General features: G+C 62.6%; 57 protein-coding genes and 1 tRNA gene (1 of these 58 only partly in view). 31 read left to right on the top strand and 27 right to left on the bottom strand.

Annotated features, from left to right (window positions below):
• Positions 1-11, top strand: the 3' portion of a protein-coding gene (locus tag FJ930_RS10595) for a 2Fe-2S iron-sulfur cluster-binding protein (RefSeq protein WP_010909663.1). It extends 310 nt beyond the left edge of the window; 11 of the gene's 321 nt are visible here — the last part of the coding sequence; its start codon lies off the left edge, out of view; its stop codon occupies positions 9-11.
• Between the two features lie 81 nt (positions 12-92).
• Positions 93-1,124, top strand: coding sequence for an NAD(P)/FAD-dependent oxidoreductase (locus FJ930_RS10590; RefSeq protein WP_141837404.1), 1,032 nt, complete (start codon positions 93-95; stop codon positions 1,122-1,124).
• Between the two features lie 88 nt (positions 1,125-1,212).
• On the opposite strand, the gene FJ930_RS10585 is transcribed toward FJ930_RS10590, so the two are convergent.
• Entirely contained in the window at positions 1,213-2,694 is a 1,482-nt protein-coding gene (locus tag FJ930_RS10585) for an MDR family MFS transporter (protein WP_141837402.1), read from the bottom strand.
• Between the two features lie 222 nt (positions 2,695-2,916).
• Complete coding sequence (locus tag FJ930_RS10580) at positions 2,917-3,540, bottom strand: DUF922 domain-containing protein (RefSeq protein WP_181763340.1); 624 nt, start codon at positions 3,538-3,540, stop codon at positions 2,917-2,919.
• Between the two features lie 99 nt (positions 3,541-3,639).
• On the opposite strand from FJ930_RS10580, the gene folP reads away from it, so the two are divergent.
• From folP to folK, 3 genes are all read left to right on the top strand, one after another.
• Positions 3,640-4,500 carry a dihydropteroate synthase gene (gene folP / locus FJ930_RS10575; RefSeq protein ID WP_141837398.1) on the top strand — a complete coding sequence of 287 codons (861 nt, stop codon included), beginning with the start codon at positions 3,640-3,642 and terminating at the stop codon, positions 4,498-4,500.
• 97 nt (positions 4,501-4,597) lie between these two features.
• Positions 4,598-4,957: a dihydroneopterin aldolase gene (folB, locus tag FJ930_RS10570; protein ID WP_140612433.1), complete on the top strand. Its 360-nt coding sequence runs from the start codon at positions 4,598-4,600 to the stop codon at positions 4,955-4,957.
• Positions 4,941-5,453, top strand: coding sequence for a 2-amino-4-hydroxy-6-hydroxymethyldihydropteridine diphosphokinase (gene folK / locus FJ930_RS10565; RefSeq protein ID WP_140739878.1), 513 nt, complete (start codon positions 4,941-4,943; stop codon positions 5,451-5,453). Before folB ends, folK begins: the two co-directional genes overlap by 17 nt.
• A gap of 7 nt (positions 5,454-5,460) precedes the next feature.
• Here the strand turns inward: folK and FJ930_RS10560 are convergent, their stop codons facing one another.
• Positions 5,461-6,006 (bottom strand): DUF924 family protein, encoded by a 546-nt coding sequence (locus FJ930_RS10560; protein ID WP_141837396.1) that lies wholly within the window; start codon positions 6,004-6,006, stop codon positions 5,461-5,463.
• A 14-nt stretch (positions 6,007-6,020) separates the two neighbouring features.
• A complete protein-coding gene (locus tag FJ930_RS10555) occupies positions 6,021-7,856 on the bottom strand; it encodes a monovalent cation:proton antiporter-2 (CPA2) family protein (RefSeq protein WP_141837395.1) in 1,836 nt (611 codons plus the stop codon).
• Positions 7,857-8,158: 302 nt separating this feature from the next.
• Between FJ930_RS10555 and FJ930_RS30385 the strand changes: the two genes are divergently transcribed.
• Positions 8,159-8,305, top strand: coding sequence for a hypothetical protein (locus FJ930_RS30385; RefSeq protein ID WP_246676866.1), 147 nt, complete (start codon positions 8,159-8,161; stop codon positions 8,303-8,305).
• Between the two features lie 169 nt (positions 8,306-8,474).
• Here FJ930_RS30385 and FJ930_RS10545 read toward each other — a convergent pair whose 3' ends face one another.
• The 4 genes from FJ930_RS10545 to FJ930_RS10530 all read right to left on the bottom strand — a co-directional run bounded on the left by FJ930_RS10545 (position 8,475) and on the right by FJ930_RS10530 (position 12,298).
• The gene (locus FJ930_RS10545; protein ID WP_141837393.1) at positions 8,475-9,026 is read right to left on the bottom strand and encodes a hypothetical protein; all 552 of its coding nucleotides are present in this window, start codon (positions 9,024-9,026) and stop codon (positions 8,475-8,477) included.
• A 122-nt stretch (positions 9,027-9,148) separates the two neighbouring features.
• Entirely contained in the window at positions 9,149-10,243 is a 1,095-nt protein-coding gene (locus tag FJ930_RS10540; RefSeq protein ID WP_141837391.1) for a YcjF family protein, read from the bottom strand.
• Positions 10,240-11,718 (bottom strand): YcjX family protein, encoded by a 1,479-nt coding sequence (locus FJ930_RS10535; protein ID WP_141837389.1) that lies wholly within the window; start codon positions 11,716-11,718, stop codon positions 10,240-10,242. The genes FJ930_RS10540 and FJ930_RS10535 overlap by 4 nt, the downstream gene beginning before the upstream one ends.
• A 76-nt stretch (positions 11,719-11,794) precedes the next feature.
• Positions 11,795-12,298: a histidine phosphatase family protein gene (locus tag FJ930_RS10530; RefSeq protein WP_141837387.1), complete on the bottom strand. Its 504-nt coding sequence runs from the start codon at positions 12,296-12,298 to the stop codon at positions 11,795-11,797.
• Between the two features lie 250 nt (positions 12,299-12,548).
• Here FJ930_RS10530 and dksA point away from each other — a divergent pair, with 250 nt between their 5' ends.
• Positions 12,549-12,965, top strand: coding sequence for an RNA polymerase-binding protein DksA (gene dksA / locus FJ930_RS10525; protein WP_006202025.1), 417 nt, complete (start codon positions 12,549-12,551; stop codon positions 12,963-12,965).
• 158 nt (positions 12,966-13,123) lie between these two features.
• Here dksA and FJ930_RS10520 read toward each other — a convergent pair whose 3' ends face one another.
• A complete protein-coding gene (locus tag FJ930_RS10520; RefSeq protein WP_141837385.1) occupies positions 13,124-13,879 on the bottom strand; it encodes a flagellar biosynthetic protein FliO in 756 nt (251 codons plus the stop codon).
• A gap of 225 nt (positions 13,880-14,104) precedes the next feature.
• On the opposite strand from FJ930_RS10520, the gene FJ930_RS10515 reads away from it, so the two are divergent.
• Positions 14,105-16,681 carry a PAS domain-containing sensor histidine kinase gene (locus tag FJ930_RS10515; protein ID WP_140739856.1) on the top strand — a complete coding sequence of 859 codons (2,577 nt, stop codon included), beginning with the start codon at positions 14,105-14,107 and terminating at the stop codon, positions 16,679-16,681.
• 85 nt (positions 16,682-16,766) lie between these two features.
• The gene (locus FJ930_RS10510) at positions 16,767-17,480 is read left to right on the top strand and encodes a DeoD-type purine-nucleoside phosphorylase (protein ID WP_141837674.1); all 714 of its coding nucleotides are present in this window, start codon (positions 16,767-16,769) and stop codon (positions 17,478-17,480) included.
• A gap of 48 nt (positions 17,481-17,528) precedes the next feature.
• On the opposite strand, the gene FJ930_RS10505 is transcribed toward FJ930_RS10510, so the two are convergent.
• Both FJ930_RS10505 and FJ930_RS10500 read right to left on the bottom strand, forming a co-directional pair.
• The gene (locus FJ930_RS10505) at positions 17,529-19,442 is read right to left on the bottom strand and encodes a PhoX family phosphatase (RefSeq protein WP_141837383.1); all 1,914 of its coding nucleotides are present in this window, start codon (positions 19,440-19,442) and stop codon (positions 17,529-17,531) included.
• A gap of 118 nt (positions 19,443-19,560) precedes the next feature.
• Entirely contained in the window at positions 19,561-19,968 is a 408-nt protein-coding gene (locus FJ930_RS10500; protein ID WP_141837672.1) for a hypothetical protein, read from the bottom strand.
• 732 nt (positions 19,969-20,700) lie between these two features.
• Here FJ930_RS10500 and FJ930_RS10490 point away from each other — a divergent pair.
• Entirely contained in the window at positions 20,701-20,877 is a 177-nt protein-coding gene (locus FJ930_RS10490; protein WP_140739848.1) for a hypothetical protein, read from the top strand.
• Positions 20,878-20,928: 51 nt separating this feature from the next.
• On the opposite strand, the gene FJ930_RS10485 is transcribed toward FJ930_RS10490, so the two are convergent.
• The 9 genes from FJ930_RS10485 to FJ930_RS10445 all read right to left on the bottom strand — a co-directional run bounded on the left by FJ930_RS10485 (position 20,929) and on the right by FJ930_RS10445 (position 29,446).
• The gene (locus FJ930_RS10485; RefSeq protein ID WP_141837381.1) at positions 20,929-22,077 is read right to left on the bottom strand and encodes a GGDEF domain-containing protein; all 1,149 of its coding nucleotides are present in this window, start codon (positions 22,075-22,077) and stop codon (positions 20,929-20,931) included.
• Positions 22,078-22,258: 181 nt separating this feature from the next.
• On the bottom strand, positions 22,259-23,065 hold the full coding sequence (locus FJ930_RS10480) for a DUF72 domain-containing protein (protein ID WP_141837379.1): 807 nt from the start codon (positions 23,063-23,065) through the stop codon (positions 22,259-22,261).
• A gap of 43 nt (positions 23,066-23,108) precedes the next feature.
• Positions 23,109-23,579 carry a GNAT family N-acetyltransferase gene (locus tag FJ930_RS10475; RefSeq protein WP_141837377.1) on the bottom strand — a complete coding sequence of 157 codons (471 nt, stop codon included), beginning with the start codon at positions 23,577-23,579 and terminating at the stop codon, positions 23,109-23,111.
• Positions 23,576-23,989, bottom strand: coding sequence for a DUF302 domain-containing protein (locus FJ930_RS10470; RefSeq protein WP_141837375.1), 414 nt, complete (start codon positions 23,987-23,989; stop codon positions 23,576-23,578). Before FJ930_RS10470 ends, FJ930_RS10475 begins: the two co-directional genes overlap by 4 nt.
• A complete protein-coding gene (uvrA, locus tag FJ930_RS10465) occupies positions 23,986-26,907 on the bottom strand; it encodes an excinuclease ABC subunit UvrA (protein ID WP_141837373.1) in 2,922 nt (973 codons plus the stop codon). Before uvrA ends, FJ930_RS10470 begins: the two co-directional genes overlap by 4 nt.
• A 707-nt stretch (positions 26,908-27,614) precedes the next feature.
• On the bottom strand, positions 27,615-27,914 hold the full coding sequence (locus FJ930_RS10460; RefSeq protein WP_141837372.1) for a hypothetical protein: 300 nt from the start codon (positions 27,912-27,914) through the stop codon (positions 27,615-27,617).
• Between the two features lie 80 nt (positions 27,915-27,994).
• Positions 27,995-28,600 (bottom strand): ATP-dependent Clp protease proteolytic subunit, encoded by a 606-nt coding sequence (locus FJ930_RS10455; protein WP_141837370.1) that lies wholly within the window; start codon positions 28,598-28,600, stop codon positions 27,995-27,997.
• 22 nt (positions 28,601-28,622) lie between these two features.
• On the bottom strand, positions 28,623-29,099 hold the full coding sequence (locus FJ930_RS10450; RefSeq protein WP_141837368.1) for an SRPBCC domain-containing protein: 477 nt from the start codon (positions 29,097-29,099) through the stop codon (positions 28,623-28,625).
• Positions 29,100-29,131: 32 nt separating this feature from the next.
• The gene (locus FJ930_RS10445) at positions 29,132-29,446 is read right to left on the bottom strand and encodes a metalloregulator ArsR/SmtB family transcription factor (RefSeq protein WP_141837366.1); all 315 of its coding nucleotides are present in this window, start codon (positions 29,444-29,446) and stop codon (positions 29,132-29,134) included.
• Positions 29,447-29,673: 227 nt separating this feature from the next.
• Between FJ930_RS10445 and FJ930_RS10440 the strand changes: the two genes are divergently transcribed.
• Both FJ930_RS10440 and FJ930_RS10435 read left to right on the top strand, forming a co-directional pair.
• Positions 29,674-30,189: a single-stranded DNA-binding protein gene (locus tag FJ930_RS10440; RefSeq protein WP_140739822.1), complete on the top strand. Its 516-nt coding sequence runs from the start codon at positions 29,674-29,676 to the stop codon at positions 30,187-30,189.
• 128 nt (positions 30,190-30,317) lie between these two features.
• On the top strand, positions 30,318-30,743 hold the full coding sequence (locus FJ930_RS10435; protein WP_141837364.1) for an OsmC family protein: 426 nt from the start codon (positions 30,318-30,320) through the stop codon (positions 30,741-30,743).
• 26 nt (positions 30,744-30,769) lie between these two features.
• On the opposite strand, the gene FJ930_RS10430 is transcribed toward FJ930_RS10435, so the two are convergent.
• A complete protein-coding gene (locus FJ930_RS10430; RefSeq protein ID WP_137931086.1) occupies positions 30,770-31,399 on the bottom strand; it encodes a MarC family protein in 630 nt (209 codons plus the stop codon).
• Positions 31,400-31,582: 183 nt separating this feature from the next.
• Positions 31,583-32,119 carry a hypothetical protein gene (locus tag FJ930_RS10425; RefSeq protein ID WP_141837362.1) on the bottom strand — a complete coding sequence of 179 codons (537 nt, stop codon included), beginning with the start codon at positions 32,117-32,119 and terminating at the stop codon, positions 31,583-31,585.
• A gap of 87 nt (positions 32,120-32,206) precedes the next feature.
• On the opposite strand from FJ930_RS10425, the gene FJ930_RS10420 reads away from it, so the two are divergent.
• Positions 32,207-33,034 (top strand): AraC family transcriptional regulator, encoded by an 828-nt coding sequence (locus FJ930_RS10420; RefSeq protein ID WP_141837360.1) that lies wholly within the window; start codon positions 32,207-32,209, stop codon positions 33,032-33,034.
• Between the two features lie 7 nt (positions 33,035-33,041).
• On the opposite strand, the gene FJ930_RS10415 is transcribed toward FJ930_RS10420, so the two are convergent.
• A complete protein-coding gene (locus FJ930_RS10415) occupies positions 33,042-33,662 on the bottom strand; it encodes a ParB-like protein (protein ID WP_141837358.1) in 621 nt (206 codons plus the stop codon).
• Positions 33,659-35,356 carry a SulP family inorganic anion transporter gene (locus FJ930_RS10410; protein ID WP_141837356.1) on the bottom strand — a complete coding sequence of 566 codons (1,698 nt, stop codon included), beginning with the start codon at positions 35,354-35,356 and terminating at the stop codon, positions 33,659-33,661. Before FJ930_RS10410 ends, FJ930_RS10415 begins: the two co-directional genes overlap by 4 nt.
• A 211-nt stretch (positions 35,357-35,567) precedes the next feature.
• Here FJ930_RS10410 and gyrA point away from each other — a divergent pair, with 211 nt between their 5' ends.
• Complete coding sequence (gyrA, locus tag FJ930_RS10405) at positions 35,568-38,369, top strand: DNA gyrase subunit A (RefSeq protein WP_141837353.1); 2,802 nt, start codon at positions 35,568-35,570, stop codon at positions 38,367-38,369.
• A gap of 85 nt (positions 38,370-38,454) precedes the next feature.
• Here the strand turns inward: gyrA and FJ930_RS10400 are convergent, their stop codons facing one another.
• Positions 38,455-38,607: a hypothetical protein gene (locus FJ930_RS10400; protein ID WP_140739803.1), complete on the bottom strand. Its 153-nt coding sequence runs from the start codon at positions 38,605-38,607 to the stop codon at positions 38,455-38,457.
• Positions 38,608-38,800: 193 nt separating this feature from the next.
• Here FJ930_RS10400 and coaD point away from each other — a divergent pair, with 193 nt between their 5' ends.
• From coaD to tgt, 6 genes are all read left to right on the top strand, one after another.
• The gene (coaD, locus tag FJ930_RS10395) at positions 38,801-39,301 is read left to right on the top strand and encodes a pantetheine-phosphate adenylyltransferase (protein ID WP_141837351.1); all 501 of its coding nucleotides are present in this window, start codon (positions 38,801-38,803) and stop codon (positions 39,299-39,301) included.
• A gap of 111 nt (positions 39,302-39,412) precedes the next feature.
• Positions 39,413-39,907 (top strand): peptidylprolyl isomerase, encoded by a 495-nt coding sequence (locus tag FJ930_RS10390; protein ID WP_226890686.1) that lies wholly within the window; start codon positions 39,413-39,415, stop codon positions 39,905-39,907.
• 26 nt (positions 39,908-39,933) lie between these two features.
• Positions 39,934-40,446: a peptidylprolyl isomerase gene (locus FJ930_RS10385; RefSeq protein ID WP_140607042.1), complete on the top strand. Its 513-nt coding sequence runs from the start codon at positions 39,934-39,936 to the stop codon at positions 40,444-40,446.
• An 11-nt stretch (positions 40,447-40,457) separates the two neighbouring features.
• The gene (locus tag FJ930_RS10380; RefSeq protein ID WP_056576832.1) at positions 40,458-40,907 is read left to right on the top strand and encodes a DMT family transporter; all 450 of its coding nucleotides are present in this window, start codon (positions 40,458-40,460) and stop codon (positions 40,905-40,907) included.
• On the top strand, positions 40,907-42,001 hold the full coding sequence (gene queA, locus FJ930_RS10375) for a tRNA preQ1(34) S-adenosylmethionine ribosyltransferase-isomerase QueA (RefSeq protein ID WP_141837349.1): 1,095 nt from the start codon (positions 40,907-40,909) through the stop codon (positions 41,999-42,001). Before FJ930_RS10380 ends, queA begins: the two co-directional genes overlap by 1 nt.
• A gap of 123 nt (positions 42,002-42,124) precedes the next feature.
• Complete coding sequence (gene tgt, locus FJ930_RS10370; protein WP_141837347.1) at positions 42,125-43,255, top strand: tRNA guanosine(34) transglycosylase Tgt; 1,131 nt, start codon at positions 42,125-42,127, stop codon at positions 43,253-43,255.
• A 4-nt stretch (positions 43,256-43,259) separates the two neighbouring features.
• Here tgt and FJ930_RS10365 read toward each other — a convergent pair whose 3' ends face one another.
• The gene (locus FJ930_RS10365; RefSeq protein WP_141837346.1) at positions 43,260-43,679 is read right to left on the bottom strand and encodes a DUF4864 domain-containing protein; all 420 of its coding nucleotides are present in this window, start codon (positions 43,677-43,679) and stop codon (positions 43,260-43,262) included.
• A gap of 298 nt (positions 43,680-43,977) precedes the next feature.
• Between FJ930_RS10365 and FJ930_RS10360 the strand changes: the two genes are divergently transcribed.
• The 10 genes from FJ930_RS10360 (at position 43,978) to FJ930_RS10315 (ending at position 54,853) form a co-directional block, all read left to right on the top strand.
• Positions 43,978-44,214, top strand: a complete 237-nt coding sequence (locus FJ930_RS10360) for an Lrp/AsnC family transcriptional regulator (RefSeq protein WP_091574954.1) — start codon at positions 43,978-43,980, stop codon at positions 44,212-44,214.
• Between the two features lie 230 nt (positions 44,215-44,444).
• Entirely contained in the window at positions 44,445-45,857 is a 1,413-nt protein-coding gene (locus tag FJ930_RS10355) for a circularly permuted type 2 ATP-grasp protein (RefSeq protein WP_181763339.1), read from the top strand.
• 171 nt (positions 45,858-46,028) lie between these two features.
• Complete coding sequence (locus tag FJ930_RS10350) at positions 46,029-46,970, top strand: alpha-E domain-containing protein (RefSeq protein WP_141837344.1); 942 nt, start codon at positions 46,029-46,031, stop codon at positions 46,968-46,970.
• 85 nt (positions 46,971-47,055) lie between these two features.
• The gene (locus tag FJ930_RS10345; RefSeq protein ID WP_140739786.1) at positions 47,056-47,850 is read left to right on the top strand and encodes a transglutaminase family protein; all 795 of its coding nucleotides are present in this window, start codon (positions 47,056-47,058) and stop codon (positions 47,848-47,850) included.
• Positions 47,851-47,936: 86 nt separating this feature from the next.
• Positions 47,937-48,668 (top strand): peptidase, encoded by a 732-nt coding sequence (locus FJ930_RS10340; protein WP_141837342.1) that lies wholly within the window; start codon positions 47,937-47,939, stop codon positions 48,666-48,668.
• Positions 48,669-48,768: 100 nt separating this feature from the next.
• Positions 48,769-50,181 (top strand): aspartate aminotransferase family protein, encoded by a 1,413-nt coding sequence (locus tag FJ930_RS10335; RefSeq protein WP_141837339.1) that lies wholly within the window; start codon positions 48,769-48,771, stop codon positions 50,179-50,181.
• A 128-nt stretch (positions 50,182-50,309) separates the two neighbouring features.
• Positions 50,310-51,077: a DeoR/GlpR family DNA-binding transcription regulator gene (locus FJ930_RS10330; protein WP_140739777.1), complete on the top strand. Its 768-nt coding sequence runs from the start codon at positions 50,310-50,312 to the stop codon at positions 51,075-51,077.
• Between the two features lie 125 nt (positions 51,078-51,202).
• The gene (gene glpD / locus FJ930_RS10325) at positions 51,203-52,726 is read left to right on the top strand and encodes a glycerol-3-phosphate dehydrogenase (protein WP_141837337.1); all 1,524 of its coding nucleotides are present in this window, start codon (positions 51,203-51,205) and stop codon (positions 52,724-52,726) included.
• Between the two features lie 131 nt (positions 52,727-52,857).
• Positions 52,858-54,348, top strand: coding sequence for a glycerol kinase GlpK (gene glpK, locus FJ930_RS10320; RefSeq protein WP_141837335.1), 1,491 nt, complete (start codon positions 52,858-52,860; stop codon positions 54,346-54,348).
• A 28-nt stretch (positions 54,349-54,376) separates the two neighbouring features.
• Positions 54,377-54,853: a DUF6882 domain-containing protein gene (locus FJ930_RS10315; RefSeq protein ID WP_141837668.1), complete on the top strand. Its 477-nt coding sequence runs from the start codon at positions 54,377-54,379 to the stop codon at positions 54,851-54,853.
• 89 nt (positions 54,854-54,942) lie between these two features.
• Here the strand turns inward: FJ930_RS10315 and FJ930_RS10310 are convergent, their stop codons facing one another.
• A complete protein-coding gene (locus FJ930_RS10310) occupies positions 54,943-55,413 on the bottom strand; it encodes a BA14K family protein (RefSeq protein ID WP_141837333.1) in 471 nt (156 codons plus the stop codon).
• Positions 55,414-55,671: 258 nt separating this feature from the next.
• Here FJ930_RS10310 and FJ930_RS10305 point away from each other — a divergent pair.
• Positions 55,672-55,747, top strand: a tRNA-Lys gene (locus FJ930_RS10305).
• Positions 55,748-55,833 lie beyond the last annotated feature (86 nt).

Raw genomic sequence — 55,833 nt, 5'->3', positions numbered from 1 at the left:
GCCAGGGCTGAAAGCCGATTTTTCCTGCCGCCGCTTGGCAGCAGGCCGGCGGTCATGCAGTCTCGCGCCAATCCAGCAGCGAGGCACACCGCATGACCGGCATCATCAAGACAGACGTCCTCATTGTCGGGGCAGGGCCGGTCGGCCTGTTTGCCGTCTTCGAACTCGGCCTGTTGGACCTGAAGTGCCACCTGATCGACATTCTCGACAAGCCCGGCGGCCAGTGCGCGGAGCTCTATCCGGAGAAGCCGATCTACGACATCCCCGGCTGGCCTTCGATCTCGGCACAGGGACTGGTCGACAAGCTGCTCGAGCAGATCCACCCGTTCAAGCCTGACTTCACCTACAACCGCATGGTTTCCAGCCTCGAGACACTGGAAGACGGCAGCTTTCGCGTCACTACCGACGAGAACGAGATGTTCGAGGCCAAGGTGGTGGTGATCGCCGCTGGCGGTGGCTCATTCCAGCCCAAACGCCCGCCGATTCCCGGCATCGAAGCCTATGAAGGCAAAAGCGTCTTCTATTCGGTGCGGCGCATGGAGGATTTTCGCGGCCACGACCTTGTCATTGTCGGCGGTGGCGATTCGGCACTCGACTGGACGCTCAACCTGCAGCCGGTGGCCAAAAGCGTGACGTTGGTGCATCGCCGGCCTGAGTTCCGCGCGGCGCCCGACAGCGTCAACAAGATGTACGCCATGCAGGAGATGAAGCAGCTGGAATTCAGGGTCGGCCAGGTGAGCGGGCTCGCCGGCGCCGACGGGCTGCTGTCATCGGCTACAATCAAAGGCGGTCCGGACGGCGACATCGAAGTGCCCTGCACGCGCATGCTGCCGTTCTTCGGCCTGACGATGAAGCTCGGGCCGATCGCTGAATGGGGGCTCAACCTCCACGAGAATCTGATCCCGGTCGATACCGAGAAGTTCCAGACCTCGGTGCCCGGGATCTTCGCCGTCGGTGACATCAACTGGTATCCGGGCAAGCTGAAGCTGATCTTGTCGGGATTCCACGAGGTGGCGCTGATGGCGCAGGCGGCCAAACGCATCGTCAACCCGGGGGAGCGAATCGTGTTCCAGTACACGACCTCGTCCACCAGCCTGCAGAAGAAGCTTGGCGTTTCCGGCTAGAGCATTGATGCAATTCCGGACGGAAAACCGCGTCACACGTTCCTGGGAATTGCTTTACGGCGAAACCACCAAGCCCTTTCCTGCCACTCTACTCCGCCAGGATCGGCGCCGGAGTGTCGACATGGCCGCGAAGCTCTTTCTCGGGCATCAGCGCCAGCGTGATGAGCCCCAGCACCAAGGTGGCGGCCGCGACGAGAAAGATCATCACGAAGGGTTGGGCCGACGCAACATGTCCAGCCGTCTGCACGCCTTCGCCGGCCAGCGGCAGCCCAAAGCCTAGAGCGACGGCGCCGAGCATTGCGACCCCCAATGCACTGCCCAGCGAACGCAGGAAGGTCAGCACGCCCGTCGCGACGCCAAGATGCATGTGGTCGACGCCGTTCTGCACGGAGACGGTGGTTACCGGAAATGTCGTCCCGGTTCCCAATCCCACGCAGATGGTCAGGATTTCGACGATAAGCAGCGATGCATGGCCGGCGACAAGGGCGAGCAAGCCAAGGCACAGAATGGCGAAGAAGACGCCGACCATCGCGATGCGCTTGTAATGGGTGAAGCGTGGTATCAGGCGGCCGCTGGAGGCCGCGCCGCCCACGGTTCCAAGCAGAAGGCCAAGCATCGCAATGCCCGATTCGCTGGCCGTCAGGCCAAGCATCGATTGCAGATAGACGGGCAGATAGACGGCAAGGCCGACGCTGGAGGCCTGCAGCAGGAACATCGACAGAGTGCCGGCCAGGACGATCGGGTTGCCCAGCACCTCGAGCGAGATGAGTGGTTCGGCCGCCCGCATCAGCCGCAGGGCAAAGGCAACCCAGAAAAGCGCGGAGCAGATCAGGACGCCGATGACTTCCCGCGATATCCAGGGATAGGCGCTGCCGCCCCAGTTCAGCGCCAGCAGCAGCAGTGCCGTGGCCACGATGAGAAGCAATGCGCCAAGACCATCGATGCTGTGATTCTTGGCGGCGATCGGCAGCTTCTTGAGCGGCTTGTTGATGATCGCCATCGCCAAAATACCAAGCGGGATATTGATCCAGAAGATGAGCGACCAGTGCAGGTGTTCCGCGAAGGTGCCGCCCAGCAGCGGCCCGGCGACGCTGGCGACGGCCCACGTGCCGGAGAACCAGGCCGCGTAGCGCGCGCGCTCGCGCGGCGGGACAAGGTCTCCGACCACGGTCTGCGTCAATGCGAAAAGGCCACCGCCGCCGGCACCCTGGACCGCGCGTCCCAGGACCAGGACGAACATGTTGGGAGCCAGTGCGCTCACCAGCGAGCCGGCAAGAAAGATGAGGATCGCCGCATAGACGGTCGGCCGGCGCCCATAGACGTCGGAAATCTTGCCGTAGAGCGGCGCCACGGCGGTTGCGGTCAAGAGATAGCCGGTGACGACCCATGGCAGGTATTCGGCATGGCCGAGAGAGCGTCCGATGGTCGGCATTGCCGGCGCGACGATGGTCTGGTCGAGCGCTGCCAGCAGCATCGACAGGAGAACGCCGCCGATGATGGCGTTCTTCTCGCTTTCGGTCAGCGGTGTGGCTGCAGCCGCCATTGTCTGCTTGTCGACAGCCTGGTCCATAGTCCTTTGTCCATGTACTTGCGCACTGTTGGGATCACCGCTTGGGCTTGCCTGATGCATCCGCCGTGCGATCGGTCCTGGTGCTCGTGCTTCGAGGGTTGTGCCCTGTCAACCCGTGATATGTCGTTCCCTATAGGCCGATTTCGACTGCCGCTCGAAAATTTTTCGAAGCTGGCACTACGCTTCGGCTCGGTTGGCTTGCACCGGCGCATGCCGAGGAATTCACGACGGTGGCGGCAGCTGGCCGTTCTCGATGCGCTCGACGCGATAATGCAGGAGCCGCAGGATGCGGCTTTCGAAATTGACGCTTTCGACGCGATCGAACTGCACCTGGGCGCGGTCGTGCTTGGCGAGAATGGCGGCGGTGATTTCGGCGGCCTTGGCCTTTGCCGCATCGCAATCCTTCTGCGGATACGTCGCCTTCAGCGCGTCTTCCAGTTCGCGGGCATGGTTCTTGGCGATCTCGACATGGCGCTCCTCATGGCGCTTGATGTCCGCAGCCAGCGTATCCCAGAACAGCCGCACATCGGCATCGGCTTTGCGTGGGCGGCGCCATTCGGGGAGGATCACCTTGACCTTGATGGTCACGACGGCATCCGCGATCCGGCAGGAGCCGGCACGCGTGGCGTAGCTGACGCGAGTGGTGAAGGCCATCTGGGTCGCGCCAGGATGGCGCAAGCCCGTGCTTTTGACCTGCGGCCCATGTTTGGAAAGCTGCGCCTCGATATCGTCGAGGGTGCTGCCGCCAACGGAAAAATAGCTGTATGTCTTCACCAGATTGGCCGCGTCCGCCGGAATGGCGGTCGCGGCAAGCAGCAATGCGCAGAGCAGGGATCGTTTCATCATGTTGCCTCTTCGGTCACCTTGCTTTACGGCCGTTGCCGGCGCAACGGAATTGATCCGATGCGGATCGCACATCCTTGATAGGCCCATGGTTGACGAGCAATGACGGCGAGGCGATGGCAGCTGGCCCATGGACGCCATCTCGATCTTGGCCGCAAGGCCGTGGTCGTCGGGATTCTCAATGTCACCCCCGACAGTTTTTCCGACGGTGGCCTGTTTGATGCACCCGAAACGGCGCTGGGCCAGGCCCGTCGCATGGTCGGGGAAGGGGCCGGGATCATCGATGTCGGCGGAGAATCGACGCGGCCCGGTTCCGGCGCGATATCGGCCAGCGAGGAACAGGCGCGTATCCTGCCCGTGATCGAGGCTTTGGCCCGCTCAGCCGACGTGCTGATTTCCGTCGACACCTATCGTGCCGAGACCGCGCGGCTTGCGGTGGCTGCCGGCGCGCATATCGTCAACGATGTCTGGGGTCTGCAGCGCGAGCCCGACATTGCGCGTGTCGCGGCCGAAACCGGCGCCGGGCTCATTGTCATGCATACCGGGCGGGATCGCGAGAAGCTGCCCGATGTGATCGCCGACCAACTGGCATTCCTTGGAAAATCGCTGGAGATCGCCCGCGGGCGCGGTGTGGCCGACGACAATATCGTACTCGATCCAGGCTTCGGCTTCGCCAAGGAGACGGCCGAGGAAAACCTCGACCTGATGGCGCGATTCTCCGAACTCCATGCGCTCGGCTTTCCGTTGATGGCCGGCACCTCGCGAAAACGCTTCATTGGTACAGTCACTGGCCGCGATGCAGCCGACCGCGCTATCGGGACGGCTGCGACCAGTGTCATTCTCAGGCTCAAGGGCGCACATCTGTTTCGCGTCCATGATGTCGCAATCAACGTGGACGCGCTAGCGGTGGCGGATGCTATGCTGGCGCGTGAAACCGCCACATCGGCCCGAAAACCGGAATAGATTTGCGGCAAGCACGATGCGTAGATTCAAAAGTGTTAGAGCGTATTTGTGCGTCCAGGTGGACCCACGTCGTTCTAATAGACCAGGACGCTGAGCCATGTATGTCATCCGCCTGAAGAACTGCGCTTTCTTTGCCCGGCATGGCGTGCTGGACGAGGAAGAGACGCTCGGCCAGCGTTTCTATGTCGACGCGGTGCTTTCGGTCGAACCCGGACGCGCGCTTGTCGACGACGCCATCGGCGAAACGGTCAATTACGGCATCGCCTTCGCGGTGATCGAGAAGATCATCACCGGCGAGCGGCGTTTTCTGATCGAGGCCCTGGCGATGGAGGTGGCAAAGGCGTTGACCGAGCGGTTTCCCCAGATCAGGAAGGCCGAAATCACCGTGCGCAAGCCAAACGCGCCGGTGCCCGGCGTGCTCGATTACGTCGAGGTGACCGTTGTCTGGCCCGAGTAACACCGTCTACCTCAGCCTTGGCGGCAATCTGGGGGACCCGGCGGCCTCGATGGCCGCGGCGCTGCGTATTCTCGATGCCGATGCGGAGACGCGCGTCACAGCCGTCTCATCGCTCTACCGCACGCCGCCCTGGGGCAAGCTCGACCAGCCGGATTTTCTCAACGCGGCCGCCGAACTGTCGACGCGGCTCTCGCCGCGGGCGCTGCTTGATCTCTGTCTCGATGCCGAGCGCAGACTGAAGCGTGTGCGCGAAGAGCGCTGGGGGCCCCGGCTGATCGATATCGACATTCTGGTGTTCGGCGACCGCATCATCCACGAGACCGGGCTGGAAGTGCCGCATCCGCGCATGCTGGAGCGCGCCTTCGTGCTGGCGCCGCTGGCCGAGATCGCGCCGGATCTTGCCGTTGGTGGGCGAAGTGTATCGGAGCGCCTGGGCGTCGTCGACGCGGCCGGCATCGAGCGCTTGCCATCCGGCCGTGACTGGTGGCTGCGGTAGGCAGGCGTCAGCCTGAGAAACCGCCTTTATCCAGGAATGCCTTTTCCTCGGCCGTGGTTTCGCGGCCAAGCATCCTGTTGCGGTGCGGAAAGCGGCCGAAGCGCTGGATGATGTCGCGGTGCTCTTCGGCGTATCTGAGATAGTCCGGCGCATGGGCCTGGGTGAGTTCCACCGACCTCTCCTGATCGGCGAGCAGTTCCGAATGTTCGAATGGCAGGTAGAGGAACACGCGGAACTCCGGTTCGAGCAGCCGATCCTGGCCGGCCATGACAGCTTTTTCAGCGAAATGCCTTGCCAGCGGGTCGGTGGCGTACATGTGGCCGGTGCCGCGAAAGCAATTGCGCGGAAACTGGTCGAGCAGGATCATCAGGGCCAGGGAGCCTTCGGCGTGGTTTGACCAGTCATCGCACTCGCGCCGAGCGGCTGCGTAGTGCAGGTCGAGAAACTGGTCGCGAAACGCGGTGTCGAAGGCGTCGCTCTTCTCGAACCAGGCATCCTCGCCGGCGTCACGCCAGAATTTGGTGACCGACAGGGCTCTGCTGTCCAATTCCATGCTTGTTTCCCTGTTCAATCGGCGGTTTCGGATTTGTGCAGAACGCCCGCCGTCTCTTCATTGAGGGCCTGGCCGGTGCGGCGCGGCTGGGTGAGGGGGGTGGGAATGGGCGTGCCGATGTTGCCTCTCAGGAAACGTTGTCCGGCGCGAATGCCTTCGGCGAGCTGGGTTTCGAAACGGGCGGCGTCGCGGCGCCTGACGTCCTCGATCGTATCCGCGACCTCTTCGGGATCGACACCAAGCGACTCCAGGGCCGAGCCGCCGAAAACCAGTGCCGATTCGAAAGTCTCACGCAGCTGATAGTCGACGCCGACGCGGATGAGCTGCAGCGCGGTGCCGCGATCGAAGGCACGGGCCAGGACTGTCAGCAAAGGAAACTCGGCCTTAACGAGTTCCGCGATGCGGACAGCGGCATCGGGCTTGTCTACGCAGATGAGCACGGCACGTGCCCGGCCGGCACCGGCGGCATGCAGGATGTCCAACCGGGTGCCGTCGCCATAATAGACCTTGAAGCCGAAATCGGCTGCCGCCTGGATCATCTCCACGTCATTGTCGATAATCGATACGTCGATACCGCGCAGCAGCAGGGGCTGGCTGGCGATCTGGCCGAAACGGCCAAAGCCGATGACCAGCACGCTGCCGGTCAGGCCGTCGGCGACATCGACCCCATCGAGTGACTGCTCGTCGCGCGGGGTGACGTACCGCAATGCGATGATCGCCAAGGGCGTCAGTACCATGGAGATGATGACGATCGCCGTCAGGGTGGCGTTGGCCTGGCTGTCGATGATGCCGACGGCAGCGGCGGCGGAATAGAGGACGAAGGCGAATTCGCCGCCCTGCGCCATAAAGACCGCGCGTTCGAGCGCTTCACGATGGCCTGTCTTGAGGACGCGGGCGACGATGTAGATGCCGAGAGCCTTCATCACCATATAGGCGACGACATAGACGGCGATCAGCTTCCAGTTCGCCGCCACCACATGCAGGTCCAGCGACATGCCGACCGCAAGGAAGAAAAGGCCGAGCAGGATGCCGCGGAACGGCTCGATGTCGGCTTCGAGCTGATGGCGGAAGGTCGATTCGGACAGAAGAACGCCTGCCAGGAACGCGCCCATCGCCATCGACAGGCCGCTCAGTTGCATGGCAAGGGCCGATCCGAGCACGACCAGAAGTGCCGCGGCCGTCATCACCTCGCGGGCACGGGCATCCGCCAGGATGCGGAAGAAGGGGTTGAGCAGATAGCGTCCGGCCAGCACCAGCCCGACAATCGCCGCAAGGCCGATGCCGACCTCGGTCAGCCGCTCCGACAGGCTGGTATCGGCACCGCCTGGCGCCAGGAAGGCGATCAGGGCCAGCAGCGGCACGATAGTCAGATCTTCCAGGAGCAGGATGGAGACAATACGCTGGCCTTTCGGCGAGGCGATTTCGCCGCGTTCCTCGAGAAGCTGCATGACGATCGCCGTCGAGGTCAGCACGAAACCGGCGCCGGCGACGAAGGATTGCGAGACTGGAAAACCACCGGCCATTCCCACGCTTGTCAACAAGACGGCGCAGACCCCGACCTGAAGCGCACCGAGGCCGAAAATCTCGCGGCGCAGGCCCCACAGGCGCGACGGCTGCATTTCCAGTCCGATGATGAACAGGAACATGACGACGCCGAGTTCCGCGACATGGAGGATGGCGCCCGACTCGGAAAAGATGCGCAGGCCGAAGGGGCCGATCACCACACCGGCTGCGAGATAGCCGAGAATGGAACCGAGGCCCATGCGCTTGAAGATGGGGACGGCGACGACACCCGCGGCGAGCAGCGCCACCACCTGAACCAGATCGCTGCCCGATGCCTCTGCCGCCATGCCTGTCGTTCCATTCGTTGGGACCACAGCACGTGCGGTCGGGATCAAGGCGCCACGGCTGGTCGCCAGGGCAAAGGATAGGGGCTTCGGCGGGGATCGAACAGCCCGAATCCGGAGCACTGGCAATGTTGCAGCCAGGTTACACAAGTTGAGGCTGACGCCGCGTTGCATCTTGCCGCAATCGGAGGTTAAGCCCGCTCGGCTTCGGCCATTAGAGGGTGAGCGACGATCGAGTCGAGCCCTTTTTGAGGAGATGACTGACATGAAGAAGTTTTTGCTTGTTGCCGTCGGCATGGCGGTGCTTGCGGGGTTCAGCCTGTTCGAAAGCGCCTGAGTGCACGACGGAGATCGCGACCAAGAAAGCGCAGGACATGGCCGCCGCGCTGCAGGAAGCGATCACCAAGGATCCGTCCAAGGCAGCCGACCTGACGGCCAAGTCCAGGCGGTGACGACCAAATACCAAGGCACAACCAACCCGGCCGACGCCTGCAAGGCCTATGACGAAGTGACTGCTGCGATCAAGGGCTGACGCCCGGTTCGACTGTTTGAGGGAGGCGGTGGCGATGGGCTGCCGCCCCTTTGTTTTTGGGGGACGTCGGGACAGGACGTGATAAGCGCTCAGTCCGGCGCGATGGAGCCGACTTCGACGGCGTCGACGCGCTTCAGGTTCATGCCGATGACAGGCACCAACTGGTCCTGGACGCGGACCGCGACCGTCACGGTCATCGAATTGTCGTCGGGAATGCGAGCCTGCATGACGCCGCGCAACTGATTGCGGTTGATGGTGAAGACCACTTTGCGGGCGTCGACGACGTTGCCGCCGATGATATCGAGGCCTGCGCCGGCAGAGCCACCCATGAAGGAGCCCTTGTAGTCGCGGCCCTTGCGCTCGATCTTGGCCGACATCGGCTGGGTGAACATGCCGACCCGGCAGCCGCCATCGAGCGTCATGCCCATCGTGCCGTCGGGCGTGGAACCGGTGAAGCTGCAGTTGAATTTGGTGCCCTTGTACTTGCCGGCGACGATCTCGCCCGGGCCGACCCACTTGCCTTCGGCCGAATGGAAGAACTGCTTGTCCGGTTCCGCGGCGGAAGCCGCCGAGGCAATGCCGACGACTGCTGTGATCGCGGCCGCCAGGGGCAGGACGCTGGACAGAATTACGCTTTTCATCGACGACACCCGGCAACAACGAGGCTGTTTGAAACCAGTTCGACCATGAACAAGATTGGTTAATGCTTCGTCACTGCGAGCCTTCGAACCGCAATCTGTTCGCCGTCCCTGATAGCAGCGCGTTATTTGCCGGAGCTGGCCGTTTCTATATCTTTCTTGGCGGCAAACGATGTCAGTGCCGAGAGGAAATCGCCCAGGCCCGGGCGTCTTGCGGCGCTGAAGGGCAGGGGGCGTGCCGTTTCCATCGCCGCGATGCCGATGCGCGCCGTCATCATGCCGTTGACGACACCCTCGCCAAGCTTTGCCGAGAGGCGCGCCGCCAGGCCGTGACCGACGATCTGCTGGACAAAACTGTCGCCGACGGCGATCGAGCCGGTGACCGCCAGATGCGCCAGTACGCTGCGCGCCAGGCGGAAGAACCCCAGCGTTCCCGGCCGTCCGCCATAGAGTTCCGACAGGCGGCGAATGAGGCGTCCGGCCTCGAACACGACGTAGGCGACGTCGACGAGCGCACGGGGGCTCACCGCCGTCACCAGCGAGACGCGTTTGGCGGCCTCCAGAATCATCACCTTCGCCCTGGCATCGAGGGGGCCCAGAATTTCAGCTTCGGCCAGACGCACCAGATTGCCGCCGTCGATAATTTCGCCGCGCAACTCGGCCAGTGCGCGCCGGCCGGCAGCGGTCTCGGGCTTGGCCGCGACGAAAGCCGAAAGCTCGTCGACCACCGATCGTGCCGCCTTGGGATCGTCGCGCGCGATGGCATCGAGCGCCCGCTTTTGCAGGTTTTCGACTTCGGCGAGCCGCACAATCGCCAGGAACTCGCGGATCAGGATTACCAGAAGCGCCAGCACGGCAATAACAGCCATGCCTGCCGCCAGCCAGCCCAGCCATTCGGCGCGGGTGAAGAGATCGCGTATCAGCTGGTCGGTCCACAAGCCGACAGCCAGCGAAACCAGCACGCTCATGGCGCCGAAGAAGATGCTGCCAAACAGCGAGCGTTTTCTGGGGGCGATCGCTGGCGGCGGCTCGGCGGCAATCATGTCGGGTTCGTCGAAAACATCGACCTCGGCCGGTATGACCAGCGCAACATCGGCTTTCATGACTCGGGGTTTGCGCGACGGTTCCGCCTGGCGCGCCCTTGGCGCCTCTTGTCTCTGTTGTCTCGTCCCGGCTTCCGGCTCGATGCGGAATGCCGCCGGCTTGCGGGGCTCGGTCATGCCAGATGGTCTCCGATCAGGAACTGCAGGGCACGGTCGAGCCTGATATGCGGCAACGACAGCGTGACACCCTCGGCCGTGCATTCGAGCTTTGGCGGGCGGAACCGGACGAAGCGGATTGCCGGGTCCGCGGAATCCTGCCTGTGGTCGGGCCCCGAAAGATCGAACACCGCATCAATTTTCTCCGGTAAATCACCGGGAAATATGGCTGTCTCCGTCTTTCCGTCGAATATTTCGCCGTTGATCTTCTCGCCGGCTATCGGCGTGCCGATGATAACAGGCAATGTCTCACGGCCCTGCTTGACCGTGCCTTCGCGCGTCGCGCGCACCGCCGCCATGGCGACCACGTCGACGTCGGCTCCGGTAAAATTCGCCCGCGCCACGGCGCGATCCGCCAGTCGCCGCACGATCGCCTGCAGCTGGTCATGGCTTTCATGGTGCAGATGATCGGCCTTGGTCGCTGCAACCAGGATGCGGTCGATGCGCCGCGAAAAGAGGTCGGTGAGGAAGCTGCCCCGGCCGGGACGGAAACAGGCCAGGATCTCGGTCACCGCTCGCTCCAGGTCGGCCATCGCGCCGGGGCCGGCGTTCAGCGCCTGCATGGCGTCTATCAGCACGATTTGGCGGTCGAGACGCGTGATGTGCTCGCGGAAGAAGGGTTTGACGACATGCGTCTTGTAGGCTTCGTAGCGTCTTTCCATCATGGCCTGCAGCGAGCCGCTACGCGGGCGCCTGTCGTCGAGGCCGGCCAGCGGTGCGAAGGTCAGCGCCGGTGAGCCTTCGAGATCGCCAGGCATCAGGAAGCGGCCGGGCGGCAGGGTGGATAGGGCCCTTTCGTCGAGCTTGCAGGCCTTCAGATAGGCGGCGAAGCTTTCGGCCAGGCGGCGTGCCGTCATCTCGTCGGCGTCGGCGTTCGGGTCGATCTCGGCGGAGATCGCCCGCCAGGCCCGCGACAAATCCTCGCGCACGGGCAGCGCGGCCATTTCGAAGGCTTCGCGCGAAAAATCAGCGAAGGATTTACCCAGCAATGGCAGGTCGAGCAGCCATTCGCCGGGATAGTCGACGATGTCGACCGACAGTTTGCCAGAAGAGAACATACGGCTCCAGCCGGAGGCCGATTCATATTCGATCGTCAGCCGCAGTTCTGAAATGGCACGCGTCGAATCAGGCCAGACGCGGTCGTTGACCAATGCGGCGATGTGGTCCTCGTACTGGAAGCGCGGCACGGCGTCATCGGGTTGTTCTTCGAGGAAGGCGCGCGCGATGCGCCCGGATTTCTGGGCCTCGAACAACGGCAGGCGTCCGCCGTGGATAAGATTGTGGACGAGGGCCGAGATAAACACCGTCTTGCCGGCGCGCGAAAGGCCCGTGACACCCAATCGCAGCGACGGAGAAAAAAGCCCGGTGGCGCGTCCCGACAGCGTATCGAGGGCAATTCTCGCCTCGTCGGTGAAGGTGGTCAGCGATGATGCCAAAATGCGGTCTCTCGGGCTTCGGTCCGTCCGATATAGGCTCTGGAACCCGGCTTTGAAATGGCACCGGAGATCGACGTCAAAGATCGGCCGGTGTCAGAAACGCTTCGAGATAACCCGCTTCCTGGGCTGCCTTTGCCAGATCATCCAGGAAACGCACGACCGCCAGCCCCGAAGTGGGGAAGCCATAATTGAGCATGGCCCGTGCCGTCGCGTCGCCGTCGCCTGAAACCGCCATGGCAAGATCCTCCGTCATCGGGTTGTGGCCGATGACCAGCAATGAACCCGGGCCGCCGTGCTCCCGGATGAGGCTGAGACAACCAGCCGCGTCTTCGCTGTAGAGCGTGTCGAAAAACAGGACCTTGCCGGTGTCTGTCTGGCCGGCCAGGCCTTCGAGCGTTTCCCTCGCGCGCCTGGCATTGGAGCACAATGTCAGGTCCGGAACATAGCCGCGAGACCGCATGGCGGCGCCTATCAAGTCGGCATCGGCGCGGCCGGATGCGTCGAGCGGGCGATCGAAATCGCGCATCCCGGGCTGTGCCCAGCCGGCCTTGGCGTGCCGTAACAGATAGAGCCTGCTCACCCAACCCCCCATGATGCCGAAAGCCAGTCGCACCGCGATTAGCCACAAGAACGGCCCGGCGCACAATGGTTCGTGTTCTCCGGCGCGACGAATAAGACCGGCGCCCTATCGCCGGAACAGCTTGATCTTGCTCCGATCAAGGCCGTCGGGGCACTTTAACAATTGCGTGACCCGGTGGCCGATTGCGCTTGTGCAGGCGTCGGGTGGCGAATATATAAGCGCCAAATTTGGGGCTGTTTGGGTGAGTCGAATGAACGACATCGTTACCGCCGATTACGTACCCTCCGAAGACGAGCCGTTCATGAACGAGCGGCAGAAATCCTACTTCCGCCTGAAGCTCGTCACCTGGAAAAATGACATACTGCGCGAAGCGCGTGAAACTCTCGAAATCCTGCAACAAGAAAACGCCAACCATCCCGACCTTGCCGATCGCGCCTCTTCGGAAACCGACCGCGCCATTGAGCTCAGAGCCCGCGACCGTCAGCGAAAACTCATCTCGAAGATCGATTCGGCGCTCCAGCGCATCGACGAAGGCACTTACGGCTATTGTGAGGAAACAGGCGAGCCGATCGCGCTGAAGCGGCTCGACGCACGTCCGATCGCCACCTTGTCGATTGAAGCGCAGGAACGGCACGAGCGCCGCGAAAAGGTCTATCGCGACGACTGATGCGTCGCTTCCGGGCCGCGCTCAGTGCAGCTCACGACGAGGCAACTATCAAAATGGCCGGACTTTCCGGCCATTTTTGTTGACGGGCGGTCTCCCCAAACAAACCAAAGCTAACGCCACCGGGCCAAATTCGAGCTGACGGCCGGCTTGGCCGACAATCATCTCTTCTGGCTTGAAAGTTCGCCCAGAAGCTTGGTCATCTCATCGTCGAGCGACTGCGGCGCCTTGGCAGCCGGTTTGGTCACCGGGCCGCCGGAGCGAGGCTGGTCCAGCGAGACTTCGAGCTCCTTCATCAGCGTATCGTCGATGCTTTCCTGCCGCGGTGGCGGCGGCGCGTGTTTGACAACGCTGGCGTTGGCGGAGCCATAGGCAGGCAGCGGCGTGACATTGGTCGACTGGTGGGGGTGAGCCGCCGGCTTCGGTGCGGGCGCAGGGGCCGGCGGTGGAGCGGCGGGGCGCGGGCGGACAGGCGGCGGTGCAGCCACCGGCTGCGGAGCCGGCGCCGGCCGTGCCGGTGCCTGTGCGGGAGCCGGCTGAGGCGGCCGCGGTTTTGCCGCCGGGGCCGCGGCCGGGACGGGCTGCAGGCCGCTGTCCCCGGTCAGCGCCGGACGGCGGGGGGCAGCCAGACGGATATCACGTTCGACGACGACATCGGTTGGGCCGCCGATCAGAAGCAGATGTTCGATGTCGTCGCGGCGCACCAGAACCAGCCGGCGATGGCTGTCGACGGCGGTGGCGTCCATGACGGCGAGCCGCGTCTTGCGGTTCCGGCCCCCGGCGACAAACGTGCCGAAGGTCAGGTTGCGGACGAGCCTGATGATGATGAGAACGATGACCAGCAGGATCAGCGCCGCGAAGGTCCACAGGAGTGCCGCGGCATAACCGGGACCCGCCACGCTATCCAGCCACTGCATTGGTTTCCCCTGATCGGTTTTTGGAAAGTGACGAGACACTAGACCGTTGCGGCTGGCCACCGCAAGTTGCCTTTCGCGCATCGTGAACAGCTCGAAACACTCCACGCCCGGCCGGCATCATTTTTATCTGACATTTGCCGCCCGGGCCTTTTCCGGACTAGGAGAATGTGATTCAACCCGCTAGGGGCGGGTGTCGGAACATCGGACTTCACGAGCAGGGGGCATATGGCCAAGGAAGCGCGCGGCGATTTCTATCCGGTACCGATCGTCGACCAGAACACGCGACCGGGCGCGGTCACCCGGCTGGTCATCTTCATCGTCGTTCTGACAGGGGCCGCGATCGTCTTCGGCCTGTTCCGCGAGCGTCTCGGCGATCCCTTCCTGCTTGGCATGCTCGGCGTGCTGGCGATGATCGGCGTCGGCTTCCTGTTCGCGACCGCGATCGGCTTCGTGCAGATCACACCACGCTCGACCGGCGATGAACTGTCCAAGGCTTTCGTCGATTCGATGTCGCAGGGCCTTCTGGTGACGGACACCAAGGGCCGCGTCGTCTACGCCAACCGTGCCTATGCCGAAATGACCGGAGCCTCATCGGCCGCCGATCTGAAGACGGTCGAGGGGCTGCTTTCGGATGTTCCCGAGGCGTCGGTGACCATTTACCGGCTGGCATCCGGCCTGCGCGACGGGCAACCGGGCGACGGTGAGTTCCGGCTGGCGCAATCGATCCGGCCGGGCGCCGAACCTGGCGCGCGCTGGTACAGGACCCGCGCCCGCACCTTCAGCGTTCCGGGCCAGCGGCTGCCTATGCTGGCCTGGCAACTCGCCGATATTTCGCAGGAGCGAGCCGAGCAGGAGCGGTTCTTCCTCGACCTGCAGAAGGCCATCGATCACCTCGACCACGCTCCGGCCGGCTTCTTTTCCGCCGACCAGGACGGCCGTGTCACCTACATCAACGCCACGCTCGCGGAGTGGCTTGGTATCGATCTCGCCAGCTTTACGCCTGGCGCCGTGACCTTGCCTGACATCGTTGCCGGCGATGGCATGGCGCTGGTGCGCTCGGTCAAGGCGGACCCCGGCACGACGCGCAATGCGGTCATCGATCTCGACCTGACGACGATGACGGGCGAGGCGCTGCCCGTGCGCTTCATGCATCGCGTTTCAGCCAGCCGGGAAGGCGTCGGCGGCCCGACCCGCACGATCGTGCTCAACCGCACGCAGGGCGAGGATGCTTCGGCCGATCTGCGCGCTTCGGAAGTGCGCTTCACCCGCTTCTTCAATTCCACGCCGATGGCGATCGCGGGCGTCGATGCCAACGGGCGCATCCTGCGCACCAATGCGCCGTTCCTGTTGCTGTTTTCCTCGGTGGTCGACCGGGACGCCGTGGATCGCCGCGTGCGCCTCGATACGGTGATCCATGAGCGCGACCGGCCGGCCTTTGCCGCTGCATTCGAGAAGGCCCGGCAGCGGCAGGCCGACATCGACCCGATCGACACTGTGCTGCCCGGCAATGAAGAGCGGCACATCCGTTTCTACGTCAATGCCGTCGCCGACGGCACCGGCGGCGAGGGGGCCGAGGAATCGGCCATCGTCTACGCCGTCGAGACGACCGAGCAGAAGGCGCTCGAAGGGCAGATGGCGCAAAGCCAGAAGATGCAGGCGGTCGGCCAGCTTGCCGGCGGCATCGCCCACGATTTCAACAATGTGCTGACCGCCATCATCATGGCGTCGGACCTGCTCCTGACCAATCACCGGCCGTCGGATCCATCCTTTCCCGACATCATGAACATCAAGCAGAACGCCAACCGGGCGGCCTCGCTGGTGCGGCAGTTGCTGGCCTTCTCGCGCAAACAGACGCTGCGGCCGGAAGTGTTGAACCTCACCGACGTGCTCGCCGATCTCAGGATGCTGCTTGCCCGCCTGGTCGGTAACGATATCAAGCTGAAGATCGACCACGGCCGCGATCTGTGGCCGGTCAAGGTCGATATCGGCCAGTTCGAGCAGGTGGTGGTCAACCTGGCCGTCAATGCGCGCGACGCGATGCCGGCCGGCGGCGACCTCACCGTGCGCACCCGCAACGTGACCGCCGAGGAGTGCAAGACCTTCCCCTACCGCGAACTCACCGCGGCAGACTATGTCGTGGTCGAAGTCGAGGATAGCGGCAGCGGCATCGCGCCCGACGTATTGAAGAAGATCTTCGAGCCGTTCTTCACCACCAAGGAGGTCGGCAAGGGCACTGGCCTTGGCCTATCCATGGTCTATGGCATCATCAAGCAGACCGGCGGCTTCATTTTTTGCGATTCCGAGGTCGGCAAGGGATCGACCTTCCGCATCTTCCTGCCGCGCCACATTGCGGAAGCGAAGAAGGCCGCCGAACCGGGTGACACGCCGAGCTCAGCGCCTGTCAAACCGGCTGACAACACCAAGGACCTGTCCGGTTCGGCTACCGTGCTGCTGGTCGAGGATGAGGACGCCGTGCGCATGGGCGGCGTGCGGGCGCTGACCTCGCGCGGCTACACCGTGCATGAGGCATCCTCGGGCGTCGAGGCGCTGGAAGTGTTCGAGGCCCTTGGCGGCAAGGTCGACATCGTCGTTTCGGACGTGGTGATGCCGGAGATGGACGGGCCGACCCTGCTGGGCGAATTGCGCAAGCGCCAGCCGGACATCAAGTTTGTCTTCGTGTCCGGCTACGCCGAGGACGCGTTCGCCAGGAACCTGCCGGCGGAGGCGCATTTCGGCTTCCTGCCGAAGCCGTTCTCGCTCAAGCAGCTGGCAACGATCGTCAAGGACATGCTCGAGTCGTAGCGTTCTCCCGTAATCCGTCTTGCGCAACGCCCCGACAACGCCATGATTGCGGGCGAACGGGCAGGCCGGCTTGGGGAAGCAACTGTTGACGCCACACATTGAAGCAGACAGGGGCGACTACGCCGATACGGTGTTGCTGCCGGGCGACCCGCAGCGCGCCGAATGGATGGCGAACACCTTTCTGGAAGGGCCACGTTGCGTCAATCGCAGGCGGGGCGCTCTGGGTTTTACCGGCCTTTATCGAGGCAAGCGTGTCAGCATTCAGGCAACGGGCATCGGTGTTTCGTCGTTCCTGATCTATGCGCATGAACTGTTGGATTGTCATGGCGTCCGGACTTTGATCCGCGCCGGTACCTGCGGCAGCCTGACCGCCGAGGTTAAGCTGCGAAGCCTTGTCATTTCGCAATCAGCGCGGCCCGAAAATACCCAAAGCGGTCAGGTCTTTGGTCTCTACGGCGCTGCCGCCGGCCCGGATCCGGCGCTGCTTGTCCTTGCTTTGGCCAAAGCTGCTGAACTCGGCATCGCCCCCCATGTCGGTCCGACCGTCTGCAGCGACATCTTCCATCATCCGGATGGCCGCGCCCGGTTTGCCGAGGCGCGGGCGGCCGGAGTCCTGGCGGTGGATATGGAAACCAGCGCGCTTTACCGCATTGCCGGGCATTTCGGGATCCGTGCGCTGTCGATCTGCACGGTGGTCGACCATATCGAGACCGGCGAATTGACCGACTATTCCGAACGCCAGGGGCTTTTCACCGACATGAGCCGCCTGGCCCTCGAACTCGCCACGGAAGGGCGCTGATCATTGCCACCTCAGGGGCGCACTCGCCTTCTTTTGTGGCGCTGACCGTTATGCCCCCACCGGCTGGCCGTCCTTGCGGCGAATGGCGACAACCGAGGGCCGTGGCGGCTGGCCATCCTTGAAGTCGGGCCACAGCGACTGCGCCTTCTCAAGCGTCTCGGCGTCCTCGGATGGATGCTGGACCGAAAGGAACAGCGTGGTGCCATCCGGCGTGAAGCAGGGGCCGGTCGCTTCCGCGCCGTGCGGGCAGGTGAACAGCAGCTTTGGCAGGCCACGCGCCGGGCCTTCCGTGTCGACGCCATAGACGCCGTCGGGGAGATCGAAATCGTTGGCACCATCGGTTGCCACCCAAAGGCGGCCGGCGGGGTCGAAGGTGATGTTGTCGGGGCAGACGAACCAGCCATTGTCCGACGTGTCGGGATGGAAAGTGGCGCCGATTTTTGCATCCTTCGGATTGCCGCACAGAACGAACAGGTCCCAGGTGTATTTGTCGGCGGTGTGGTCGGCGTCCGCGCCACGGCCGCCGGGCGGAATCAATTCGACGATATGACCCCAGAGGTTTTCGGGCCGCGTGTTGGCCGGGTTGACCTTGGATTCGTCGCGTTTCTTGTTCTTGGTCATGACAGCGTAGACGCGGCCGGTAACTGGATTGGTCTCGATGTCCTCCGGGCGGTCCATCGGGGTCGCGCCAAGCGCATCCGCCGCCAGCCGCGTCTTCAGCAGCACCTCGGCCTGGTCGGCAAAACCGTTCTCGGCGGTGAGCTTGCCCTGGCCGTGAATCAGCGGCAGCCATGTCATCGAGCCATCGGCGTCGTAACGGGCGACAGAGAGCACGCCGTCGTCCAGGAGGCCATTGCTCGAAGCCGGGTTCGCCTTGTCGTACGCCTTTTTCGAGACGTAGCGGTACATGTATTCGAAATAGTCATCGTCGCCCATGTAGACGACGATGCGGCCGTCCTTGTTGACGACGACGGTCGAGGCCTCATGCGACATGCGGCCAAGCGCCGTGCGCTTCACCGGCTTCGAGCGAGGATCGTAAGGGTCGATCTCGACCACCCAGTCGAAGCGGTTGGCTTCGTTGGGCTCCTTGTCGATGTTGAAGCGATCATGGAAACGGCCACGGCCATAGATGTCGGAGCCGTCAAAACCATAACGGTCGAGAATATCCGCGGTCGGCGCCTTCTTCGGATCGCCGCCGAACAGGTCGCAAATGCCTTCCTCACAGGTCAGCACCGTGCCCCATGGGGTGACGCCGCCGCTGCAATTATAGCTGGTGCCCAGTACCTTCGTGCCGGTCGCATCGGCCGAGGTTTTCATCAGCGCATGGCCGGCCACCGGCCCGGAGACGGTCATTTCGGTGTTGGCGGTGATGCGGCGATTGAGCGGGCTATCGTCAATGGTTTGCCACTTGCCGTCCTTGAGCATGACCTCGACGATCGAATGCCCCATCGCCGCCAGGCCGAGATCGACCTGTTCCCTGTTCATCGTCTTGCCGGCGCCGTCCTCGGTCATGCCGGGGAACATCACATTCGGCGAGATGTACTCGTTGTTTACGCAAAGCAGACCATGGTCGGAGTTCACCGAACCTTTGGGCAACGGCATGAAGGCGATGTAGTCGCAATTGTAGCCGAAGCGCTTTTCCTGTTCGTCGGCCGCGACCGTGTTGCCGTCGAAATCCGGCAGGCCGGCGACAAGCGGATCGCCCCAGCGAGCAACGATCGTCGTTTCATAGCCTTCGGCGGCGGCGTGGTTCTTGTCATAGACACGCTTCAACTCGGGAAAACCGAGGGCGGAGAGCGCGGCAGTGGCATGTGTTTCGCCGGCAAACAACGAGCCGACAAAGCCGCCGCCGGCGACGAGGGCGCCAGATGCCAGGCTGCCTTTCAGGAGGGCGCGGCGCGAGACGCGCTCGGCGATGACGTCGCGGATGGCGGGGGAGGATGAAGACGGAAAGTCGGCCATATGTCTGCCTCTCGAGGTGGATGTGACGGCGCACCGCTGCCTATCCAGCTTCGGCAACATGTCGATGACATCAAGGCAAGTTCGAGCCGCCGAGGACACGGCCTCGTGCAGGGTTGGGCTATTGGCTGCCGCCCTTGGTGCAGGTCGAAGCGGTGAACGCCCCGTCGGGTTGCTTCATGATGATGTCGAAGGAGGGCGGGTTCTGGCCGTCCAGGGTTGCCTGGGTCAGTGACAGGGAATTGCCGCCGGCGGTGTAACCGCCGAGCGGTCCCAACCAGGAGATCACGCCGTTCGCGTCCATCTGGTAGTTATAGGCCTGTCGGACGGTCCCGAAGGTGACGGGGCCCGTATAGACGTTCCCCTTGATGGTGATATCGCCCAGGTTGAGGAACATGCCGAGCAGGTAGACTTCGCAGTGATAGCTGCCGTCAGGCATCTTGCCGTCGCTGAAGTCGGCCCGCGCGGTTCCTGTTGCCGCAGCCAGAAGAAATATGCCGATGAATATGCGTGAAATGCCTGTTACCATGACCTTGCTCGCCTGCAGGAGACAGCTTGCCCCAATTCCGCTCGATGCCGCAACGCCGCCATCAGACGAATGCCGGGAGAGATCAAGGCTTGGGCATTTTTTGATGACTGGATGAAAATTGAGCAAATGATGATGCGCTGCACAATTTTCTGCCCTTGAGCTTCTTATCATCGCCGTCACCCATTCAGGTGATGTCATGATAAGGCAATAATAATGTTGTGTATTTTTCCTTTCTCGGCTTGTCCCATCGGTTGGCATGGCGGTTGCTTGGCGTTGTGCGGCGCCCACGGCCACACCGGCTGTCGGGCGGAAGCGTTGCCTTCGAGGGGAAGGCGCTCGACCGGAGCGCGGCGCATGACCGCGCCCGGTCGGGCATCGCATGCTGCCTTTGAGCAGAGAGATCTTTCCGCTTCTCACAGCGCGGGAGAATCTCGAATGCGGACGCCAGCAAGTTCCTTTCCGTCTAGAATCGGCGATAGACTTCGGATAGCGATCCGAACTCCGTGGCAAGCCCAATATTTGTTCCGTCCAGCCGTCTGCATCCCTGGTGAATCGGGGACTGCATGCTAGTCTTTTCTTGGCTTTTGTGAGTCGGCCGCTTCCGTATCAGTCTGGTTATCGCGGATCGAGGAGCGGCGAAGGCCGTGCAAGTTCCACGCAAGCAAAGCTTCCTAGCCTCCTGCGATCTGATTGTCGTTCAACGCGTTTGGGCACACAGGCTAAGGGACAGCCATGGAACGTTTCGTCGAAGATTACCAGAAAAGGCGGCTCACAGAGCGTGTCGACATCATAGCCGCCATCAATATCCTGAGGTCACAGGGCTGCGACTACGACGATCTGATCGAGGAGATCACCAAGGTCTTCTACGTCGACCTCGATACCTTCAATGAAATCGTGATGGCGGCGTAGGGCCGCTTTCGCCCGCCCGACAAATCACAGGCTCGATATCGATCCGCGCGGTCAGCTCGCGCGCCGCAATGGAGAGGCCGTGACGCGATTGCGGCCGCCGCGCTTGGCGTCATAGAGCGCCTTGTCGGCGGCGCTGAGCACCTTGTCGAAGCTGAGGCCTTCCTTGCTGCCAAACGCAAAACCAGCGCTAACCGTGCACGTAAGCGAGCCGGTTTCGGTCTCTATCAGGCGCGTCGCGAAAGCTGTCCGGATGCGCTCCGCCGCCGCCTCCACCGTTTCCGGCAAAGTGCGCTTCAACACCAGCGCGAATTCTTCGCCGCCCATGCGCGCGGCGACGTCGGTCTGGCGAAGATTGCCAGCGAGTTCGCTGGCGAACACCTTCAGCACCTCGTCGCCCGCCGCGTGGCCGAACTCGTCGTTGATGGCCTTGAAGTTGTCGAGGTCGAAGACGACCACCGCGGTAAAGGCGCCGACCGGGACATTACCATGCATGTCGAACAGAGCGCGCCGGTTGAGCAGGCCTGTCAGGGGATCGGTCAGGGCATTGCGGCGGTGGTGCCTAGCCAGGCGACCCTGATTGAGAGCAAGCGAGAGCGCGCCAATACCCGTCATGCTGGCGATAACCACGACGAGGCTCAATTCCTCGGCCCAGTTGCTCGGCGCATGGCCCAGGACAAGTTTTCCATCCCAGGCAAGCACCATGGCGCAGAGCGCGAAGGAGGCGGCGGTGGCCGAATAGAGCGCGGTGATGCCGATCGTCAGGGCAGGGGCCTCGTCGCGGCCTCTCCAGTATTCGAACGCCGTCGCGAACAGGAGCAGGGCGGCGAACAGGTTCTCGAACATGAAGCCGAGGCCATCATAGCCCAGAGCCATGGGCGGCAGCGCCACCGCTAGCGAACAGCAGCCAAACATGGTGTGCCGCAGCGGCGAGCCGCCCGTCCTGAACTGGTAGGCGGCACCCAGCATGACTGAGAAACCAATCAACAGGAACGCCAGAGCGGCGATGCCAAGTAGGCGCCCAGGCATGTCGATGTAGGCGTCATAGACGAAGATATCACCGACCACGAACACGAGGCTGATAGCCCATGTCAGCAGGAATCGCTCCGTGCGCGCGGTCAACCACATGCCGAACAATGTCAGGCTCAGGCAGGCGGCGGAGAATCCGACAGCCAGCAGAAGTGAAGTGTAGTCGAGCGACATGCCCCTCTTTTCCCTGCCGGCGGCGGTTCCAGCTCTGCGGCTTGGCGTCCGCGCATTCATGTAGCAAGGAAGTGTCGATAAGGTTACGATGATGCCGAAGATGCCGCGAATAGGCGCTCTGCTACGCCCAAAAGGCATAGGTGACGCGCTAACAGCATACCCGGATGCCGACTGATGCTCGTCAGTCGGCTATGCGCTTCATCAGCGCCATGGCCCCGAACGGCGCGCGTACCTTGCCCTCGGTGATGAAATAGACGAACACGTCGCGTGGCTGCACCGGCGCGTCGGTTGAGGGATCGGCGCGCCGCAAATCGACCGGCTGTCCGCCTTCCGCCCAGATCTTTGCTCGCGCGGCCCATTCGTCGAGGCCCTGTGGTGTGTAGCAATCGGGATTGTCGTCGCTGCCGGTTTGCAGTCGCGCATAGACGAAATCGCCGGTGACGTCGGCGATATCGGGGTATTTGGCATGATCGGCGTAGACGATCGCCGCCTTGTATTTGCGCGCCAGCGCGGGAAATTCCGGGACAATGAAACTGTCGTTGCGCACTTCAAGCGCATGGCGCAGCGCGACACCGTCCTGCTTCTCAGGCAAGAGCTTGAGAAAGGCCTCAAAATCGTCCGGATCGAATTTTTTCGTCGGCGCGAACTGCCACAGGATCGGCCCGAGCTTGTCGCCGAGCGCGGCCACACCCGAACCGAGGAAGCGCATCATCGATTCGCCGGCCTCGCCGAGCACGCGCCGGTTGGTGACGAAGCGATTGCCCTTCAGCGAATAGACGAAACCGTCCGGCGCTTCACTGCCCCACTTGACGAAGGTCGGCTCCTTGAAGCTCGAATAATAGGTGCCGTTGACCTCGATGCTGGGCACTTGCCGGCTGGCATATTGCAGTTGTTTCGCCTTCGGCAGTTTGTCCGGATAGAAGGACGTGTCCCAGGGCTCGAAGGTCCACCCGCCCATGCCGGAGCGGATTGTTCCCGATTTGCTCATTGTGGTCCTCCCAAGTGCAGAAGTCTGGCCGAGTTCAGAAAGATCAGGCTGCCGTGATTTCGCCGACCGGCTTGGCCATGTCGACGAGCACCCATCCTGGCCGGTAGGGATTGGGCCGGCGACCCGTTTCGCGATAACCGTAAGCGAGATACAGCGCGATGTTCCGCTCCATCCTGGCGTTGGTGTAGAGCCGCACCTCGTGCAAGCCCCAAAGACGTGCCTGGTCATCGGCGTGCTTGAGCAGCGCTATGCCGAGTTTTTTGCCCTGGAAGGCCGGCGAGACGGCGACACTGAAAATCATGGCGTGGTCCGCGTGCCGTTCGAGGACGATCAGTCCGGCGAGCTCCGCCCCGCTTTCCAGCAGCCAGACCTCGCCGCTCGCAATACGCGGTGCGTAATCCTCGGTCACCGGGATCGGCGGCGCGTCGAGCAGGGCGGTGTAAGGCGCATAGGCCGCTTGCGTCAGTGCGACGATCGCGGCGATATCTTCGGAGCGAGCCAATCGCATGATCAAGCCTTGTCCACGCCAGCGGCGGCCGCGACAACCTTGTCCATACCAGTCGCAATTGCCGCCACAGCCTTGCGGCTGGCATCACTGAGGCCGTGACGTTCAGCGATCCAGTGCGGATCGTTGTAGGACAGCCAGACCTTGCCTTCTTCATCCTCCCAGGCCAGCGCCTTCACCGGCAGATCGATGCCGGCAAGCTGCCTGTCCTGCATCAGCGGCGTGCCGCCCTTCGGATTGCCAAAGATCAGCAGCTCGGTCGGCCGCAATGACGCGCCGATATCGCGCGCGCCGGCCGCGTGATCGATTCGCGCGAAGACGCGCAATCCCGCGCGCTTTACCGCTTCAGCCATGCGGTCGATGGTTTCGGTCACGCCAAAGCGGCTCTGGACCGTGATGAGACCATCCCCAGCCATCATTCCGCCGCTTCGCGTTTGCCCCCGGGCCGACGCTCCAGAAGTTCCTTGAGGAACTGGCCAGTGTAGCTGCGCTTCTCGCGCACGATCGCTTCCGGCGTGCCGGAGGCGACCAACTCGCCACCGCCGTCGCCGCCTTCGGGGCCGAGGTCGAGCACCCAGTCGGCGGTTTTTATCACCTCGAGATTGTGCTCGATGACTACCACCGTGTTCCCCTGGTCGACCAGTTCGTGCAGCACTTCCAGAAGCTTGGCGACGTCGTGGAAATGCAGGCCGGTGGTCGGCTCGTCGAGAATGTAGAGTGTCTTGCCGGTCGCCTTGCGCGACAGTTCCTTGGCGAGCTTGATGCGTTGCGCCTCGCCGCCGGAGAGCGTCGTCGCCTGCTGGCCGATATGGATGTAGCCGAGGCCGACCTGCTTCAGCGTGTCGAGCTTGTCGCGCACGCCGGGCACGGCGGCGAAGAAATCGACGCCTTCCTCGACCGTCATGTCGAGCACGTCGGCGATCGACTTGCCCTTGAACAGCACGTCGAGCGTCTCCCTGTTATAGCGCTTGCCGTGGCAGACGTCGCAGGTGACGTAGACGTCCGGCAGGAAGTGCATCTCAATCTTGATGACGCCGTCGCCCTGGCAGGCCTCGCAGCGGCCGCCCTTGACGTTGAACGAGAACCGCCCCGGCTGATAGCCGCGCGCCTTGGCTTCAGGCAGGCCCGCGAACCAGTCGCGGATCGGCGTGAAGGCGCCGGTATAGGTGGCGGGGTTCGAACGCGGCGTGCGACCGATCGGCGACTGGTCGATGTCGATGACCTTGTCGAGGAATTCGAGACCCTCGATGCGGTCATGCTCGGCCGGATGCTCGCGCGATCCCATGATGCGGCGCGAGGCCGCCTTGAACAGCGTCTCGATCAGGAAGGTCGACTTGCCGCCGCCCGACACGCCGGTGACGGCGGTGAAGGTACCGAGCGGGATTTCGGCGGTGACATTCTTCAGATTGTTGCCACGCGCGCCGACGATCTTCAGGCGCCGGTTCTTCTTTGCTTCACGGCGCACGGCCGGCGTCGCCACTTCGAGTTCGCCTGACAGATATTTGCCGGTGATTGAATTGGGGTTGGCCATCACTTGCTGCGGCGTGCCCTGGGCGATGATCTCGCCGCCATGAATGCCGGCGGCCGGGCCCATGTCGACGACATAGTCGGCGTGCAGGATGGCGTCCTCGTCATGCTCGACGACGATCACCGTGTTGCCGATGTCGCGCAAATGCTTGAGCGTATCGAGCAGGCGCGTGTTGTCGCGCTGGTGCAGGCCGATCGAGGGCTCGTCCAGCACGTAAAGCACGCCGGTGAGGCCGGAGCCGATCTGCGACGCCAGCCGGATGCGCTGGCTTTCGCCGCCCGACAGCGTGCCGGAATTGCGCGACAATGTCAGATAATCCAGCCCGACATCGTTGAGGAAGCGCAGGCGCTCGCGGATTTCCTTCAGCACGCGCACCGCGATCTCGTTCTGCTTGTCATTGAGCTTTGCGGGCAGATCGGTGAACCAGCGATCGGCGTTGCGGATCGACTGTTCGGTGACTTCGCCAATATGCTTGCCGGCGATCTTCACCGCCAGCGCTTCCGGCTTCAACCGGTAGCCCTTGCAGACCGGGCAGGGCGTGGCCGACATGAAGCGCTCGATCTCCTCGCGCATCCAGGCGGACTCGGTTTCCTTCCAGCGCCGTTCGAGATTGGGGATGACGCCTTCGAACGTCTTGGTGGTCTTGTAGGAGCGCAGGCCGTCATCGTACTGGAAGGTGATTTCGCGCTCGCCGGTGCCGCGCAGGATCGCCTCCTGGGCCTCCGTGCTCAAATCCTTGAACTTGTCGCCGAGCTTGAAGTTGTAGGCCTTGCCCAATGCCTCCAGGGTCTGCACATAGTAGGGCGATGTCGACTTCGCCCAAGGGCTGACGGCACCGTCGCGCAGCGACACGTTCTCGTCGGGCACGACGAGATTGGGATCGATGGCGCGCTGGCTGCCGAGACCGTCGCAGGTTGGGCAGGCGCCGAACGGGTTGTTGAACGAGAACAATCTCGGCTCGATCTCGGGAATGGTGAAGCCGGATACCGGGCAGGCGAATTTTTCGGAGAACAGGATGCGCTCATGCGTCTCGTTCTTCGATTTGTTGACCGAATCCTCCCCGGTCTGGCTGGCGTCGAGCGGCTTGTCGGCGAACTCGGCCACCGCCAGCCCTTCGGCGAGCTTCAGCGCCGTTTCGATGGAATCGGCAAGCCTCGTGGCAAGATCGCCACGCACGACGATACGGTCGACGACGACATCGATGTCGTGCTTGTACTTCTTGTCCAGGGCCGGAACGTCGGCGATTTCGTAGAAGACGCCGTCGACCTTGACGCGCTGAAAACCCTTCTTCTGCAGTTCCAGCAGTTCCTTGCGGTACTCGCCCTTGCGGCCGCGCACGATCGGCGCCAGCAGGAACAGGCGTGTGCCTTCCTCGACCGCCAGCACCCGGTCGACCATCTGGCTGACCGTCTGGCTCTCGATCGGCAAGCCGGTGGCCGGCGAATAGGGCACGCCGACACGGGCGAACAAAAGCCGCATGTAGTCATAGATCTCGGTGACGGTGCCGACCGTCGAACGCGGGTTCTTCGACGTGGTCTTCTGCTCGATGGAGATGGCCGGCGACAGGCCGTCGATCTGGTCGACATCGGGCTTCTGCATCATTTCGAGGAATTGCCGCGCATAGGCCGAAAGGCTCTCGACATAGCGGCGCTGGCCTTCGGCATAAATGGTGTCGAAGGCGAGCGACGATTTGCCGGAGCCCGACAGGCCGGTCATGACGATCAGGCTGTCACGCGGCAGGTCGAGATCGACATTCTTCAGATTGTGTTCGCGCGCCCCGCGAATGGAAAGAAATTTATGGTCGGCCATCGCCGGTCGCCGCCTCAGATCTGGAATTCGTGGGATTGGCGGGGTTTTCCCGGCCATCCCCTATGTAGGTTTTTTTGCCGCCACGTCGAGAGACGCCACAACTCCCGACAGAAGTCGTTTAACCGCCTTTCGCGCGAACGGGCAAGCGGAAAGAACAAAGGCCGAACACGCTCCTGACAAAGCTGTGCGGAAACTGACCTGCACGTAACCCCCCGCGATCACATTTTTCCGTAACCGGCTATTGATGGTTGACGCGGCCGGCCCACGGGGGCAGTCTCGGGTCGTCAACGAAGCCGGCTGTCTTTCGATGGCCTCGCCGCCCAGAGGTGGCCTGCGAGACGCCGCAGGCATTTGCGATTTGCGCTTCGGGACGAGATGTCGCAACGGACAGAGGAGCGGAGCATGACGCCACCGGACAGTCCCTTGAGGCTCCACGTGTCGCTGGAGCCGCGGCAGGCATAAGTGTCAAGGGTTTAGCGTTTGCGCCACCCGACAAACCGTGACCTGCCGTAACCCACCAAAAATCAGAGACTGCTAGTCGGATCGTCGGCTGCAAGCCGCGAAGCATCCGAAATCTAACGCCGGCAGTACACTCCCGGCAAAAGATTGGACTATAGATCCAGGAAAGCCCCGGCCGTCTGCCTCGAGCACGGCGGGGCTGTTCTTTTTAAACGGGCAACGCTCCGCGCCTCTTGGAGGCCTTATCCCTATCTGGGAGGCTTGATCGCGCCGGCGCCGACATCGACGGTGAGGCTGCCGGAAATCCTGACATCCGTATCACCGATCTTGAACTGGCCATTGCCGTTGCCGGGGAACGCGTCGTCGGGCTCCGGCTGTGGGGCTGGCTTCGCGATGCGATAGTCGCCGCTGACCCCCGGCAGGGCGGTTTTCTGCGCCGATGGCGAGGCATTCTGGGCAAGCGCCGTACTGGATACAAAACCTGTGATGGCGAGCACCGTAGCGATGATGGCGCGATGCGATACTCTGGACGGATGCGTGTCAGTCATCCCGGGATTATAGGGACGTACCGCCATCGGAACCAGACGGTATCGTCAAATCTTCGACCGGCGGCAGGCCTTTGGTCTGATCATGCCGCTTTTTTGCGGGTGTCGAAGACATGGTCGACGATACCCCAGGCCTGGGCCTCGCGGGCCGTCATGAAATGGTCGCGGTCCAGCGTGCGTTCGACCTCTTCATAGGTGCGGCCGCAATGCTGGGCGTAGAGTTCGGTCATGTGGCGCTTGGTTTGGCCGATGCGCTCGGCATGGCGCTGGATGTCGGAAGCCTGGCCCTGGAAGCCGCCCAGCGGCTGATGCAGCAGGATGGTGGCGTTCGGCAGTGCGATGCGGCGCCCCGCCGTGCCTGCCATCAACAGGAATGAGCCCATGGAAGCGGCAAAACCCATGCACACGGTCGATACCGGACAGCTTATATATTGCATCGTGTCGTAGATGGCGAAGCCGCTGGTCACCACGCCGCCCGGCGAGTTGATGTAGAGCGAGATCTCCTTGTCGGGATTGTCGGATTCCAGCGACAGGAGCTGTGCGCAGACCAGCGCCGAGACGTCGTCATTGATCTCGCCGTTGATGAAAATGATGCGCTCGCGCAGCAGCCGTGAGAAAATGTCGAAGGCACGTTCGCCGCGGCTCGATTGCTCGATCACCATCGGCACCAGACTGGCAAGGCCGCTCATTTTCCTTCTCCGATTTCCGTGTTCAGGCCGCGTGCAGCAGCAGGCATGGTGTGTTCGCGGCGATGGGCTTTCCGGCCCCGCGCAAGCCGAGCGAAAGCCGGCAGCGGGCGCCCGCCATCGCAACAGCGGGCATTGCCTTGCGGCCAAAACCGTCATGGACAATGCGCAGATGCGTGCCGCCGGAAACAGTGCGGGCGAGCGTGAAGGTGACGACACTGTCGAGCGGATCCCGGCGCGCGGCGTCCCCCGGCTGCTCCCGCCACGAATAGCGCAAGAGGCGTTCGGGTTCGGCTTCGAGGATTTCGCATTCGATCGCCGCATCCTTGCCGGCGAAGGCAAAACGGCTGCCGGTCCGCGGCGTGATGTCGTTCGGCATCATCCAGGCGGCGAGCAGTTCCGGTACGGTCAGTGCCCGCCACACTTTTTCGGGCGGCTCGGCCAGATCGTATTCGAACTCGATCGCATCCGGGACGACTTCGCTTTGGTTTTTGGCGTTCATCGATCCTACGTCCTTCACTGATCCCGGATCTTTCACTGATCCATGTCCTTCAAAACCGTCTTCAGCCTTTCGATGCGCTCCGGCCAGAACGTCCGGTAGCGTTCGATCCAGGAGAGCAGGGGGGCAAGCCCCTGCGGATCGGCTCGATAATAGGCGTTGCGGCCAGCCCGCCGCTCGACCACCAGCCCGGCGCCGCGCAGGACCGCCAGATGCTGGGAGACGGCCGGCTGCGACACCGTCAGGCCGCTGCGCAGTTCCGACACACTCATCTCGCTTATCGCGAGACGCTCGAAGACGGCGCGTCGCGTCGGGTCGGCCAGTGCGCGGAAAATCTCTGCTTCGATCATGGCAAAAAGCATAAGTCGATACTTATCGATTTGGCAAGCGCTGTTTTGAAACCCATATGATGGCCTCAACCATTGCTGCCATTCCTTGACAATCAGCAGCAGTGCATATAGGAACGAAAAGGGAACAAAAAACCTTGTGGGAAAAGCCAGCCTTGGCAGGCGGCTGACGTTCGCAGCCTGTAAGGTGCTGCGACAAAATTTGTTTCGGATGAGCGCGGAGAAGTATCATGGCGGGTAGCGTCAATAAGGTCATTCTGGTCGGCAATCTCGGCGCGGACCCTGAAGTCCGCCGCCTCAACTCGGGCGAGCCGGTCGTCAACATCCGCATCGCCACGTCGGAGAGCTGGCGCGACAAGAATTCCGGCGAGCGCAAGGAAAAGACCGAGTGGCACAATGTCGTCATCTTCAACGACCAGCTCGCCAAGGTGGCGGAGCAGTATCTGAAGAAGGGCATGAAGGTCTATGTCGAGGGCCAGCTGCAGACCCGCAAATGGCAGGACCAGACCGGCAATGACAAGTACACGACGGAAGTCGTGCTGCAGAAGTTCCGTGGCGAGCTGCAGATGCTCGATGCGCGCGGCCAGGGTGAGGGCGGCCAGGTCGGCGGCTATTCCGGTGGCGGCAGCAGCCGTGGTTCCGATTTCGGCCAGTCTAGCCCGAACGAAAGCTTCAATCGCGGCGGCGGTGCACCGAGAGGCGGCGGCGGCTCATCGCGCGAACTGGACGACGAGATCCCGTTCTGATCGAAGGCAATACCGAACGGCTGACGTCACGTGATCGACATGCCCCGAAGGTCCTGCGTGGACTTTCGGGGTTTTGCATCGTTGATTTGGCCTGAGCAGGCGCGATCAAGGACTGAAGGGACAGGGCAGTGAAAGCACGGGTAAAATGGGTTGAGGAGCGCACCTTCGTTGGCGAGTCCGGCAGCGGCCACAAGCTCGTGCTGGGCACAGCCTCCGGCCCTGATGGCAAGACACCGGGGCCAAGCCCGATGGAGTTGGTGCTGATCGGCACTGGCGGCTGCTCCGCCTATGATGTCGTCCATATCCTGGAAAAAGGCCGCGAGGCGGTCGAGGACTGTGTGGTCGAACTCGATGCCGACCGGGCCGAGACCGACCCAAAAGTGTTCACGCGCATCCATATGCACTTCATCGTCAAGGGCAGGGCGCTCTCGACCGACAAGGTCAAGCGGGCGATCGACCTGTCGATCGAGAAGTACTGCTCGGCTTCCGCGATGATAGCCAAGACGGCCACGATCACCCACGATTTCGAGGTCATCGATACCGCGGCGAAATAAGACCGACAGGAGCGCCCAGTCGCGGATTACCCCACCATCAGCGCCTTGATGCCGTCGGCGACGAACTGCACGGCGAGCGCGGCCAGGATGACGCCGAGCAGGCGGGTCAGGATCGAGCGGCCGGTCTGGCCAAGAATGCGGTCGATGCGTTCCGACAAGACGAACACCAGATAGGTGATGACGAGGCAGGCGAAAATGATGCCGACCAGTGCCGCCTGCGCGGCAAAGCCCTGAAACGAGCCTGAAAGCAGCACCGTCGCCGAAATCGCGCCGGGGCCGGCGATCAGCGGGATCGCCAGCGGGAAGGCGGCGATGTTGTGGATCATGTCCTTGGTGATGGCGACGTCGCCGATCTTCTCCTTGCGGTCCTGCCGGCGCTCGAACACCATTTCGAAGGCGATGAAGAACAGCAAAAAGCCGCCGGCGACGCGGAACGCTGGAAGCGTGATGCCGAACACGGACAGGATCGAGGCGCCGGCGATGGCGAACAGCGCCATCACCAGGAAACCGATGACCGAAGCGCGCACCGACACCTGCTGGCGCTCATCGCGGTTCATGCCGCGTGTCACGGCGAGGAACAGCGGCGCCAGCCCGGGCGGATCGATGGTCACGAGAATGGTGACGAAAGCATTGAACAGGCTGTCGAAACTCGGCATCGCTGACCCCTCCCGCCGGGCCGAGCCCGCACTCCGACATTGGTAGAGCAAAGCCTGGTCGGTGGGAACAGTCAGGACCGCGAAACTACGGCGCCCGGCAGAGGGTCAGCCGGCAGCACAGTAATAGGATGCTGTCGCGCGTCGGTGCGAAGGTTTTCTCCATCGTTGCAACGGGTTGCTGCGTCAGGGTGTTGTTGTTCGGCGCGCCAGGAACTCGACTTCGAGCCGCCATGTCGCGCCATCGTCGTGCGAGCGCTCGCCGAGCCAGCGGAAGCTATCCGTCGTGACGCGCGAAAAGCTCCAGCGCACCGAGGCGCCGGTGCCATCGGCGCCGACCTGCACGATCGTGTCGCCCTCGGCCCGGCCGAGCTGGCGGCTGAAATACTGGTTACGCGGATCGATCCAGAAGATGTGCCAGGCGTCTGCTCCGGGATCATAGACACGCAGCGTCGTGCCGTGGAAAGTCCACTTGCCGAGCGACGGCGAGGGGCCGGCGTCGCGCGCGGGCAGGATCCAGACATCCTGGATCGCGCGGCCTTCCAGCACCCAGCCGAAATGCACCTCGCCGCGGCCGGTCAGCACGTTGCCATCATCGAGGCGACGCGAGGCGTCGAAAGTCCAGGCGCCGACGAAGCGACCGTAGAGGTTCAGTTTCTCGGCAAGTCCGTCGTTCGGTCCGGCACTGTGCAGGGCTTCGGCAAAGGAGGATGGGACGAACATGGCTGCGGCCTCTTCTTCTTGTCAGGAGACCGGAGGATTAGGCGCGGACGGGGTTCTGGGCTTGGGAAAAATTGCTATATTTGGGCCATGGCAGCGACCACCCGCGTTCTCGCATCCGGGGCCGGCTGGCACGTGGCGGATGTGATCTGCACGGCCGGCGCCGGCGACCGGCCGTTCGAGGAGGCACATCAGGATTTCTGCGTCGCGGCGGTCACCGGCGGCACGTTCCGCTACCGCGCGCAACAAGGCACCGCCATGCTCGCGCCGGGCAGCCTACTGCTCGGCAATTCCGGCACGTGCTATGAATGCGGGCACGAGCATGGCAGTGGCGACCGCTGCCTCTCGTTCCATTTCAGGCCGGCTTACATGGAACGGATTGTGGCTGGCGTGCCTGGTGCCAGGGCGCTGACCTTCGAGGCTCCGCGCTTGCCGCCCTTGCCAACGTTGGCGCCGTTGCTGGCCGAGGCGGAAGCCGCGCGTGAAATGGCTGACACGGAGGCGTTCGAGGAACTTTCCCTGCGCATTGCAGCCGCCACCGTGGCCACGGTTTCCAACGCCACGCCGGTCCGGCGCGCGCCGAGCCGCCGCGATCAGAAACGGGTGGCCGAAGCCGTGCGGCGGATCGAACTGGATGCCGACGGGCCGGTCTCGCTGTCGGCACTGGCGGATGAAACGGCGACCAGCCCGTACCATTTCCTGCGTACCTTCCGGCAGGTCGCCGGCATGACGCCCTACCAGTTCCTGCTCAGAACCCGGCTGCATAGGGCGGCGGTGCGGTTGCGCCTGTCAAATGACGCGATCTCGGCGATCGCCTTCGACACCGGCTTCAACGACCTGTCGACCTTCAACCGCCGGTTTCGACGCGTCATGGGCGAGACGCCAGGCAACTATCGTGCCCGCTGGCCAAGCGGTTGAGACGAGTTCAGTCGGTCGTCGGCCCGCACCAGCCTGGCAGATAGTCCGCGTCCTTGCCCTTGGACATGCGCAGCGCTTCTTTCATCGCCTTGTCGAAGTCCTTCGCCACGGCGTCCGGCGTGATGCGCCGGCGCAGGAAGTCCGCCCACAGGAATTCGCTGAACGGCGTCGTGTCCTTGGCGAAGCCGCCTTGCCTGCGCAGTTCGCCCGCCATGCTCCGATAGGGGTCGTCGACGAGTTCGGCCATGGTTTTTGGAATGGCGTCGTAGGCTTGACGCCTGCCATTCTCGTCGAACGGATGCATCCAGCCCCTGTTATCGAGCACGACGAAGAAGGCCTCCTTGTCGAGCCCCGACAGGTCGCTGACCACCGTGACCAGGACATCCCTGACACCCTCCTCGATCAGGGCACGGGCGAGATGATGGTGATCGGTGACATAGTTGCGCTTCTTCGGCCCGAGCACGACGGGAACCATGTGGCTGCCGAGAAACGCGCCGGTCTTTCGGGCGCTCTGTGAGCGGATCATCTGGCGCTTCAGGGCCACCTCGCGCATGCCGACAGTGATCTGCGTCGGTCGCAAGTCACTGACAGGGACTGGGTTCAGCAACGGTTCCCGCTGGGTCATCATTTTGCTTTGTCCTGCTGTTGCGGCCGCTGGTCGAGACCGAGGGTCCTGATCGCGGCATCGACACTGTGAAAGATCCGCTGCGGGCCGACGAGGTCGGCAATGCCGAACCGTGCCAGCGCCGCCTGGGCGCGCAGCGATTCCAGCCGCGCGACGGCAAAGACGGCCCCTGCCTCGCGGCAATGATGGACGGTGTCGATCAGCGCTTGCGCGGCGGTGTAGTCGATTTCGACGATGTTGCTGGCCTCCAGGACGACCAGTTTCACTGTATCGTTCCTGGCATCGACAAGATCGAAGAGACCGCGCTTGAAGCGGTCGGCGTTCACGAAGGACAGTGGGGCCTGGAACGCCGCGACCAGCACGCCTGGAAGCTGTTCGCCGGCACTTGGCTCGCCAGGCGGCCACCACACGGAAGTGCCCGGCACCTGTTCCAATTCGAGCACCTGCGTCCTTGTTGCGCTCCAGGTTCCGTGCAGCAGCGACAGGCCGATGCCGACCGCCACGCCGGTTTCGATCGGCAGCACGACGATGGCCGCCATGGTGATCAGGATCAACGCGAATTCAACCGGCGCTTGCCGGTAGACGTCGGCGAACACCTTCCAGCGCAGAATATGCTGGGCAACGAACATCAGGACCCCGGCAAGGGCGGCCTGCGGAACATCGGCGAGCAGGCCGCCGCCGAAGGCACCGAGCAGCAGCACGATGGCCGCGGCAATGAGACTTGAGAGCTGCGAGCGGCCACCCGACTGGGAGACGATTGCCGTGCGCGGCGGGCTGGCATTGACGGCGAAGGCGCCAAACAGGCTAGCCGCGATGCTGCCGGCGCCGACACCAACGAAATCGCGATTGACGTCAGGCGCGTCGCCCTGCGGAGCGAAGGAGCGGGAGGTGGCCGCCGTCTGCACCATGACGACGATGGCAATCAGCAGCGCCAGCGGAACGAGCGCCTGCACATCGTCGAGACCGGCAAGCGGCGGTCCTGGCTGCGGCACGCCGTTCGGCAAGGCGCCAAGCACCTCGACGCCACGATCCTTGAGGCCGAATATGGCGACCGCGAGAGTGGCGAGCACCATGCCGATCAGCGCGCCGGGGACGCGGGCGCTGATGCGCTCGGAGCAGAACACGATTGCGAATACGCCAAGGCCGAGCGTCAGACTCCAGGGGTTGGCGAGATGGAGATTGCCAGCGATCTCGCCGATGCGCCGCACGGATTCACCGCTTTCGGAGGGCAGGCCGAGCAGTCCGGGCAATTGCGAAACGATGATATGGATGGCGATGCCGGCCAGAAAGCCCGTCGTGACCGGCACCGACAACAGGTCGGCAACCCAGCCAAGGCGAAAGACACCGTTCAGGATCACGATGAGCCCGACCATCAGCGCCAGCATGGCTGCCAGCGCCAGATAATGCGGCGAGCCAGCGGTGGCGAGCAGCGCCAGGCTGCCGGCGAACAGAGGCGTGATGGTCGAATCCGCGCCGGCCGAGAGGTGACGGTTGGCGCCGAACAGGGCAAACGCCACCGAACCGGCGACAAAGGCGAAGAAGCCGATCTCGGGAGCGAAGCCGCCGAGCCGGGCCGTTGCCATCTGCTCGGGAATGGCGATCGCGGCCAGTGTCACGCCGGCGATCAGATCACCATTGAGATCCCGGCGCGTCCAGCCGCTCATCGCTCGCAGAGGCAGCCACGGGGTCCAATTCATTGCGCTCGCGGCTTTCGTTCGGGGAAATTGGTCCATTGCCGGCTTTTGCCTTGCTGGCGGCGAAAAGCACCGTGGCCATATCGTCGCAATCAGCGGTATCCTTTTGAAATTACCACTAAAAATGACACTGGAAAAGTGCCGCGAACGTTGGAGTTTCGGCCTGGCTTCCTATATAAGCAGCAAGTGATTCCTGAATAGATTGTGATCCGATTTGACCGACCAAAAGACACCGCGCGGCGCCGACGGCGGCCCCACCGGCATCGAGCCGATCTCCATCATCGAGGAGATGCAGAGCTCCTATCTCTCTTACGCGATGAGCGTGATCGTCAGCCGCGCGCTTCCCGACGTGCGCGACGGCCTGAAGCCGGTGCACCGCCGTATCCTCTGTGCCGCCCATGAGAGCGGCTACCACTGGAACCGCAAATATGTGAAGTCCGCGCGTCCCGTCGCCGACGTGATGGGTAAATACCATCCGCACGGCGATGCCTCGATCTATGACGCCTTGGTACGCATGGCGCAGGACTGGTCGCTGCGCGTGCCTCTGATCGACGGGCAGGGCAATTTCGGCTCGATCGACGGTGATCCGCCGGCGGCCATGCGTTATACCGAATCGCGGCTGACCAAGGTCGCGCATGAGCTGTTGGAAGACATCGACAAGGACACCGTCGATTTCCAGGACACTTATGATGCGTCGGACACAGAGCCGAAGGTCCTGCCGGCGCGCTTTCCCAATCTGCTGGTCAATGGTTCTGGCGGCATCGCCGTCGGCATGGCCACCAACATCCCCCCGCATAATCTCGGTGAAGTCTGCAACGCCGCCATTGCTGTCATCGACAATCCGGCGATCGACCTGCCGGCGCTGATGGAGATCATTCCAGGTCCCGATTTCCCGACCGGCGGCATCGTGCTTGGCCGTTCCGGTATCTACAGCGCCTATTCCACCGGCCGTGGCTCCATCGTCATGCGCGGCAAGGTCAACATCGAACAGCGCGGCAACGACCGTGAATCGATCATCATCACCGAGGTTCCCTATCAGGTGAACAAGGCCTCGATGATCGAGAAGATGGCCGAGCTCGTGCGCGACAAGCGCATCGAGGGCATTTCCGACATCCGCGACGAGAGCGACCGCCAGGGCTACCGGGTCGTCGTCGAGCTGAAGCGCGATGCCGTCGCCGACGTCATCCTCAACCAGCTTTACCGCTTTACGCCGCTGCAGACCTCGTTCGGCGCCAACATGGTGGCGCTGAACGGCGGCAAGCCGGAACTGCTGACGCTGACCGACATGCTGAAGGCGTTCGTCACCTTCCGCGAGGAGGTGATCACCCGGCGGACGAAATTCCTGCTGCGCAAGGCGCGTGACCGCGCCCATGTGCTGGTTGGCCTGGCGATTGCCGTCGCCAACATCGACGAGGTCATCAAGCTGATCCGTACCGCGCCGGATCCGCAGACGGCGCGCGAACAGTTGATGGAGCGCCGCTGGCCGGCCGGCGACGTCGAATCGCTGATCCTTCTGATCGACGATCCGCGCCACCGCATCAACGAGGACGGCACCTACAATCTGTCCGAGGAGCAGGCGCGCGCTATCCTCGAACTGCGCCTGCAGCGCCTGACCGCGCTTGGCCGCGACGAAATCGCCGACGAATTGAACACGATCGGCGTCGAGATCATCGACTATCTCGACATTCTGTCGTCGCGCGCGCGCGTCCAGCAGATCGTCAAGGACGAGCTCGCCGCCGTGCGCGACGAGTTCGGCACGCCACGCCGCACCGAACTCACCGACGGCGGCGCCGACATGGAAGACGAGGACCTGATCCAGCGCGAGGACATGGTCGTGACGGTGAGCCATTCCGGCTACATCAAGCGCGTGCCGCTGTCGCTCTACCGGGCGCAACGCCGTGGCGGCAAGGGCCGCTCCGGCATGTCGACCAAGGAAGAGGATTTCGTCACCAGGCTGTTCGTGGCCAATACGCACACGCCGGTGCTGTTCTTCTCCTCGCGTGGCATCGTCTACAAGGAAAAGGTCTGGCGGCTGCCGATCGGCAATCCGCAGTCACGCGGCAAGGCGCTGATCAACATGCTGCCGCTCGAGCAGGGCGAGCGCATCACCACCATCATGCCGTTGCCCGAGGACGAGACGAGCTGGGGCGAGCTCGACGTGATGTTCGCCACCACGCGCGGCACCGTGCGCCGCAACAAGCTTTCCGACTTCATCCAGGTCAACCGCAATGGCAAGATCGCCATGAAGCTGGAGGAGGAGGGCGACGAGATCCTCGGCGTCGAGACGTGTACCGATAATGACGACGTACTCCTGACCGCCAGCTCCGGCCAGTGCATCCGCTTCTCGGTTGGCGACGTGCGCGTCTTCCAGAGCCGTAACTCGGTTGGCGTGCGTGGCATCGCGATGGCTGACACCGACAGGGTGATTTCCATGGCGGTCATCGAGCATGTCGATGCGCCGCCGGCCGAACGCGCCGCCTATCTCAAGCGGGCCGCGTCCGAACGGCGGTTGGCTGCTGGTATACCGGGCGAAGAAGAAGAAATCGCGCTGACCAATGAAGAGGTCGACGAGGAAGCGGAGCTGTCCGATGAGCGCTACGAATTCCTCAAGGCGCATGAGCAGTTCGTGCTGACGGTTACGGAATACGGTTACGGCAAGCGCTCCTCGTCCTACGATTTCCGTCTGACCGGACGCGGCGGCAAGGGCATCCGTGCCACGGACGTCTCGAAAACAGCCGAAATCGGCAGGCTGGTGGCAACCTTCCCGGTCGGCAATGACGACCAGATCATGCTGGTGTCCGATGGCGGCACCGTCATCCGGGTGCCGGTCAACGGCATCCGTTTCGCAAGCCGGGCCACCAAGGGCGTGACCATCTTCAATACCGCCGAAGGTGAAAAGGTGGTTTCGGTCGAGCGCATTTCCGAGCCGCAATCGGACGAGGAGAGCGAAGAGACCGTTGAGGGCGGCGCCGAAATCACTCCTGCGGCGGACGCGGGCCCGGAGACTGCGGAGTAAGTCCGAAAGCGGGTCTTTAAACATGGCAACGCCGGCCCATCGGCCGGCGCGGTAGCAAGTCCAGACAGACTTGGTTCAGGCTGGCTTAGTAGTGGCGATACGGCTTGCGGGGGCCGAAGCCTTCGAAGCGTTTCGTGGTTGCCTTGACGCGGGCGCGTTGCGCCTCCTGATGCAGCCCGAATACTGTGGCGATCAGCATGGCAACGGTCATTGCGGTGGCGAGCATGTAGATCAGCATGTGCGTGTTCTCCTGCGCCTTACAACGGGCAGATGGGGTTTTGGTTTCATCTTATTAAGGTGCAACCTAGTGAACGCTCCGTGAAGGCTTCGTGATTGACGTGTTCATCTGTCGTTCATGTGCCGGAAAAGGTTCACGAACATGATCTCGATCGGATTTGCCTTTGTGAGAGAGGCTCGCTAGAAGCTCCGGCATGACCGAACGCACAGCCCTCTATGCCGGCTCCTTCGACCCGCTGACCAACGGCCATCTCGATGTGCTGAAGGCGTCGCTGGCGGTTGCAGACATTGTCTATGCCGCGATTGGCATTCATCCGGGCAAGAAGCCGCTGTTCTCCTTCGAGGAGAGGGTGCACCTCATCGAAGCGGCGACGAAGGCTGAATTTGGCCGCGACGGGGCCCGCATCAAGGTGGTCGCCTTCGACGGGCTGGTCATCGATGCCGCCAGGAAACAGGGAGCCTCGATCATGATCCGCGGCCTGCGCGACGGTACCGATCTCGACTACGAGATGCAGATGGCCGGCATGAACGAGACCATGGCGCCGGAATTGCAGACGGTTTTTCTGCCCGCCAGCCCCTCGGTGCGCACCATTACCGCCACACTTGTGCGCCAGATAGCTTCGATGGGAGGCGACATCCGCCCCTTCGTGCCGGCGGCGGTAGCCGGCGCGCTCACCGCCAAATTCGCAAAATAAAGTTTCTCGGAGAAGACCATGCAGCTGAAAAAGCTTGCCTCGTTCCTCGTCGTGCTCGCCGGTCTCGTGACCGCATCGGTCTCGGCCTATGCCGCCGATCCCGAAAACACCATGATCATCACGCTGAAGGACGGCGACGTGACCATCGCGCTTCGGCCCGATCTGGCGCCCAAGCATGTCGCGCAGATCAAGAAGCTCGTGCGTGAGCATGCCTACGACAATGTCGCTTTCCACCGCGTCATCGACGGCTTCATGGCCCAGACCGGCGACGTCAAGTTCGGCAACATGAAGAAGGGTTTCAATGCCCAGGCCGTCGGCACCGGAGGTTCCGATCTTCCCGACCTGCCGGCCGAATTCTCGCAGACCGAGCACTACAAGCGCGGCGTGGTCGGCATGGCCCGTTCGCAGGACCCGAACTCCGCCAATTCGCAGTTCTTCATCATGTTCGCGCCGGCACCGCCGCTCGATGGCCAGTACACCATCGTCGGCAATGTCGTCAGCGGCATGGAACTGGTCGACAAGATCAAGAAGGGCGATGAGGCGGACAATGGCACGGTTGCCGATCCCGACCGGATGATCAAGGTGCGCATCGCCGCCGACAAATAATTCTGTTTTGAAAAAGGATATCTGACATGGCCGAAATCAAGGACCGCGAGAACGCGCTCATAATGGAAACGACCAAGGGCGAGGTCGTCATCGAAATGTTTCCCGACCTGGCGCCCGGCCATGTCGCCCGCATCAAGGAACTGGCGCGTGAGGGCGCTTATGACGGCGTGGTGTTCCACCGCGTCATCGAAGGCTTCATGGCGCAGACCGGCGACGTCAAGTTCGGTAATTCGTCCAAGCCGACTTTCGCGCCCTCCCGCGCGGGCATGGGCGGCTCCGACAAACCGGACCTGAAGGCAGAATTCTCCAACGCCAATCACGGCCGCGGCACCTGCTCGATGGCCCGCGCCCAGAACCCGAACTCGGCCAATTCGCAGTTTTTCATCTGCTTCGACGATGCCGCGTTCCTCAACCGCCAGTACACAGTCTGGGGCCAGGTGATCGAAGGCATGGACAATGTCGACAAGATCAAGCGCGGCGAGCCGGTGCAGGACCCCGACAAGATCGTGTCGCTCAAGGTCGCGGCCGACGTCAAGTAAGGCAGATAACAATGATGGGCGTCGTCTGGTCGCTTCTCGGCATCCTGTCCGGCGCCTTCATTGCCATTCAGGCGCCAATCAATTCGCAGTTGGCGCGCGGCCTGGGGCTCCCGGTCGCGGCGGCCGCGTTTTCGTTCCTGTCGGGCGCTATCGTGCTTGGCATCATCTCCGTCACCGTGGTGAAGCTGCAAGGCATTTCGCTCGACTGGAAGGCACCGGCTCCGTGGCTGTTCGTCGCCGGCGGCATGCTCGGCGGCTTCTATGTCACGCTCTCGACGATCCTCACGCCGCGCATCGGCGCTGCCGCGCTGATGGCGTTCCTGGTGGCCGGCCAGCTGCTGGCCGGCATGCTCATCGATCGCGTCGGCTTCCTCGGTGTCGCGGTGCGTGAAATCTCGCTCGGCCGCGTTGCCGGCGCGGTGCTGCTCTTGGTCGGAGCACTGCTCGTCCGGCTCTACTGATGCGTGTCGACCTCTTCGATTTCGACCTTCCGGAGGAGCGCATCGCGCTTCGCCCGGCAGAGCCGCGCGACAGCGCCAGGATGCTTGTGGTCAAACCGGGCGCAGCACTCGACGACCGGACGGTTCGCGATCTGCCATCCTTGCTCAGGGCCGGCGATGTGCTGGTGTTCAACGACACCAAGGTCATTCCGGCGCAGCTCAAAGGCATCCGGCGGCGCGGCGAAGCACAAGCGCAGGTCGAGGCCACGCTGCACATGCGCATGGCGCCGGATCGGTGGCTGGCCTTCATGCGGCCAGGCAAGCGCGTCGCCGTCGGCGACCGCATCCATTTTGGCCATGACGGCAATTCCTGCTTCCTCGGCCAGCTCTATGCCACCGTGATCGAGAAAGGCGAGGGCGGCGAAGCACTGCTTGGCTTCGACCTGTCGGGGCCTTTCCTCGACGAAGCGTTGCACGCCGTCGGCCACATTCCGCTGCCGCCTTACATCGCCTCGAAGCGCGCCGACGACGACCGCGACCGCGCCGACTATCAGACCATCTATGCCCGGGAGGAAGGGGCGGTGGCGGCGCCCACCGCTGGCCTGCATTTCACGCCGGAGCTTTTTGCGGCACTCGACGCCAAGGGGGTCGAACGCCGCTTCGTCACCTTGCATATCGGCGCCGGCACGTTCCTGCCGGTGAAGGCGGACGACACCGCCGACCACAAGATGCATGCCGAAATCGGCTCGGTCAGCGAGGCGACCGCCGACGCCTTGAATGCAGCGAAGACGAAGGGCGGACGCATCATTGCCGTCGGCACGACCTCGCTGCGCCTGCTGGAGAGCGCCGCGCGCGAGGATGGCACGCTGGCGGCTTGGTCCGGACCGACCGATATCTTTATCACGCCCGGCTACCGCTTCCGCACGGCCGACCTGCTGATGACCAATTTCCATCTGCCGCGTTCGACGCTGTTCATGCTGGTTTCGGCCTTCAGCGGCCTCGACACGATGCGTGCGGCCTATGCGCATGCCATCAACGTCGGCTACAGGTTTTACTCCTATGGAGACGCAAGCCTGCTTTATCGAAATCGAGCGGAGGTGGGCGGTGGACGATGACCTGCATCCCAATGCGTCGATTTCCGCGCCATCCCGGCGTCAATTCATATGCGGCCTGTGTTCAATGGTGCCAACCGCTCGACATGCGGGCGCGGAGCGCGCCAATCCACGACAAGGACTTCAATGACTAAGCCGTTCAGCTTCAAGGTTCTGGCGACCGACGGGAAGGCCAGGCGCGGTCTGATCGAGATGCCGCGCGGCGAAATCCGCACGCCCGCCTTCATGCCCGTCGGTACCGGCGGCACGGTCAAAACCATGTACATGGACCAGGTGCGCGGCGTCGGTGCCGACATCATCCTGGGCAATACCTATCATCTGATGCTGCGGCCCGGTGCCGAGCGCGTGGCGCGGCTCGGCGGTCTGCACGAATTCGCCCGTTGGCCGCATCCGATCCTGACCGACAGCGGCGGTTTTCAGGTGATGTCCCTCTCGAAGCTGAGGAAACTGACCGAGAAAGGCGTCACCTTCCGGTCGCACATCGACGGCGCCCCTTATGAAATGTCGCCGGAGCGTTCGATCGAAATTCAAGGCTTGCTCGATTCCGATATCCAGATGCAACTTGACGAGTGCACGGCGCTTCCGGCCGAGCTGAGGGAGATCGAGCGCGCCATGGAATTGTCACTGCGCTGGGCGGAGCGCTGCAAGGCGGCGTTCGGCGACCAGCCCGGCAAGGCGATGTTCGGCATTGTGCAAGGTGGTGACAACGCAGCCCTGCGCGTGCGTTCGGCGCAGGCGCTGAGCGCGATGGAGTTGAAGGGCTATGCGGTTGGCGGGCTGGCCGTCGGCGAGCCGCAAGCGGTGATGCTCGAAATGCTCGACATCACCTGTCCGGAACTGCCCGCGGAGAAGCCACGCTACCTCATGGGCGTTGGCACGCCGGACGATATCCTGAAATCGGTGGCGCGCGGCATCGACATGTTCGACTGCGTGATGCCGACGCGGGCGGGCCGCCATGGCCTTGCCTATACAAGGCGCGGCAAGGTCAACCTGCGCAACGCCCGCCACGCCGACGATCCGCGCCCGCTCGACGAGGAAAGCGACTGCCCGGCGGCGCGCGATTATTCGCGTGCCTATCTGCATCATCTGGTGCGCTCGCAGGAGGCGCTCGGCGCGATGCTGCTGACCTGGAACAACCTGTCCTATTATCAGAAGCTGATGCAGGACATCCGGGCGGCGATCGAGGCCGGCAGCTTCGAGACGCGCGGGGCCGAGATTGCCGAGGGCTGGGCGAGAGGCGACATACCGGCGCTGTAACCGCTCAAGTGCTGACCGAATTCGACGCGCGCAAGCTGCAGCCGGTGATCTGGAACGTGCCGTCGGGCTGTTGCTGCAACGTGTAGACCGCCTCGTAGTCCTTGCCGTCGGGTCCGACGATCAGCACCTGCTGGACGATCGCACCCGGGCCTGTCTCCTCGACCTTGCCGAAGGAGTAGGTCTGCGGCTTGCGTACCGGCGCATAACCATTGGTCACCATGTTCATGAAGGTGTCGACGGTCGGGAAGATCTGCTTCACATTCGGCGCCGCGAAGCTGTAGGCGGTGGCGCCGTCATTGGCGATGAAGGCTTTCAGTTGGCCATCTATGGCTGCCTGGGCCGCCTTGATATCGGCATCGCCGGCAAACGCGGAGGAAGCGAGTATCAGCGGAACCAAGGCGAATGCGAAAAGCGTGCGGCGCATGACCGGTCTCCCTTGTCCTCGAAAGCCGCCATCGAAAAAGCCGTCGGCGGGTATCCTAACATACGCATGACGGCGCTTCACGGTTTCAGCGGCCGCAAATATTCGTTGCTGCGGCAGATTGCTTATGCTGACGGCCAATGAGCTGGGCTTTCCGAACACCGCACTAACGATATTCTCGGCTCCGTAGGGTCGACATCGCCAGGGCCCGCGCCGGCTAAGTGCGCATTCCAACGCTTGAAAGGCCGCCTCCAGTCTGCCAGAAGGGCCGCTTGGACCTGGAAGTTAGCGGGACGAAGCCATGAAGGCGTTTTTCGTGCAGATCAAATGCGAACTCGGCAAATCCTATGAGGTTGCCAGCGCGCTTGCCGATGCCGAGATCGCGTCGGAAATCTATTCCACCGCCGGCAATTACGATCTGCTCGCCAAATTCTATGTCGACGACGAGGAAGACGTCGGACATTTCGTCAACGAAAAGGTGCAGGTTCTGCCGGGCATCAAGGACACCTTCACCGTCGTCACGTTCCGCGCCTTCTAAAGCCCGCTCCATTCCTGATAGAATCGGGATGAGCTCTCCGTTTTTGGCGTCTGCTTTAGCCGCTGAACGCACTTGCCCGGGCACGAGGCAAAGCCTGACCAGCGTCATATTTCGGCTGCCTTAATTTTAGGCAGGCGCAAGATACTGATCGGCTGCACCCCTCAAATCACCGATTGCGCTTGATTTTCTCCGGCGAGGCCAGTGAGATGGCGTCACAGGGGAGTTTGCGATTGGCAGCGTTCGATGAAATGCTTCCGGAGGTCTCCGGACTTAGAAGACCGTATTCGGCTTATGACCGCTGGCTGAAGGAGCAGGATCCAGCCAGGCTCACCGAGAAGATGCAGGACGCCGAGCGCGTCTTCCGCAAAACCGGCATCACCTTTGCCGTCTATGGCGAGCAGGAAGCCTCCGAACGGCTCATTCCTTTCGACATCGTTCCGCGCATTATTTCCGGCCAGGAATGGCGGCGCCTGACGCAAGGCATCGAACAGCGCGTGCAGGCGCTGAACGCCTTCCTCGATGATATCTATCACCGCCAGGAGATCCTGCGCGCCGGCCGTGTTCCCAAGGACCTGATCGCCAGGAACGAGGCTTTCCTGCCCGAGATGATCGGCGTGAGGCCGCCGGCCGGCGTCTACACCCACATCATCGGCGTCGATATCGTGCGCATCAGCGAGGACGAGTTCTACGTTCTCGAGGATAATGCGCGCACCCCGTCCGGTGTCTCCTACATGCTGGAGAACCGCGAGACGATGATGCAGCTGTTCCCCGAGCTGTTCCAGAAGATCAAGGTGCGGCCGGTGGAGAACTACCCGCAACTGCTGCGCCAGTCGCTGGCGGCGGTTCGCCCCCAGAGCACCAAGGGAGTGCCGACCATCGCGGTGCTGACGCCCGGCAGCTACAATTCCGCCTATTTCGAGCACGCCTTCCTGGCCGACCAGATGGGTGTTCAACTGGTCGAGGGTCAGGATTTGCGCGTTATCGACGGCCACGTCGCGATGCGCACGACCGAAGGCTACAAGCAGATCGACGTGCTCTACCGCCGTGTGGACGATTCCTTCCTCGATCCGCTGACCTTCCGGCCGGATTCGGCTCTTGGCATACCCGGCATCATGGATGTCTACCGCGCAGGCAACATCACCATAGCCAATGCGCCGGGCACCGGCATCGCCGACGACAAGGCGATCTACTCCTACATGCCCGAGATCGTCGAATTCTACACCGGCCGCAAGGCGATCCTCGGCAACATTCCCACTTGGCGCTGTTCCGAGCCGGACAGCCTGAAATATGTGCTCGAGCACATCCACGAGCTGGTGATCAAGGAAGTCCATGGCTCCGGCGGCTACGGCATGCTGGTGGGACCGGCCGCGACCAAGCAGGAATGCGAGGACTTCGCCAAGAAGCTGGCCGCGAAGCCTTCCAACTATATCGCCCAGCCGACATTGGCGCTGTCGACCTGTCCGATCCTGACCGAGAAAGGGCTGGCGCCGCGCCATGTCGATTTGAGGCCCTATGTGCTGGTCTCCGACCGCATCCAGATCGTGCCGGGCGGGCTGACGCGGGTTGCGCTGAAGGAAGGTTCGCTGGTGGTCAATTCCTCACAAGGCGGCGGCACCAAGGATACCTGGGTGCTGGATGATTGAGCGAGTAGGGAATAGTGAGTAGCGAGTAGCGAGTAGCGATAGTATTGAATAGTCAGCTGTTGGGGGAAGCGCATGCCACATTCTATTGAGATTCAACCACTCACTACTCACTACTCACTACTTCCTATTTGTTCACTATTCCCTACTCACTAGCCCGAAGGGCCACTTCCCATGCTTCTCGGCCGCACCGCCAACGGGCTCTACTGGATGAACCGCTACATTGAGCGGGCGGAAAACATGGCAAGGTTGGTCGATGCCGGCTTGCGCATGGCGCTGACCCGGACGCAGGACGCATCCGAAGAGTGGAACTCGGTGCTGCTCAGCGCCGGTTCGGATGCCGCCTTCACACAGAAATACCAGGACTACACGGCGGCCAATGTCGCTGACTTCCTTTTGCGCGACGCGTCGAACCCGTCGAGCACGATGGCGTCGATCGAGACGGCCCGCAACAATGCGCGCATGGTGCGCACCGCGCTGACGCGCGAGACATGGGAAAGCATCAACGAAGCCTGGATGGCGCTGAAGCGGATGCTGGCGAGACCGATCGACGAGCGTGATCTGCCCAGCGTACTCGACGCCATCAAGCGCGAGACGGCGCTGATCCGCGGCTCGTTCTACGGCACCATGCTGCGCAACGAGATCTTCGACTTCTCGCAGCTCGGCACCTATGTCGAGCGTGCCGACAATACGGCGCGCATCCTCGACGTGAAATACTACGTGCTTCTGCCGTCGATCTCCTGGGTTGGCTCGACACTCGACAACTACCAATGGGAATCGATCCTGCGCTCGGTGTCGGCGCATCGCTCCTACCGCTGGGTCTATGACGCCGACTACAAACCGACCAACATTGCCGATTACCTGATCCTCAACGTCCGCATGCCGCGATCGCTGACCTTCTGCTACCGCTTCCTGGCGGAGCATCTGAAGTTTCTCGGCGACGACTATGGCGAGCGCCATGCCTGCCACGCGACGGCGGAGAAAACGCAGGCGATGCTGAGGGCAGGGTCGATCAAGGACATTTTCGATACCGGCCTGCACGAATTCCTGGCCAATTTCATCCGCGACAACACCAGGCTCGGCGATGAGATCGCACAGGACTACAGGTTTAATTGACCATGTTGCCCAACCGAAGGACCGCGTTAGCGAAAAATGGTTGCCGGTTTTCGGGCAAGTTCATGCATTCAAACGGACGATAGCCATGCGGCTGAAAATCTCTCACCGGACCGAATACCGCTATGATGCGCCCGTTCAATACCTGCTGCAGCGGCTGAGGCTGCTGCCGGTAAGCGGGCCGACACAAACGGTGCTGTCCTGGGCGTTGAAAGTCGACGGCGCGCGCGAGGAGGTGAGATTTACCGACCACTATGGCAACGACAACAGGTTGTTGAGCGTCGAGGGCGACCACGACTTCATCACGGTCGAGGCCTCGGGCGAGGTGGTGACGCGCGACACATCAGGGGTCAGCGGACCGCATCAGGGCTTCGCGCCACTCTGGTTGTTCGCGCAGGAGACGCCTTTGACCACCATAGGCAGCGGCATCCGTGGTCTTGCAGAAGCGGCCGGTACGGGCACCGATATCGAGAGGCTGCATCGGCTGATGGCAATCATAGGCGAGCGCGTCGCCTACACGCCGGGCACCACCAATGCGGCGACCCCGGCTGAAGAGGCCCTCGCGCTAAAAACCGGGGTTTGCCAGGACCATAGCCACATCTTTGCCGCCGCCGCGCGCGCCATGGGTTTTCCGTCCCGCTATGTCAGCGGCTATTTGATGATGGAGGAGGCTGTCGAGCAGGCGGCAAGCCATGCCTGGGCCGAAGCGCATGTTCCGGGCCTCGGCTGGGTTGCCTTCGATCCCGCCAATGGTATTTCTCCCGACGAGCGCTATGTGAAGGTGGCCACCGGCCGTGACTATCGTGACGCCTCGCCGGTGTCGGGAATTCGGCTGGGGCAGGCGGAAGAACAGCTTGCGGTCACCGTCACGGTAGAGCAGTAATCCCTCAGGATTCGCCGCTCAAGCAATTCCAGGAAAAGTGTGAAACGGTTTTCCGTCCGGAATTGCGTCACTCTAGAAGAGATTCCATGACCTATTGCGTCGGCCTGAAGATCGATCGCGGGCTCGTGTTTATGTCGGACACGCGCACCAATGCCGGCATGGATTCGATCTCGACTTTCAAGAAGATGCATGTCTGGGAACAGCCGGGCGAGCGCGTCATCGTGCTGATGTCCGCCGGCAATCTGGCGACGACACAGGCCGTGGTCAGCCTCCTCGAGGAGCGCACCAAGGCCGTGGCGGACCGCCATGCCACGCTGCTCGAAACACCGTCGATGTATCAGACGGTGCGGCTGGTCGGCGACACGGTCAAGGAGGTGATCGCCCATTCGTCGCCTGTCGGCGAGAAGGCCGATTCCTACTTCAATGCTTCCTTCATCCTGGGTGGACAGATCAAGGGCAGCCCGCCACGGCTGTTCATGATCTATCCGGAAGGCAATTTCATCGAATCAACCGACGACACTCCATTCTTCCAGATCGGCGAGACCAAATACGGCAAGCCGATCATCATCCGCGCCTATGAGCGGACGATGAGTCTTGCCGAGACCGTGAAGCTGCTTCTGGTGTCATTTGATTCGACGTTGAAGTCGAACCTGTCGGTTGGTTTGCCGCTCGACCTTCTGTTCCTGGAGAAGGATGCTTTCCAGGTCGGCCTGAAGAAACGGATCGGCCAGGACGACCAATATTACCGCGCTATTTCCGAAGGCTGGTCGAATGCGTTGAAGTCAGCCTTTGCCAGCCTGCCGGACTTCCCGGGATAGTGCTGCCGCGAGGCCTCGCCGATTGCCCCATTCTATTTAACATGTTAATCAAAAGACGGCTAGGGCAACCAGCCCGCTCGCCGGCTGTTGGGAGAAGAGCATGGACAATGAAGAGTTCCGCGACTGGTCGAGGCGAGCCGCCGACTGGGGCGCCGACTATCGCGCCAGCCTGCGCGACCGGCCGGTGCGGCCAGCGATTGCCCCGGGCAAGATATTCAGGAGCATCGAAGCCTCTCCACCCGAAGCTTCGGAGCCGATGGACACGATCTTCGCCGATTTCGAAGCGAAGATCGTGCCCGGCATGACGCATTGGCAGCATCCGCGCTTCTTCGCCTACTTTCCGGCCAACGCCGCGCCGGTCTCGGTGGTGGCCGAGTATCTGGTTTCGGCGATGGCCGCGCAATGCATGCTCTGGCAGACCTCTCCGGCGGCAACCGAGCTTGAAACGCGCACCGTCGACTGGATGCGCCAAGCGCTCGGCCTGCCGGAAGGGTTCTCCGGCGTGATCCAGGATTCGGCCTCGTCGGCGACGCTCAACGCGGTGCTGACCATGCGCGAGCGGGCGCTGGACTGGCAGGGCAACAAGAAGGGACTGGCCGGGCAGGCGCGGTTGCGCATCTATTCCTCCGACCAGGTGCACACGTCGATCGACCGCGCAATATGGGTTGCCGGTATCGGCGAGGACAATCTTGTCCGCATCCCGGTGGCAGGTCGCTTTCGCGCAATGGACACCGCAGCTCTTGAAGCGGCGATCGTCGCCGACAGGAATGCGGGCCTGCTGCCGGCGGGCATCATCGCCTGTGTTGGCGGCACAAGCACTGGCGGCACCGACGACATCTCCGGCGTAGCCGCCGTCGCCAGGCGGTATGGCCTTTACCTTCATGTCGATGCCGCATGGGCCGGGTCGGCGATGATCTGTCCGGAGTACCGGCACTTCTGGACAGGTATCGAAGGTGCGGATTCGATCGTCTTCAATCCGCACAAATGGCTGGGCGCGCAGTTCGACTGTTCGATCCAGTTCCTGCGCGACCCGGAAAGCCATGTCAGGACGCTGGCCATCAAGCCGGACTATTTGAAGACCCATGGCCACGACGGCGTCATCAACTATTCCGAATGGTCAGTGCCGCTCGGCCGACGCTTCCGTGCCCTGAAACTGTGGTTCCTGTTGCGTGCGCATGGGCTGGAAAACCTGCGCGCCATGATCCGCAACCATGTCGCCTGGAGCGAAGGCCTTGCCGCCCGGCTGGCCGGGGAGGCTGATTTCGAGATCGTCAGCCAACCGATGCTGTCGCTGTTTTCGTTCCGGCACAAGCCGGCCTCAAGCGCCGATGACGATGAGCACAATCTGCGGCTGGTCAATGCGATCAACGATGATGGCCGAATCTATCTGACGCAGACGCGGGTCGATGGGCGGGTGGCAATTCGCTTCCAGGTCGGGCAGTTCGAAGCGACCGCTGAAGATGTCGATGTGGCTTTTGCCGTCATCAGGGAAATCGCGCGCGGCATGGCCTGATCCGGCCCGGGCGAGGTTGCGTTCCCGCCTGCATCCGCACGCAGCCAATTTCCGTTGGCCGGCTCACGCCTTTTCACTGCTTTCGTTTTCAGCTATAGACAAGAAAAACGAAAAGGGGAGCTAACCCGATGTATCTGTCGCCGCGCCATGCCGAGATCGTCCAGATGGCGAAGGACCATGGACGCGTGCTGGTCGACGATCTGGCCACGCATTTCAACGTGACTCCGCAGACCATACGCAAGGACCTCAACGATTTGTGCGACCAGCGGCTGCTTTCGCGCATCCATGGTGGCGCCTTGTTCCCGTCCGGCATCGAGAACATGGAGTATGAGGCCAGGCGCAAGATCGCCGCCGAAGAGAAGGAATCGATCGGCCGTGCCGCGGCCAGGCTGATCCCCGACAACGCCTCCCTGTTCATCAACATCGGCACAACGACGGAGGCGGTCAGCAAGGCCTTGCTCGATCACAACGGCTTGATGGTGATAACCAATAACATCAATGTTGCCAATAGGATGCGTATCTATCCCTCGATCGAGGTTGTGATTGCCGGTGGCGTGGTCCGCGGCTCGGACGGCGGCGTCGTCGGTGAGGCGGCGGTCGACTTCATCAGGCAATTCAAGGTCGACTATGCCGTCATTGGTGCCTCGGCCATCGACCATGACGGCGCGTTGCTCGACTTCGATTTTCGCGAAGTGAAGGTGGCGCAGGCGATCATCGCCAATGCCAGGCACGTCATCCTGGTATCCGACCAGACCAAGTTCGAACGCACTGCGCCGGTGCGCATCGGCCATCTGTCGCAGGTCAACACTTTCATCACCGACCGCTGCGATATCCCGTCGGTGCGCAAAATCTGCCAGGAGGCCGAGGTCCAGCTAATCGAGACGGCACTCGGCTGAAAAGCGGCACTGCCATCGCTAGGGCTCTGCGATATTTCGTTTGACATTCGTTATCGGTTCGAAATAATTCCGCTACGGTTTCGCTAAATGCCCAGAAGGTGCAGTGCGAAATCGTGGAGGGCTTTGTGGACGCATCTTCAATCCGTGACATCTTCGTCATAGGTGGCGGCATCAACGGCTGCGGCATTGCCCGTGATGCCGTCGGGCGCGGGTTTTCGGTCTTTTTGGCAGAGATGAACGACCTTGCCAGCGGAACCTCCTCCGGCTCGACCAAGCTGATCCATGGCGGCCTGCGCTACCTCGAATTCTACGAATTCCGCCTGGTGCGCGAGGCGCTGATGGAGCGCGAGGTTCTGTGGAAGAACGCGCCGCACATCATCTGGCCGATGCGCTTCGTGCTGCCCTGTGCCAAGGGCCTGCGTCCCGCCTGGCTGATCAGGCTCGGCCTGTTCCTCTACGACCACATTGGCGGGCGCAAATTGCTGCCATCGACCAGGACACTCGACATGGCGAGCGATCCGGCGACCAAACCTCTGAAACCATTGTTCAAAAAGGCTTTCGAATATTCAGACGGCTGGGTCAATGATGCGCGCCTGGTGGCGCTCAACGCACGCGATGCCGCCGATCGCGGCGCGACGATCCGGACCCGCACGAAGGTGGTCGGAGCCCGTCGTGAAGGCGGCATGTGGGTGATCAAGATCGAGAACCAGCAGACCGGCGATACCGAGGAGATCAGGGCCCGATTGCTGGTCAATGCCGCCGGACCGTGGGTCGACCACGTGCTCTCCGACGTCGTCGGCCTCAACGATGTGCACAATGTCCGCCTCGTGCAGGGCAGCCATATCGTCATCGCCAAGAAATTCGACGATCCGCGCGCTTATTTTTTCCAGAACAAGGATGGCCGCGTCATTTTCGCCATTCCGTACGAGGAAGAGTTCACGCTGGTCGGCACCACCGACCAGGATTATCCCGGCGATCCGCACGACGTGAAGATCAGCGATGCCGAGATCGACTATCTCTGCGCCGCGGCCAGCGAATATTTCGCCCAGCCCGTCAAGCGCTCGGACATCGTCTGGACCTATTCGGCCGTGCGTCCGCTCTATGATGACGGTGCCTCCAAGGCGCAGGAAGCAACGCGCGACTATGTGCTGAAGGCCGATGGCGGCGAGGGGGCCGCGCCGATCGTCAATGCCTTCGGCGGCAAGATCACCACCTACCGCCGGCTGTCGGAATCGATGCTGGAGAAGATCGAGGGGTTCCTCGGCAAGCGCGGCAAGCCATGGACCGCCAACGCCCCCTTGCCGGGCGGCGATTTCCCGGCCACCGGGTTCGACGCGCAAGTGGCGAAGCTGAAGGCCGCCTATCCGTTCCTCGACGCGCGCCTCGCTCGCCGCCTGACCCGGCTTTACGGGACGCGCGCTCAGGTTCTGCTCGGCTTGGCAAAGTCGAATGCCGAGCTCGGCCGCTATTTCGGCGGCGACCTCTACGAGGCCGAGGTACGCTATCTCGTTGAAAACGAATGGGCGGTCACATCGGAAGATGTGCTGTGGCGCCGGACCAAGCGAGGCCTGCATCTCAACCGCGAGCAGGTCGCGGCACTCGATGAATTCATGAGCGGTCTAAGCCGGCGGCATGTAGCCGCTGCCTGAACGAAAAGGTTTTGAACTCGAGAGCTGGCAGAAACAGAAACGATCCTATGCGGGCGCTCGCGCCCGTGTGAAATTGGGGGAGGCGGCATGTTGCCCGTCTCCCTTCTTTATATCAAGCGGAGGACGTTTGAATGAGCGGTTTTGTGCTGGCAATCGACCAGGGCACGACATCAACCCGGGCAATTCTGTTCGATGGCCAGATGAAGGTCGTGGGCACCGGCCAGCAGGAATTCACCCAGCACTATCCGGCATCCGGTTGGGTCGAGCATGATCCGGAAGAAATCTGGGCAAGCGTCGTGACGACCGTGAAGGCCGCGCTGAACAGCGCCGGCCGAGATGCGTCCGAGGTGGCCGCGCTCGGCATCACCAACCAGCGCGAGACCGTCGTCATCTGGGACAAGGCGACCGGCAAGGCGGTCCACAACGCAGTCGTATGGCAGGACCGGCGCACCGCGCCGCTTTGCCAGAAGCTGAAGAAGCGGGGATTGGAAGAGAAATTCACGCGCAAGACAGGGTTGCTGCTCGATCCCTATTTCTCCGGCACCAAGATCGCTTGGATGCTCGACAAGGTGAGGGGCGCAAGGCGGCGCGCCGAGAAAGGCGAATTGCTGGCCGGCACCATCGACTGCTTCCTGATCTGGCGGCTGACCGGCGGCAAGGTCCATGCCACCGACGCCACCAACGCCTCGCGCACGCTTGTCTACAACATCGCTGAGAATATTTGGGACGATGAACTGCTTTCGATCCTGCGCATTCCCGCCGCGATGCTGCCCGAAGTGAAGGATTGCGCCGATGACTATGGATTCACGGATAAAAGCCTGTTTGGCGCCGAGATAAGAATCCTCGGTGTCGCCGGCGACCAGCATGCCGCGACCATCGGCCAGGCCTGCTTCGAGCCAGGCATGATGAAATCCACCTATGGCACAGGCTGCTTCGCGCTGCTCAACACCGGCGGCGATCTGGTGCGTTCAAGGAACCGGCTGCTGACCACCATTGCCTATCGGCTGAACGGCAAGACGACCTATGCGCTGGAAGGCTCGATCTTCATAGCCGGGGCCGCCGTGCAATGGTTGCGCGACGGCATCAAGGTGATCGGCAAGGCCGAGCAGAGCGGCAAACTGGCTGCCGAGGCCGATCCGACGCAGAACGTCTATCTGGTGCCGGCCTTCGTCGGATTGGGCGCGCCGCATTGGGACGCGGAGGCGCGCGGCGCCATTTTTGGGCTGACCCGCAATTCCGGCCCGGCGGAATTCGCCCGCGCGGCGCTCGAATCCGTCGCCTACCAGACCCGCGACCTGCTGGACGCCATGCACAAGGACTGGAAAGGCGCCGCAGCCACGGTGCTTCGCGTGGATGGCGGCATGGTGGCGTCGGACTGGACGATGCAGCGCCTGGCCGACATACTCGACGCGCCGGTCGACCGCCCGACCATACTGGAGACGACCGCGCTGGGTGCGGCCTGGCTCGCCGGCTCGAAGGCAGGCGTGTGGCCCAAGGCGAAGGAATTCGCCAAGACCTGGGCGCTCGACCGGCGATTCAAACCGGACATGGACGTCGCCACACGATCCGCCAAACTGGCAGGCTGGCGCGATGCCGTGCGCAGGACGCTGAGCTCGCAATAAGGGACATGGGCGGATTGATGTGGGGGAAATGAAGCCAGATTGGTATTCTGATTGGCGCGACGAGGCCTTCGAACAGCTGAAGGTCAAGAACGAGCGCCTGCACAAGGATTTCCGCCTCGGCACCTGGCCGCGCTATAACTACGACCTGAAAACTGGGAAGCTCCTGTTCTCGGAGGAAGGAACGGTCAAGGTCATTGCCGAGATCCAGATCGCGGGCACCACGAGCGCCAAGGCAAACAACTGGCTCTGGGCCTGGGCAAATCCAAATTTGCCTGGCGAACTCCTCGGCGACGCAAAGCTGGTTCGGTCCTTCGGGGAGAAGAATGGCATAGACGAACTGGCCCAGGCCTATGTGACGGACGGGAACGACGACCTTGAACCGCTCGGTTGGGAACTGACCGGAGCAATGGTGCGGATTTGCAACGCCCTTGGCGCCTATCGCTCTCCGAGCGGCGAAAGCGGTGGACTGTATCTGATCATCAAAAGTATCGGTTGGGCCAATTGATTCGGTCTACGATTTCAACACCATGGGAAACCCCGCGCCTTTCCGGCGCGGGGTTAAAGAGACTCGTCAGCAGTCCTTGCTAACTCCAATCAGTAGGGGGAGCGGCACTCCCGGCGAGGACCATTGTTCGGCTGGAAAGTATTGTCCGAGGCGCGGTAACTCCGGTAATGGTCGTAGCACCACTGCACGTGGGCATCGCCTTCGTAAACGCGGTGGTTCTCGCTATTGACGATCGCGCCAGTGATCAGCGCGCCGGTGGCGAAGGCCGCGAGCGGGAACCAGTAGTCGCCATGGCGGCGATAGCCGCGGTGATATTCACGATAGCCGCGATGGCCATTCCAATACATGTCGCCGTTGCGAGCAAAGCTGCGATTGCGCGAGAAACTGCGATTGAACGGACGGTTTCGCCTCCATTCCTGATATTGCACCGTCTGCACGTCCGGCGTTGCGATCTTGGGCATGGGCACGTAGGTCGGCTGGGCGTTGGCCGGCACGGCCTCCGCAGCAATGAATGTGGCTGAGAGGGCGACAGCAAGAAGGCCCGATTTGACTCTGCTCATGGTATTCTCCTCGAGGGTTTTGCGAACGTCCCTGTCGACGGGAAACGAACGTCGCACGCGATTTGTTCCGCGGGAGGCGGGCAGGGTGAAGATCGTGGCCCACTCCTGACGTGCTGCCCGCCCGACCGGTACCAGCAGGCAAAGGGGTCGCGATTTAGGGCGATGAAGCGGCTGCCGAGCCGTCTTTTCCGGTTGACCGGTCGCGGCACTCTCCCTATGTTCCGCGCAATTTCGGGGGCGGCCTTTTCGAGCCCGCGGGAGCGCGTAGCTCAGCCGGTAGAGCAACTGACTTTTAATCAGTAGGTCATGGGTTCGAATCCCATCGCGCTCACCATCGCTCAGGTGTACGGCCCGGAGACATGGGTGACAGAGCGTACCTAAGACATGGGTGACAATCTCGTGCCGAACGGATTGTCGATG

The organism is Mesorhizobium sp. B2-4-15 (genome assembly GCF_006658505.1).
Taxonomy (GTDB): domain Bacteria; phylum Pseudomonadota; class Alphaproteobacteria; order Rhizobiales; family Rhizobiaceae; genus Mesorhizobium.
Note: the sequence above shows the minus strand (reverse complement) of the source record. Positions and strands in the feature narration are given on the sequence as shown.

Excerpts from the sequence above, each read along its gene's own strand:
- FJ930_RS10590 (WP_141837404.1), top strand. The coding sequence starts at position 93 with ATGACCGGCATCATCAAGACAGACGTCCTCATTGTCGGGGCAGGGCCG.
- FJ930_RS10585 (WP_141837402.1), bottom strand. The coding sequence starts at position 2,694 with ATGGACCAGGCTGTCGACAAGCAGACAATGGCGGCTGCAGCCACACCG.
- FJ930_RS10580 (WP_181763340.1), bottom strand. The coding sequence starts at position 3,540 with ATGATGAAACGATCCCTGCTCTGCGCATTGCTGCTTGCCGCGACCGCC.
- folP (WP_141837398.1), top strand. The coding sequence starts at position 3,640 with ATGACGGCGAGGCGATGGCAGCTGGCCCATGGACGCCATCTCGATCTT.
- folB (WP_140612433.1), top strand. The coding sequence starts at position 4,598 with ATGTATGTCATCCGCCTGAAGAACTGCGCTTTCTTTGCCCGGCATGGC.
- FJ930_RS10560 (WP_141837396.1), bottom strand. The coding sequence starts at position 6,006 with ATGGAATTGGACAGCAGAGCCCTGTCGGTCACCAAATTCTGGCGTGAC.
- FJ930_RS10555 (WP_141837395.1), bottom strand. The coding sequence starts at position 7,856 with ATGGCGGCAGAGGCATCGGGCAGCGATCTGGTTCAGGTGGTGGCGCTG.
- FJ930_RS10545 (WP_141837393.1), bottom strand. The coding sequence starts at position 9,026 with ATGAAAAGCGTAATTCTGTCCAGCGTCCTGCCCCTGGCGGCCGCGATC.
- FJ930_RS10540 (WP_141837391.1), bottom strand. The coding sequence starts at position 10,243 with ATGACCGAGCCCCGCAAGCCGGCGGCATTCCGCATCGAGCCGGAAGCC.
- dksA (WP_006202025.1), top strand. The coding sequence starts at position 12,549 with ATGAACGACATCGTTACCGCCGATTACGTACCCTCCGAAGACGAGCCG.
- FJ930_RS10520 (WP_141837385.1), bottom strand. The coding sequence starts at position 13,879 with ATGCAGTGGCTGGATAGCGTGGCGGGTCCCGGTTATGCCGCGGCACTC.
- FJ930_RS10515 (WP_140739856.1), top strand. The coding sequence starts at position 14,105 with ATGGCCAAGGAAGCGCGCGGCGATTTCTATCCGGTACCGATCGTCGAC.
- FJ930_RS10505 (WP_141837383.1), bottom strand. The coding sequence starts at position 19,442 with ATGGCCGACTTTCCGTCTTCATCCTCCCCCGCCATCCGCGACGTCATC.
- FJ930_RS10500 (WP_141837672.1), bottom strand. The coding sequence starts at position 19,968 with ATGGTAACAGGCATTTCACGCATATTCATCGGCATATTTCTTCTGGCT.
- FJ930_RS10490 (WP_140739848.1), top strand. The coding sequence starts at position 20,701 with ATGGAACGTTTCGTCGAAGATTACCAGAAAAGGCGGCTCACAGAGCGT.
- FJ930_RS10485 (WP_141837381.1), bottom strand. The coding sequence starts at position 22,077 with ATGTCGCTCGACTACACTTCACTTCTGCTGGCTGTCGGATTCTCCGCC.
- FJ930_RS10480 (WP_141837379.1), bottom strand. The coding sequence starts at position 23,065 with ATGAGCAAATCGGGAACAATCCGCTCCGGCATGGGCGGGTGGACCTTC.
- FJ930_RS10470 (WP_141837375.1), bottom strand. The coding sequence starts at position 23,989 with ATGATGGCTGGGGATGGTCTCATCACGGTCCAGAGCCGCTTTGGCGTG.
- uvrA (WP_141837373.1), bottom strand. The coding sequence starts at position 26,907 with ATGGCCGACCATAAATTTCTTTCCATTCGCGGGGCGCGCGAACACAAT.
- FJ930_RS10460 (WP_141837372.1), bottom strand. The coding sequence starts at position 27,914 with ATGACTGACACGCATCCGTCCAGAGTATCGCATCGCGCCATCATCGCT.
- FJ930_RS10455 (WP_141837370.1), bottom strand. The coding sequence starts at position 28,600 with ATGAGCGGCCTTGCCAGTCTGGTGCCGATGGTGATCGAGCAATCGAGC.
- FJ930_RS10450 (WP_141837368.1), bottom strand. The coding sequence starts at position 29,099 with ATGAACGCCAAAAACCAAAGCGAAGTCGTCCCGGATGCGATCGAGTTC.
- FJ930_RS10445 (WP_141837366.1), bottom strand. The coding sequence starts at position 29,446 with ATGATCGAAGCAGAGATTTTCCGCGCACTGGCCGACCCGACGCGACGC.
- FJ930_RS10440 (WP_140739822.1), top strand. The coding sequence starts at position 29,674 with ATGGCGGGTAGCGTCAATAAGGTCATTCTGGTCGGCAATCTCGGCGCG.
- FJ930_RS10430 (WP_137931086.1), bottom strand. The coding sequence starts at position 31,399 with ATGCCGAGTTTCGACAGCCTGTTCAATGCTTTCGTCACCATTCTCGTG.
- FJ930_RS10425 (WP_141837362.1), bottom strand. The coding sequence starts at position 32,119 with ATGTTCGTCCCATCCTCCTTTGCCGAAGCCCTGCACAGTGCCGGACCG.
- FJ930_RS10420 (WP_141837360.1), top strand. The coding sequence starts at position 32,207 with ATGGCAGCGACCACCCGCGTTCTCGCATCCGGGGCCGGCTGGCACGTG.
- FJ930_RS10415 (WP_141837358.1), bottom strand. The coding sequence starts at position 33,662 with ATGATGACCCAGCGGGAACCGTTGCTGAACCCAGTCCCTGTCAGTGAC.
- FJ930_RS10410 (WP_141837356.1), bottom strand. The coding sequence starts at position 35,356 with ATGAATTGGACCCCGTGGCTGCCTCTGCGAGCGATGAGCGGCTGGACG.
- FJ930_RS10400 (WP_140739803.1), bottom strand. The coding sequence starts at position 38,607 with ATGCTGATCTACATGCTCGCCACCGCAATGACCGTTGCCATGCTGATC.
- coaD (WP_141837351.1), top strand. The coding sequence starts at position 38,801 with ATGACCGAACGCACAGCCCTCTATGCCGGCTCCTTCGACCCGCTGACC.
- FJ930_RS10390 (WP_226890686.1), top strand. The coding sequence starts at position 39,413 with ATGATCATCACGCTGAAGGACGGCGACGTGACCATCGCGCTTCGGCCC.
- FJ930_RS10385 (WP_140607042.1), top strand. The coding sequence starts at position 39,934 with ATGGCCGAAATCAAGGACCGCGAGAACGCGCTCATAATGGAAACGACC.
- FJ930_RS10380 (WP_056576832.1), top strand. The coding sequence starts at position 40,458 with ATGATGGGCGTCGTCTGGTCGCTTCTCGGCATCCTGTCCGGCGCCTTC.
- queA (WP_141837349.1), top strand. The coding sequence starts at position 40,907 with ATGCGTGTCGACCTCTTCGATTTCGACCTTCCGGAGGAGCGCATCGCG.
- tgt (WP_141837347.1), top strand. The coding sequence starts at position 42,125 with ATGACTAAGCCGTTCAGCTTCAAGGTTCTGGCGACCGACGGGAAGGCC.
- FJ930_RS10365 (WP_141837346.1), bottom strand. The coding sequence starts at position 43,679 with ATGCGCCGCACGCTTTTCGCATTCGCCTTGGTTCCGCTGATACTCGCT.
- FJ930_RS10360 (WP_091574954.1), top strand. The coding sequence starts at position 43,978 with ATGAAGGCGTTTTTCGTGCAGATCAAATGCGAACTCGGCAAATCCTAT.
- FJ930_RS10350 (WP_141837344.1), top strand. The coding sequence starts at position 46,029 with ATGCTTCTCGGCCGCACCGCCAACGGGCTCTACTGGATGAACCGCTAC.
- FJ930_RS10345 (WP_140739786.1), top strand. The coding sequence starts at position 47,056 with ATGCGGCTGAAAATCTCTCACCGGACCGAATACCGCTATGATGCGCCC.
- FJ930_RS10340 (WP_141837342.1), top strand. The coding sequence starts at position 47,937 with ATGACCTATTGCGTCGGCCTGAAGATCGATCGCGGGCTCGTGTTTATG.
- FJ930_RS10335 (WP_141837339.1), top strand. The coding sequence starts at position 48,769 with ATGGACAATGAAGAGTTCCGCGACTGGTCGAGGCGAGCCGCCGACTGG.
- FJ930_RS10330 (WP_140739777.1), top strand. The coding sequence starts at position 50,310 with ATGTATCTGTCGCCGCGCCATGCCGAGATCGTCCAGATGGCGAAGGAC.
- glpK (WP_141837335.1), top strand. The coding sequence starts at position 52,858 with ATGAGCGGTTTTGTGCTGGCAATCGACCAGGGCACGACATCAACCCGG.
- FJ930_RS10315 (WP_141837668.1), top strand. The coding sequence starts at position 54,377 with ATGAAGCCAGATTGGTATTCTGATTGGCGCGACGAGGCCTTCGAACAG.
- FJ930_RS10310 (WP_141837333.1), bottom strand. The coding sequence starts at position 55,413 with ATGAGCAGAGTCAAATCGGGCCTTCTTGCTGTCGCCCTCTCAGCCACA.